This window comes from Cupriavidus alkaliphilus, from assembly GCF_900094595.1.
Lineage (GTDB): Bacteria > Pseudomonadota > Gammaproteobacteria > Burkholderiales > Burkholderiaceae > Cupriavidus > Cupriavidus alkaliphilus.
Genome location: NZ_FMAD01000004.1, coordinates 226810 through 282528, shown reverse-complemented (window position 1 = coordinate 282528; position 55719 = coordinate 226810). Strand labels below are relative to the sequence as shown.

Genomic DNA, 55719 nt, shown 5'->3' with positions numbered 1-55719 from the left:
AGCTATTCGGCCGCCGCGCGCGAACTGCACCTGACCCATGGCGCGGTCAGCCGGCAGATCGAGATCCTGGAGCAATGGCTGGGGCAGCCGCTGTTTATCCGCCAGGGCCAGCGCATGGTGCCGACCGTGCACGCGCAGGCGTTCGCGCGCGAGATCAGCACGGCGTTCGACCAGATCGGCGCCGCGTCCGAGCGCTATGGCCGCATCGCCACGCGCAAGGTGGTGCGCGTCAACGCGCCGGCCACCTTTGCCATGCGCTGGCTGATCCCGCGGCTGGATGATTTCCGGCGCCTGCAGCCGGAGGTCGACGTGCGGGTCTCGACCGCCTTCAGCAACGAGGCGGGCTTCAACGGCACCTTCGACGTGGCGATACGGCGCACGCTGGAGCGCGGCGAGCAGTTCGAGTCGATGCCGGTCTTTGCCGAATACCAGACCGTGATCGCCAGCCCGGCGTTGCTGCGGCAGTTGCCGCTGCAAGGGGTGGAAGACCTAGTGGAGGGCGTGTTCCTCTATACGGAAACGCGGCCGGGCAGTTGGGAGTCATGGCTGCAGCAGGCCGGGCATGCGTCGCTGCTGCCGGTGCGCACGCTGCGCTTCGACCATTTCTTTGTCACGCTGCAGGCGGTGGCGGACAGCCTGGGCTTTGCCATCGGCACCTTTCCGACGCTGGAGGCGGACCGCGCCGGCGGGCGCATCGCCACGCCGTTCGGCGCGATCCGCGCGCCGGGCAACACCTACCATGCGCTGGTGCCGCGCGATGCCGACAAGCCGCTGCACCTGCGCGCCTTCCTGGAATGGCTGCAGCAGCAGGGCGCGGCCGCCGGGGAAGAGTGAAGAGGTGCGCCCGCGAGTTACGTGTGTCGGGATGAGGGGGTGCATGGCGCGGCCCGCGCGCTGCGGGCCCGCGCCGGCCGGCGCTCAGGCGCCGTCGAGGAAGGTGCTGCGCTGGCCCACGCGCGTGCCGAGCGCATCGGGCGCCAGGCTCATGCTGGCGGGATCCACCGCCGACACCGTGCCGCCTGCCAGCGACGGATCGGCGGGCACCGGCGCCATGCCCGGCTGGGCTGGCGGCACGGGCGCCTGAGCATAACTGCCAGCGGCGCCCGGGGCCACCGGAGCCATCTGGGCCGAGGCGGCCGACGGCGCCGCGGGCATCGCCTGCACCGGCTGCGCGGCTTGCGTCGGCGGGGTGGACGGCATCGGCTGCATCGGCTGGGTCATCGGCATCGGCTGGCCTGGCTGCAGCGGCTGGGCCTGCTGCGCGAACAGCGGATAGGACGCGATCATCGCGCCGGCCATGACCAGGGATTTCGCCAGATGTTGCTTCATTCGTGTACCTCCTAGAAACGCCTACAGGCAGGGAATGACCACTGTAGCGCCGGGGCACCTGACATTCTGTTTGTTTTTGCAACGGTCGTTAACCAGTCTTGCCATCGCGGCCAAGGCAGGTTATTTGCGCACGCGGGTGGCCGTGCGCGGCGTCGTCATCGCCTGGCAAGGCGCTTCAGCGCGGCCGGGTCCAGCAGTTCGATCTGGCGGTAGGCGCGCCGGATCAGCCCGGCGTCCTGCCACGCCTGCAGTGTCTTGGCGACGGTCTGGCGCGAGCGGCTGACCATGTCGCCCAGCTCTTCGGCGCTGATGCGCACGACATGGTCGGTGCGGTCGGCCAGCTCCAGCAGGCGCGCCGCCATGCGCGCGTCGACCGGGGCCTGCGCCGCGCTTTGCGCATGGTCGAAGGCTACCCGCAGGCGCGCGCAGATCTGCTGCACGATCAGCTGCATGCCCTCCGGATGCGTGGCCAGGATGCGGTGGAAATCGCGCTGGCCGAGCACCAGCAGCTCGGTGTTGCCGACGGCGAAGGCGTCATGCGTGCGCGGCTTGCCGTCGAGCAGCGAGATTTCGCCGAACCAGCGCCCGCGCCCGATCACCGAGTACACCGACTCGCGCCCGCCGCTGCTGACCCGGCTCATGCGCACGCGCCCGGACACCACCATGCAGAAATACGTGGGCGGGTCGCCGCGCGCGAAGATCATCGCGCCGTCGCCGAAGCGCTGGCGGCGTGCGGCCTGCGCCACGGCGTCCAGCACGCGTGGCGGCGCGTTGCGCAGCCAGCCGCTGGCCAGCACGCCGCGCGGCAGCGCGCGCACCGGTTCGTCCGCATTCAACGCATGCTTCACCTTAGCCTTCACCTGACGCCCCACATCGCCCTCCTTGCCGGAGCCGAGATTGTCTAACACTTAACAGACTTTGGCCCGGGGCGCCGGGACAATGCAGCGGTTCAACGACTCACTCAAATGCCCCCGGGAGGCCGCACATGGCGCAAGTCCAGCTTGTCGAAGCCGTAAAAGGCTCCGTAGAAGACTCCGTAAAAGACCGCGTCTCCGACGCCGAATGGCAGATGCGCGTCGACCTGGCCGCCGCGTACCGGCTGGTGGCCCACTTCGGCTGGGACGACCTGATCTTCACGCATATCTCGGCGCGCGCGCCGGACGCGCCGGACCAGTTCCTGATCAACCCGTACGGCATGATGTTCGACGAGATCACGGCCTCGAGCCTGGTGAAGGTGGACCACCACGGCGAGCCCGTGCTGGATACGCCGTATGACGTCAACCCGGCCGGCTTCATCATCCACAGCGCCGTGCACGAGGCGCGTCCGGAGGTCGGCTGCGTGATGCACACGCATACCGCGCACGGCGTCGCCGTGTCCGCGCAGCAGGACGGGCTGCTGCCGATCTCGCAGCAGGCGATGTTCGCGCTGACCGGGCTGGCTTATCACGACTATGAAGGCGTGGCGCTGCGCGAGGACGAGAAAGCGCGGCTGGTGGCCGACCTTGGCCGCTGCAAGCAGATGATCCTGCGCAACCACGGCCTGCTTACCTGCGGGCGCACGGTGGCGGATGCGTTCCTGACCATGTACACGCTGGAGTCGGCGTGCCGCATCCAGATCCTGGCGCAAAGCGGCGGCACGGCGCTGACGCGGGTGCCGGACGCCGCCAGCACCAACATGGGCCAGCAGGCGCGCCAGGCCACCAAGGGCAAGGGCTCCAGCCTGGCCTGGCCCGGCCTGCTGCGCCGCCTCGACCGCATCGACCCCGACTACCGCAACTGACCATGGCCATCCTCGTCCACCTGCCGTCGTTCATGGCGGTTCCCATCACCGCGCTGCTGCGCGAGGCGGCGCCTGACGTCACCGTGTGGAACGGCCGCGAGGCCGCCGTCGCGGAACAGGTCGAGGCCATCATCGCGTGGGGCCTGAAGCCCGGCGTGGTGCCGGCCTATCCCAACCTGCGGCTGGTATGCGCCGCCACCGCCGGCGTCGACAAGCTGCTGGCCGCGCCCGACCTGCCCGCGCACCTCCCGGTGACGCGCATCGTCGATCCCGGCCAGCAGGCCGGCATCGCCCGCTTCGTACTGGCGATGGCGCTGCGCCATACCCGCGCGCTGGGCCTCTACGCCGAGCAGCAGCGCCGCGGTGAATGGAAGCGCCATGCGGGGCGCGATGCCGCGCAGTGCCGCGTGGGCGTGCTGGGGCTGGGCGAAATCGGCAGCGAGGTGGCGCGCATGTTCGTCGCCATCGGCTACCCGGTCAGCGGCTGGAGTCGCGCCGCCAAGCACCTGCCAGGCGTCACCGACTTCACCGGCGACGACGGCCTCGACGCCATGCTGGCGCAGAGCGACATCCTGGTCTGCACGCTGCCGCTGACGCCGCGCACCGAGGGGCTGCTCGACCGGCGCACCTTGTCGCGCCTGCCGCGGGGCGCCTACCTGATCAACGTTGGCCGGGGCGAGCATGTGGTCGAACCGGACCTGGTCGCCCTGATCGATGAAGGCCACCTCGCGGGCGCGGCGCTGGACGTGTTCGCCAAGGAACCGCCGGCGGCGGATGACCCGGTCTGGAACCATCCGCGCATCGAGGCCACGCCGCATATCGCGGCCGATCCGTCGTACCCGCTGGTGGCCCGGCAATGCCTCGACAACCTGCGGCGCGCGCGCGCGGGGCGCGCGCTGCTGAACCTGGTGGACCGGCAGGCCGGCTACTAACTCACGCTCACTAGGTCACGGTCACATCGGCCGTGCCTGCCGCCACTTCCAGCAAGCGCGTGCTGGCAGTGGCCGGCAGCGCCGGCGCCGCGCCGCCCGCGACCGGCTTCAGCGTGTGGAAGGTGCAGCTCAGCTTCTGCGGCGTCAGCGTGACCAGCGCGTAGCCCTCGGCATTGGTGTCGGCATGCCGCAGCCACGGATTGAAGGCGCGCAGCGTGGCATCGAAGGTATTGACGAGGGTGCCGCCCACGTTGCTGTAGATCAGCTCGCGCAGCGCGGCAAAGGCCGGGTCGGTATCGACCACGGTGCGGAAGGAGCTGAGCAGCGTGTTGCTCGACAGCCCGGCCGTGACCAGATCCACCATTACGGGCGCCGGCGCCGCGGCATCGTAGTCGTCCATCACCTGTCCGCCGAAGAAGGCGTGGATATCCCCGCTCAGCGCCACCACGTTGCGGATGCCGTTGGTCTTCAGGAACGCCATCAGGTTCTTGCGCTCGGCGTTGAAGCCGTCCCACTGGTCCGCATTGAGGATAAAGCGTTCAAGCAGCGTGATCGCCGGCAGCCGGGCTTCGATCAGCGGCTTGATCGTGGCGTCGAAGTTGGCGCTGTCGATGCCGGCCTGCACCAGTACGTTGCGCAGCGCGGTATAGGCCAGGTTGGCATAGGTGCCGGCGGTGCGCGCCGCGCGCAGGTCGTCGGCCAGCGCATTGGCGATCGCGGTCTCGAGCGAGGCCAGCGCGTTGTTGGCCACCACCAGCGCCCGTGCGATCAGCCGGGCCACCGCCAGCGGCACGTCGACCTGCATGCGCAGCAGCGACAGCTGGTTGCCCCACAGCTTCCAGGTGGTGGCATCGGCGCCGATGCGGTCCTGCCACCATGCGCGCTGGGTATCGCCCAGCATCGATACCGGCGTCAGCGCGTTGCCGGCGGCCGCGATCTTCTGCGCCTCGGCCGCGGCCAGCGTTGCCGTCGGCACGAAGTACAGGCTGCCGATCGAGCGCCCGACCGAGGCCTCGGGAATGATGTGGTCGGCGCGGTACAGGCGCTCGTCGGTCATCAGCAGCGTGGCGAGATTGCCGAAGGTGAAAGCGCGGTAGATCTGTATGTTCTGGAACGACGGGTTGTCCGGGTCCAGCGTCACGTCGGCCGGCATGAATTCGAACCACGCCTGGTTGGCGGCGCGGCGGCGCGCGGTGCGCGGGGTCTGGTCGTCGGTGATGTTGTAAGTCTGGCGGTCCTGCCAGCAGTTGTCCGAGAACTCGTGGTCGTCCCAGATCGCGATCATCGGGAATGCCGCATGCAGCGCCTGCAGGCGTGCGTCGCTGCGGTAGCTGCGGTACAGGTAGCGGTAGTCGTCCAGCGTGGTGGCGTAGATGCTGCCATCCGGCAGCGCGGTGCCGTTGGGCAGCTGCAGCACGGTGTGGCGGTCCTCGACGTTGCCGGCGCGCGAGCCGCCGGGCACGGCTTCGTAGATGTAGTCGCCGACATGGACGATAAAGTCCAGGTCCTGCTGCACCAGCTCTTCCATGCCGGCCCAGTGGTTGGCATTCCAGTCCTGGCAGCTGACAAAGGCAAAGCGCAGCTGCGACAGCGGGGTGCCCGCGGCGGCGGCAGTGCGCGTGCGGCCGGTGATGCTGGGGCGGTTGCCCAGCAGGAAGCGGTAGAAGTAGCGGGTGCCGGGGCTCAGGCCCGTGACCTTGTTGCGGATGGTGTAGTCCCAGTCCGGCAGCGCCATCAGCGGTTGATTCACCAACAGCGTGGGCGGGTCGAAATCCTGCTGCGTCGACACCTGCAGCCGCACCACCACCGGGCGCCTGCCGTTGCTGCCTTCCACGCGCGTCCACACGATCACGCTGTCGGGACGGGGGTCGCCCGACGCCACGCCATGCACGAAGTTGAAGTTCTCGGGGTTGCCGGTATCCGGTTCCGGCGCCGGGTCATCGTCGCCGCCGCCGCAGGCGCTGAGCCCGCCGGTGGCAACGGTGACAGTCAGGAAACTCCCCCACTTGAGAAACTGGCGGCGGTCCATGGTGCTCCTCCTGTTGTTGCTGTTGACCATGCAGCGCGCAGCCGCGCCCGGATGCCGCTTGCGGCACCAGGCTGTCGTGGGGCGTGCTGTTTTTCTGCATCGATACTAGTGGCTGGGTCGGGCATGCGCTGTCGGTGAGGGTCCGACATCGATATAGGAAGAAGTCGACTGGCTCGCGGCGCTGTCGCCTCACGGCAGCGCGGCACGCCAGCGCCACCATGGCGCTGCCAAGCCACGGTGCATAGGCGAGCGCGCCGCGGTCCAACAGCCACGGCGAGGCCGTGGCCAGCGGCAATACCGCCATCGACACGCAGAACGCCGCCGGGTAATGCCGTTCGGTTAACCACCGTCGTTCCCGCGTAGGCGGGAACCCGGCGTCTTTCACGTCCTCTTCGGGGATAAAGTCAGGTTCATCGCCGAATTCCGGGGATGATGTGGGTACAGGGGATTGGTGCGGTTGACTGCGTGGATTCGCCGGCCCTCACCCCGGCCCCTCTCCCGCAAGCGGGAGAGGGGAGCAAACCAGCGGAAGAGAAAAGCCTTTGGGCTGGCCCGCGACAACGCGTGCCAGCGCAGCGACGCACTCCGTGCCCGAGCCCAAGGCTGAGATCGGGTTGGCGGGAGCCAGGGCAGGCGCCGCGCGCCGGCATCAGTCGACGGTGATGTGGTTGGCCTGGATCAGCCTGCCCCACGTGCCCACGTCGGCGCGCACGGTCTGCGCGAACTGTTCCGGGGTCCTGGGCGGCGCCATGCCCATGTTCAGCTGCAGGAAGCGCTCGCGCATGGCGGCGTCCGCCAGCAGGCGGTTCACCTCGGCATTGAGCCGCTGCACGATCGCGGCGCCGGTGCCGGCCGGCACGAACAGGCCATACCAGCTGTCGGTGTCGAACGGATAGCCTTGCTCGGTCATGGTCGGCACGTCGGGCGTGGCCGGGGCGCGGCGCGTGCCGCTGACCGCCAGCGCGCGCAGCTTGCCGGCGCGGATCAGCGGCAGCGACGACGAGGTATCGACGAAGGCCGCCTTGATCACGCCGCCCTGCAGGTCGGCGAGGATCGGTGCCACGCCCTTGTATGGCACGTGGCGCAGCTTCATGCCGGTCTGCATCCTGAGCGCTTCCATGGTCAGGTGGCCGCCCGAGCCGATGCCCCATGAGCCGTAGTCGTAGGCATCGGGGCGCTTGAGGACATGGGCGACGAATTCCCTGAGCGTGCGCGCGGGGACGTCCGGCGTCACCACCAGGAAATTGCCGCCCGCGCCGATCTGGGCCACCGGCACCAGGTCGCGCAGGCCGTCATACGGCAGCTTCGGCTGCAGGGTCTGGTTGATCACCACGGCGGCGGCATAGGTGAACAGCAGCGTGTAGCCGTCGGGACTGGCCTTGGCCACGGCATCGTTGCCGATGATGCCGGTCGCGCCCGGCTTGTTGTCGACCACCATGGTCTGGCCCAGCGCCTTGCCCAGCGCTGCCGCCAGCGTGCGCGCGAACAGGTCGGTGCCGCCGCCCGGCGGCGCCGGCACCACCAGCCGGATCGGCCGCGCCGGCCAGGCGTTGCCGGCGTAAAGGCGGCCCGCCGTGGCGCCCAGGCCGAGCGCGGCGAGGCTGCGCAGCAGCGCGCGCCGGCGCGCATCCGTCAGCCGGGTGGGCGCGCCCGCAAGGGGGGTGCGTGGCACGGTGTCTTTCATGGTGTCTCCCTAGTGCAGGCCGAAGTTGTCCGCCGCTTCGCTCTCGAGCGCGTCGGCGGCCGCGCCATACAGGCTGCGCGACACATAGCTGCGCACCTGCGTGGCGCGCTGGCGCAGCCATGCCGCCTTGAGCCGGCGCGCCTCGCGCACGGTGGGGGTTTCATCCGGCGCCAGCGCCAGCACGTCGATTACGTGCAGGGCCAGTTGCGTATCGCCGCGCTCGGCCAGCGCCTGCGCGTGGCGGATCAGCGCGCCGTGGTCGGCCACGGCGGCGGCGATCTCCGCTGCGGCCTGCTGCGGCGGCGCCGGGTGCAGCGTGGTCGCGTTGCGGTCCCACCAGCCGTTCTCCGAGCGGTAGATGTCGCGCGCGATATAGCTGGGGTCGCCGTACGTGGGCCGCATCCAGGGCTGGTCGAACAGCGCCGCGGGCGGCTGCAGCGCGGCCAGCATCTGGCGTTCGTTGCAGCCCGCGTTCATCAGCCGTACCACCTCGGCGCGCAGCCAGCGCAGGGCGCGCGCGGTTTCGCCCAGCACGCGCTGGCATTCGGCTTCGCCCTGCACGGTGGCGCCGAACTCGCGCACCACGGAGCGCGGCTGCAGCGCCGCCAGGCGTTCCAGCGTGTCGGCCCAGCGCACGGTGTCGCGCATGGTGCGGAACGGGGTGCCGATGTTGGGGATCGAGTCGATCACCGCCGGGCCGCCGTAGAGCAGGCGCCGGCCGGGCAGCCAGACCGCCACGGCGTCGTCGGTTTCCGACGGCGCCCACAGGATTTCCGCGCGGCGCTCGCCATGGCCCAGGGTCAGGCCGTCGGCAAAGGTTTCGGTGGGTTCGACATGGACCAGCTTGCCCGCCAGCGCGCCGGCCGGCTGGCGGAACTGGATCTCGGCCATGCGCTCCTGCATGCGCTGGGTCTCGCGGTAGCGTGCCTGGCGCGCCAGCACGTTGACGTGGGCCAGCACGCGCGGCGCGGGCTCGCCGCGCGCGGCGGCGTGGTCCAGCCATTGCTGCAGGCCGGCGTTGTAGCCCATGTGGCCGTGGCTGTAGCAGATCGCCAGCACCGGCAAACCGGTCTGCGTGCGCAGTGCCTCGATCATGCCGCGCGTGATGCGCCCGCCGGGGCCGCTGTCGACCACCAGCAGGCCGTTGCCCACATCGGCGACAAGGCTCTGGCCTTGCCCGTGCAGCAGCCACACGCCGTCGCCGGCGCTGTCGATCCCCGTGCCCGTGACCAGCGCCGACGGCCGCTCTTCGATGTCCTGCATGCTTGCCTCCCTGTGTTCCGCTGAATGTCGGCATCACTGTCAGGCAAAAGGGCGCGGGGCAGCGATTGGGGAATATCCCGCCGCACTGCGGCATGCCGCCCGCAAACGCAGCGCCGGCGCGGCAACAGGGCGGTTCAGGAACTTCAGGTGTAAACCGCTGGTTAGCACCGTGCCGCTGCTGGCAGTTCCCGCGCGCCGCGCGCTGCGGTAACGCGCGCTCAGGCGGGGCGGCGCAGCGGGCTGTCGGGCAGGTGGGTCAGGTAGTGCACTTCGCGCCGCAGCTGCGTGGCAAATTGCGCGGCGACCGGCGTCATCGGCGAATCGGCGCGGTAGATCAGGCTGACCCGGTGGCTGGGGAGCCGGTCTTCGATCGGCAAGGGCACCAGCCCGGCGGCGGCGAGCTGCCCCGGCACCAGCTGGCGCGGCAGCATGCACAGCAGATGGCGGTCCTGCAGCAGCGACTGGATCATGCCGATGGTGTCGCAGCGCACCGCCACGCGCGGCAGCGGCAGGTTGTGCTCGCGAAAGGCGTCGAGGATGGCCGCGCCCGGGCCCTGCATGCGCTGGCCGGTCAGCACCCAGTCCGAGCCCACCAGTTCGTGCAGGCGGCGCGCATGCCGCAGCGGGTGCTCGCGGTGCGCCACCACCACCGAATCGTTGTTGTAGAGCGGCTCGCAGGTGAACTCGCGCTCGATGCCCTCGTCCGGCACCGGGCTCACCGCCATGTCCATCACGCCCGCGCGCAGGTCGTCGAGGTGCATCGGATAGACGCCGCTGTCGATGCAGACCAGCACGTCCGGGTGCTGGGCGCGGAAGCGCGTCAGCACCGCCGGCAGCAGCAGGTGTGCCGGGCCGCCGGTGGCGCCCACGCGCACCACGCCGTTGCGCGCGCCCAGCATCTGCGCCATTTCCTCGCTGGCCTTGCGGGCCTCGGTGGCGATCAGCCGCGCGCGCCGCAGGAAGGCTTCGCCGAAGCGCGACAGCACCACGCCGCGGGTGGTGCGGGTCAGCAGCGGCACATGCAGCTCCTCTTCCAGCTGGCGGATGCTCTTGGTCAGTGCCGGCGCCGACACGTCGCGGGCGCGCGCGCCGGCGCGGATGCTGCCGTGCTCGGCCACGGCGATGAAGTCCTGGACTTGGCTCAGACGCATGGATTTGGCTCCACTCAGACGACGCACTGGGCGCACAGCATAGCGGCAATCCGCGGGCTTCGGGATAACCCGAGGGTGCTAACCAACGGTTTGCACCGCAGCCGTTTTGGCATCTGCCGCAAGGCACGGTGCTAACGCATGATCGCTCCACATCGACGCCAACCGCCGGCCGCGCCGGCTTCTTCGGGGAGTGAAACCGCATGGCAAACCGGCAAGACCTGCCGCTGGCAGGCATACGCGTGGCGGAGTTCGGGCAGTTCATCGCGGCGCCGGGCGCGGCCATGATGCTGGCCGACCTGGGCGCGGACGTGGTCAAGGTGGAAGCGCTGCGCGGCGACAGCGCGCGGCGCTTTGACGGCACCAGCCCGCAAAGCCCGATGTTCCTGGCCTACAACCGCGGCAAGCGCGGCATCGCGCTGGACCTGCGCACGCCCGGCGGGCTGGATGCGGCGCGGCGGCTGGCGCTGGCCAGCGACGTGGTGCTGCACAACACCCGCGCCGGCGTGATGGAAGCGCTGGGGCTGGACGCCGCCACGCTGCGCGCCGCGCGTCCCGGCCTGATCCACGCTTCCATCAGCGGCTTCGGCACGCGCGGGCCGTCGCGCACGCGGCCCGGGCTCGACATTGCGGCACAGGCGGAGAGCGGCATGATGTCGGTCACCGGCGAGGCCGGCGGGCAACCGCTCAAGGCCGGCTTCGCGCTGATCGACGCGGCCACCGCGCTGGCGGCCGGCAACGCCATCCTGGCCGCGCTGTTCCGGCGCGAGCGCACCGGCGCCGGCGAGACCATCGAGACCTCGCTGCTGTCGGTGGGCGTGCAGCTGCAGGCCCAGCTATGGGCCGAGTACCAGTGCTCCGGCGCGCTGCCGGTGCGCAGCGGCAACAGCCAGCCCAAGGCCGCGCCGGCGGCCGACGTGATCGCGGTGGCCGACGGCCATATCGTGCTGTCGGCCTACCTGGACGAGCACTGGGAGCGGCTGTGCCAGGCCATCGGCCAGCCCGCGCTGGCGCACGACCCGCGCTTTGCCAGCAACGCGCTGCGGGTCCAGCACCGCGCCGCGCTGCTGGCAATCCTGCACGATGCCCTGCGCCACCTGAGCGGCGATGCGGCGCGCGCGCTGCTGGAGCGCCACCAGGTGGTGGTGGGCGTGGTGCGCGACTACCACCAGGTCAAGGCCAGCGCCGACGTGCATGCCAGCGGCATCCTGCGGCCCGTCGACGACGGCGAGGGCGGCCGGCTGGAATTGCCCGGGCTGCCGTTCACCATGGCCGGCCTGCCCGCGGGCGGCCTGCCCGCGGTGCCGCGGCTTGGCCAGCATACCGCCGAGGTGCTGGCGGAACTGGGCTACGGCGCTGCGGATATCGACGCCATGGCGCGGGCCGGCAATATCGGCGTGGAAGCCGCGCAGCAGGAGGCAGCATGAACGCGCCCGCGTCTCCCGTCCTGCTGCAGCGCCACGCCGGCTGGGCCGAGCTGGTGCTGAACCGCCCGGCGCGCCGCAATGCCATCGACATGGCGCTGGCGCGCGCGCTGGGCGACGCGATCGAAACCCTGGCCGCCGACGACAGCGTGCGCGCGGTGCTGCTGCGCGGCGCCGACGGCGGCTTCTGTTCCGGCCTGGACTTGCAGGCGCTGCAGGCCGAAGCCGGCGGGCTGGCGGCGTTCGCGCCGGTGTGGGAGCGCGTGCACCAGGGCCTGCGGCAAAGCCGCAAGGCCTGGGTGGTGGCGCTCGAGCGCCATGCCATCAATGGCGGCGCGGCGCTGGCGCTGGCTGGCGACCTGCTGGTGTGCGGCGCCGGCGCCTTCCTGCAGATCGGCGAGATCCGCCTGGGCATGGCCGCGCCGCGAAATGCCGAGTGGCTGGCGCTGCGCCATGCGGAAGCCGTGGCCGCGCGCCTGTGCCTGCTGGGCGACCGCGTGCCCGCGCCTGAGTTGCTGCGCCTGGGCATCGCCACCGAAATGGTCGACGACACCCAGGTGCTGGACCGCGCGCGCGGGCTGGCCGCCACCATCGGCGGTTTTCCGGCGGACGGCGTGGCCGCGATCAAGGGCGGCATGCGCGCGGCCTCCGTCGCGCGCGCCAGCAACGCTTGAAGGCAGATACCATGACCGAATCCCTAATCAACGATGACGAGGCCTCGCTGCAGGCCTTCCGCGGCGAGGTGCGCGAGTTCGTCGCGCGCGCGTTGCCCCATGCCGTGCGCGAGAAGGTCCGCCTCGGGCTGGAAGTCAGCAAGCAGGAGCTGGTCGACTGGCAGCACCGGCTGGCCGAGCGCGGCTGGCTGGTGCCGCACTGGCCCGCCGCATGGCAGGGCTGCGACTGGAGCCCGGAGCGCCGCGCCGTGTTCCAGGAAGAACTGGTGCTGGCGCACGCGCCCGAGAGCGGCGGCATCACCTTCGAGATGATCGGGCCGATCCTGATCCGCTACGGCACGCCGGCGCAGCAGCAGTATTTCCTGCCGCGCATCCTGAACCAGGAGCACTGGTGGTGCCAGGGCTATTCCGAGCCCAACGCCGGCTCGGACCTGGCCTCGCTGAAAACGCGCGCGGTGCGCAAGACCCGGCCCGACGGCAGCGAGGTCTACGTGGTCAGCGGCAGCAAGATCTGGACCTCGTACGCGCAGTACGCCGACTGGATCTTCTGCCTGGTGCGCACCGATACCGAAGCGCGCGCGCAGCAGGGCATCAGCTTCCTGCTGATCGACATGCGCAGCCCCGGCGTGAGCGTGCGGCCGCTGGTCGGCATCCATGGCTGGCACCTGTTCAACCAGGTGTTCTTCGACGAGGTGGAAGTGCCGGTGGAACACCGCGTCGGCGACGAGAACGCCGGCTGGGCCATCGCCAAGTCGCTGCTCGAGCATGAGCGGCTGAACCTGGCGCGCGTGGCCGAGAACCGCCGCCGCCTGGCCAAGGTGCGCGCCATCGGCGCGGAGCTTGAGGAGGGCGGCCAGCCGCTGCTGCAGCGCCCGTGGTTTGCGCGCCGGCTGCGCGCGCTGGAGGTGCGGCTCGAGGCGCTGGCGGCCACCGTGCTGCGCTTTCGCCGGCAGGCGCGCGCGGGCCAGGCGCTGGGGCCCGAGACCGGCATGCTCAAGCTGCTGGGCAGCCGGCTGATCCAGGACATCGAGAACCTGGCGGTCGATGCGCTGGGCCCGGACACGCTGGCCTATGACCGCGCCGCGCATTTCGAACCGGCGCTGCCGCCACCGGGCCAGTCCCCCTACGCCGCCGCGGCCTCGGCGCGCCGCTTCGTCACGCGCGGCTACACCATCGCCGGCGGCTCCAGCGAGATCCAGCACGAGCTGCTGGCCAAGCAGGTGCTGGGCCTGTAGCACGGCCACGGTGGCTGCAACCTCTGCATAAGGACACGAACAGATGAGCGATGCAACGGACGATCGCCGCATGCTGCGCGACAGCGTGCGGCGCTATGTCGAACGCGGCTACGGCTTCGAGCAGCGCCGCGCCGCGCTGGCCGAGCCTGATGGGTTCTCGCGCACGCACTGGCGGGCGTTTGCCGACATGGGCTGGCTTGCGCTGGGTTTGCCGGAAGCCTGCGGCGGCCTGGGCGACGCCACGGACCAGGCGCTGCTGGCGGAAGAACTGGGCCGCGCCCAGCCTGCCGAGCCGTGGCTGGCCAATGCCGCGCTGTGCGCGCCGCTGCTGGCTGCCTGCGGCGATCCCGCGCACGTGGCCGCCGCGGCGGCGATGGCCGAAGGCGGCGCCATGCTGGCGCTGGCCGCCTGGGAAACGCAGGGGCGCTATGACGCCTTCGATATCAGCACCACCGCGCAGGCCCACGCCCCGGGGCAATGGACGCTGGACGGCCGCAAGACGCTGGTGCTGGGCGGCGGCAGCGCCAGCCTGCTGCTGGTGCTGGCGCGCACCGGCGGCCAGCGCCGCGACCGCCATGGCCTGACCCTGTTCGCGGTGCCGGCGGATACGCGCGGCGTCAGCGTCGAAGCGCTGCCGACCTACGACGGCCGCCAGACCGCCAGCGTGACGCTGCGCCGCGCCGTGGTGCCGGACAGCGCGCGTATCGGCGCGCGCGACGGCGCCTGGCCGCTGGTGGAGGCCGCCATCGACCGCGCCACCGTGATGGCCTGCGCCGAAGCCGTCGGCACCATGTCGCGCGCCTTCGACCTGACCCGCGACTACCTGGCGACGCGCGAGCAGTTCGGCCGGCCGCTGACCGCCAGCCAGGTGATCCGGCACCGGCTGGTGGACCTCTATGTCAGCGTCGAGCAGGCGCGCGCCATCACCGAAGCCGCGGCCGACGCGCTGCAGGGCGATGCGGTGGCGCGCATGCGCGCGGTCTCGCATGCCAAGGCCTTTGTCTCGGATGCCGGGCGCGCGCTGGGCGAGGACGCGGTGCAGCTGCACGGCGCCGTCGGCATGACCGACGAGGTCGAAGTCGGCCACTGCTACAAGCGCCTGGCGGCGCACGCCAACCTGTTCGGCGATGCCGACTGGCACTACGAGCGGCTGGCGGCACTCGATCACGCGGCGCAGGCGCAGGCCTGAGCCGGTTCAGCGCGGGCGCCCGGGCCAGCCGGCGCGCCCGCTGACGACACGCCGGCAATGTACCGGCATGCGCGGCCACTGCGCCGCAACGGAGACAGCAATATGAGCAGCCAGCACACTGGCGCCCGCAGGACGCGCGCCACGCGCGCGGCCCTGGCCGCGGCGCTGATCCTGGCGGGCGCCGCCAGCGCGCACGCCGAGGCCACTTACCCCAGCAAGCCGATCCGCATGGTGCTGCCGTCGGGCGCGGGCACCGTGACCGACCAGACCGCGCGGCTGGTGGCCGAGCGCCTGACCGCGGGGCTGAAGCAGCCGGTGGTGGTCGACAACCGCCCCGGCGCCAACGGCATCATCGCCAGCGAGACCGTGGCGCGTGCCGCGCCCGACGGCTACACGCTGCTGTTCACCTATGCCGCGACCATGACGGTGAACCCGTGGACCACGCCGTCGCTGCCGTACGACCCGGTCAGGGACTTCACGCCGATCGCGCGGCCGAGCCAGCCCGGCGGCAACCTGCTGGCGGTCAGCGCCGACGTGCCGGTGCGCAGCCTGCAGGAACTGATCGCCTACGCCAAGGCCAGCAAGACGGAACTGGCCTATTGCTCGTGGGGCGTCGGCTCCGGCGGCCACCTGGCGATGGAATACCTGAAGGCCAAGGCCGGCATCCACCTGCGCCACATCCCGTACAAGACCGCGACCCAGTGCAGCAACGACCTCGCCGCGGGCCACGTCACCATCGGCATTACCGATGCCATTTCTTCGGTGCCGCACCTGAAGTCCGGCCGCATCCGCGGCATTGCGGTGTCCGGCCCGGAGCGCCTGCTGACCGCGCCGGACGTGCCGACCATGTCGCAGCAGGGCGTGCCGTTCCAGCAGGCCAGCTGGGTCGCGATCTTCGGGCCCAGGGGCGTGCCCGCGCCGATCGTCGAGCGGCTCAACGCCGAGGTCAACCGCATCCTGCAGACCCCGGCCGACCGCGCCAAGTTTGCCGCGATGAACCTGCAGCCGGCCGCGCCGTCGAGTCCGGCCGACCTCGGCAAGCTGCTCAGCGCCGACCTGGCCGCATGGGGCGAAGTGGTGAAGGTGGCGGGGCTGCAGGCGAAGTAGGGCAGACACACAACAACGAGGACGGGAGACAGAGAGCGTGAAGGCAACACAGTGGATGGCGATGGGCGTGGCCCTGGCCGCGGGCAATGCCGCGGCCGGCACCATGCAGTTGTTCGGCGTGGTCGATGCATCGATCGAATACGCCAAGGGCTCGGACAGCGTGGTGCGCATGCGCGAAGGCCAGCAGGCCGCGTCGCGCTGGGGCATCCGCGGCATCGAAGACCTTGGCGGCGGACTCAAGGCCAACTTCCTGGTCGAGTCGGGCTTCAATATCGATACCGGCACCGAGTTCTTCGGCAACAACCGGCTGTTCGGGCGGCAGGCCTACCTGGGCCTGTCAGGCAGCTGGGGCGAGTTCCGGCTGGGGCGGCAGTACACGCCGTCGTTCTATGCGCTGCTGCGGCTGGACCCGTTCCTGCTAAACGGCGCGGTGTCGCCGTTCAACCTGCTGAGCGCAACCGCCTCGCAGGGGACCGGCCACGTGGCTTACGGCGCGCGCTTCGACAACGCGGTGCAGTACTTCTCGCCCAAGTGGGGCGGCTTTGGCTTCGGCGCCGCGGTGGCGCCGGGCGAGGTGCCGGGGTCGGCGCGCTCGGGACTGAACTTCGGCATGAACGCGACCTGGGAGGCGGGCAACGCCTATGCGTTCTACAGCTACCAGGGGATGTATTCGGGCGCCAACTTGCAGGTGGAGCCGACGCTGACGTCGAACCATTTCGTCGGCGGCTCGTACCGCTTCAAGCCGGTGGAGATCGGCCTGCTGTTCAGCGCGGCCAGCAGCGAGCGGCCCGAGACCCGCTCGGCGCGCCACTACGGCGTGACCTTCAGCTGGGCCGTGACCCAGCGCGACACCTTCAAGGCCGCCGCGCTCAAGCGCCAGATCCTCGGCGGCGGCCAGCGGCCGCTGGCAGTCACGCTGGGCTGGGACCACGACCTGAGCAAGCGCACCACGGCCTACGTGCGCGCGGTGCTGGTGCACAACAGCGCCGGCGGCAGCGTCAGCAACAACAGCATCGTGATCGATCCGGGCAGCGGGGATGATGCGAAGTCGGTGAGCGTGGGGTTGCGGCACCGGTTTTGAATGGCGGGCGCGTAGCACCGGGAGCAGCGGCATCATTGCCTCAAGCTTGCCAACTGCCGCTTGTGTACTCCCTCTCCCGCTGGCGGGAGAGGGCCGGGGTGAGGGCGGGAGCGTCGACGAAGTGAAGGCCGTCGCTATTGCACGCGCCTACTTCAACTGCTGCGCAAACTCCTCCAGCTGGGTAATGCAGATCCCCCAGCCCTCATAAAACCCCATCTCCTCATGCTGCTTGCGCGTGGCCTCGTCCGGATGCATCACGCGCGCGATGTAGCGGGTGCCGTCGCCCTCGTCGGCCATGGTGATGACCGCGGTCATCGACAGCCACGGCGTGCCGGGCCGATACCCGGCGACCAGCGCCGAGGTGGAGACGATCTTCTCCATCGGCACGATCTCGAGGAAGCAGCCGGGGTTGTCGCTGGTGCCGCCATCGGGGCCTTGCATGAAGGTATGGAAGGCGCCGCCGGGGCGCATGTCGAAGGCGCGCACCTCGGTGGTCCAGGGCTTGGGGCACCACCATTGCTTGAGCAGCTGCGGATCGCTCCAGGCGCGCCAGACCTTGGCGCGCGGGGCCTTGAGCAGGCGCGAGATAACCAGGTCCTGGCTTTCGGTGCCGGCGGCGTTTTCATTCGTCATTGGACTGCTCCTCTTGGTGAAGGGCTTCGACAAAAGCCGCCAGGCGGTCGGTACGAGCCTCCCACAGGGCGCGCTGGTCGGCCAGCCATTGCTGCGCGTCGGACAGCGGTTGCGGCACCAGTTCGCAGGTGCGCACGCGCCCCGTCTTGCGCGAGCGGATCAGGCCGCTGCGCTCCAGCACCTGCAGGTGCTTCATGAACGAGGGCAGCGCCATCGCGAACGGTGCCGCCAGCGCCGAAACCGTTTCGGGCCCGCGCCCGAGCGTGCTGACGATGGCGCGGCGGGTCGGGTCCGCCAGCGCGTAGAACACGCCGGACAGCGGGGAAAGATCGACAGCCTGGGACACGTCTGCAAACTCGGCACAATGGTTAGCCACGCGGCTAAGTATAGGGGGCCAGCCAGAACTTGCAAGCCCGACATGCAAGACGCCCCGGACCAGCCGGGGCGCCTTGCAGCCAGGGCAGTGCGTTCGCGCCTATTGCTGGCGGACGTAGGCCGCCAGGGCCTTCACTTCCTCCGGCTTCAGGCTGGCGAACGGCGGCATCGGCACCGCGCCCCATTTGCCGCTGCTGCCGCCGCGGATGCTGGCTTCCAGCTTGGCCTGCGCCTGCGCATCGCCCTTGTAGCGGGTGGCAACCTCGTGATAGGCCGGTCCGACCAGCTTCTGCGTCACGCCATGGCAGCTCAGGCAGGCATTCTTTGCCAGCAGGCCCTGCACGTCCACGGTCGTGGCAGCGGCTTCCGAGGCCGCCGGCTTGCCGGCCTTCTGCGCGATCGCCACGATCTCGGGGTCCTTGATTTTTGCCGAGCCGTAGGCCACCGCGAGGTAGGCGCCGAGCTGCTCGACCTCGCCATCGTCGATCGGCGCGCCGTAGGCCTGCTGCATCTTCTTCATCTCGGCGGTCCACTGCGCCAGCGTCAGCCCGGGCGGCTGGTAGGAGACGTAGTCGGCCGAATGGCAGATCGCGCATTTCTGCATGGCGATGCCGTAGCCGGGGAGCTTTGCCGGCTTGAGCTTGACGTTCTCCGCCGGCAGCCTGATGTCCTGCGGCGCGGCGCCGGCATGGCCGGCACCGAGCAGGGCGAGCGCCAGCAGCGCGGGGGCGATGGTTGCTTTCATGGCGCTTTCCTCAGGCGATGGTGACCGGCGTGGCTTCGATGACATTGCGGCGATAGCCGGCGGGATTCCAGTTGGCCCTGGTGGGCTGGGTCTCGCCGTTGTTGCTGGTGGCGCGCACCATCAGCACCGCCGGGCCCTTGAGCGCGAACTTCACCGGCAGGTGCCACGCGCGGAAGGAGAACCGGCCCAGGTCTTCGCCCAGCTGCGCGGCCTGCCAGTTCTGTCCGCCGTCGACGGAAACCTCGACCGCGCGGATGCCGGAGCCGCCGTCGAAGGCCATGCCCTTCAGTTCGACGGCGCGGCCGGCCGGCAGCCTGCCGCCGCTTTCGACACTGGTGATGAAGCTGCGCACGGCCAGCGTCGAGATCGGCCGCGTCTTCGCCGCCGGCGTGCCGGGGGCCACGCACTGGCAATCGTTGTCCGGCACGCGGTAGCCCTTGGTCATGAAGAACGCATCATGGCCTTCGAACGGGTGGTCCAGTACCTCGATCTCGTGCAGGTGCTTGATCCAGTAGGTGCCGAAGTAGCCCGGCACCACCAGCTTGAGCGGGTAGCCGTTGAGCAGCGGCAGGTCTTCACCGTTCATGCCCCAGGCCAGCAGCGGCTCGCCGTTCATGGCGTGGGCGATATCGAGCGACTTGCGGAAGTCTGGCGTGCTCGGCAGCACCGGCGTGTCCATGCCGTTGAAGGTCACCACCTTGGCGCCGGCCTTGACGCCCGCATGCTCAAGCACCTTGCGCAGCGGCACGCCGGTCCAGCGCGCATTGCCCATGGCGCCGTTGGCCAGCTGCGCGCCGAACACGCGCGGCTCGGAGAAGCCGCGGCTGTTGCCCGAGCACTGGTTCACGGCGACGACGTGCACCGGTTCGGCCAGCCGCTTCAGTTCATCGAGCGACAGCTGCAGCGGCTTGCCGACGTGGCCGCCGACGCTCAGGCGATAGGTGGCGAGATCCACCGACAGCGGCATGTTGGCCAGGTGGTAGCGCACGAAGAAGGCGTCGTTGGCGGTGATCGGCCCTTCATTGAACGCGGAGAAAGGCGTCTCCAGGTGCGGCGGACGGGTGTGGACGCGCACCAGCGGGCGCTTGCCGGGATAGCGCACCAGTGGACGCGGGCCGTCGGCCAGCGTGACGCCGTCGGCCGCGCGCGCAGCCTGGGCGGCCAGCGCGCCGAGCGGCGAGGCGCCCAGCGCCAGCAGGCCGGCACCCTGCACCAGGCGGCGCCGGGCTGGTAGTGGCCGGTCGTGGTCGGCGGATTGCGCCGGACGGTTCTTGTCTCGCATGGGGGCGTCTCCTTCGGGGCGTGTTGTGGCGCGCAAGGCGCTGTGGCGGGTACTTTGACGCCGCCTCTTCAAGTTGTGAAACGGGTTTTCCCACTAGCCGTTATCGATTTATTCGATATAGGGGAAGACCACGGCCGCGGCCCCTGCAAAACCTCTTGCATCGCAATTTGGGTTTCCCTACACTTACCAAAACGTTTTTGTTAGCGGAAATCGATAATATCTGCGGCGAACTGCGCACAGACGCAGCCAGTGGCCGATTGGCCACCGGCATAACGCCCGACACACCAAACGAGGAGCAAAAGCATGTCCCACCCCGTCCCCGCGCCGGTGGATGAACGGCTGCCATGGCGGCGCCTGTTCGTCTTCGGGCTTCAACACGTACTGGTCATGGCCGCGTCGCCGATCGCGTCGGTCTTCCTGATGAGCAAGGCGCTGAACTTCCCGCCCGCGCTGGCGGTGCAGCTGCTCAGCGCCACCTTTGTGATCTGCGGCCTGGGCACGCTGCTGCAGTCGCTGGGCAAGCGCGGCATCGGCGCGCGCCTGCCGTTCGTGATGCTGCCCGGCGGCGCGCCGATCGTGCTGTTTATCCTGATCGCGCAGCAGACTGACGTGCAGACCGCTGCCGGCGCGGTGATCCTGACCGGGGTGTTCTACTTCCTGGTGCTGCCGGTGTTCCGGCGCTGCCTGCGGTACTTCCCGCCGGTGGTGGTGGGCACCATGCTGCTGCTGGTGGCGATCAACCTGGCGCAGGTGTCGGGCAAGCTGGTGGCCGGCCATCCCGCCGCGGGCAGCGCGGTGGATCCGCTCAACCTGCTGCTGGCCTTTGCCACCATTGCCTGCACCGTGGCGGCGTCGCGCTGGCTGAGCGGCATGCTGGCGCAGCTGGCGATCCTGCTCGGACTGCTGGGCGGCGCGGTGGTGGCGGGGCTGACCGGCGCGTTCCACCTCGGCCAGGTGTCGATGTCGCCGGTGCTGGCGCTGCCCACGCCGTTCCCGTTCGGCTGGTCGACCTTCGACGTGGCGGCCGCGATCCCGCTGATGGTGTTTGCCGTGATCTCGATGGTGGAGGCCACCGGGCAGACCCTGGCGATCAGCGACGCCGTGGGCCGGCCGGTGGACCAGCAGCGCGACGTGCCGCGCACCATCCGCGCCGATGCGCTGACCTCGCTGCTGGGCGGGATGTTCGGCACCTCGCTGATCATCACCAGCGGCGAGAACATCGGCATCGTGCGTGCCACCGGCGTGCGTTCGCGCTTCGTCACGGCGATGTCGGGCGCGATCCTGGTGGCGTTCGGCCTGCTGGTGCCGGTGTCGGCGCTGATCAGCGCGATCCCCGAAGCGGTGGTCGGCGGCACCGGCCTGGTGGTGTTCTGCATCGTCGGCACCATGGGCATCGACATGCTGCGCAAGGTAGACCTGCGCGACCACGCCAACATGTACGTGGTGGCCGTGGCACTGGCCGTGGGCCTGCTGCCGATCCTGGTGCCCGGCATCTATGGCGGCCTGCCGTCCAACCTGCGCATCCTGGTGGGCAATGGCGTGGCGATGGGCGCCATCACCGCGGCACTGCTCAACTTCCTGTTTTTCCACACGGGCCTGCGCACCGCGGCCGCAAGCGCCATCGCGCGCGATGATGCCGCCGCCACGCACTGACCCCGCTTCCTGCATTGCAATGACGCAACCTTACGACTCGACGCCGGCCTGGCCCGGCGACATCAACCCGCCCCTGGCGCCGGACAGCTTCGAGCGCCCGCGCATCCTGCTGCCGGAATGGACGCTGCTGCGCCAGGGCGCGGTACGCGGCCACGCGGTGGTGGTGGAGGGCGGCCGCTTTACCGCCGTCGGCCCCGCCGCGGACGTCTGCGCGCGCTTCCCCGAACTGGAGACCCTGCCGCTGCCGCGCATGCTGCTGATGCCGGGCATGATCGACACCCACCACCACCTGACCCAATCGTTCGGCAAGTCGCTGGTGTTCGGCGAGCCGTCGGAGATCTTCCGGCGCGTGTGGGTGCCGCTCGAGGGCAGCCTGAAGGCCGAGCACCTGTACCTGTCTTCCAAGCTGGCGGCGTTGGAAGCGCTGCGCGGCGGCTTCACCACCGTGGTCGATGCCGGCACGCGCAGCGAGGCCGGGCTCGACGCGGTGGCGCGCGCGGTCAGCGATGCCGGCGTGCGCTGCGTGCTGGGGCTGATCTGCAACGACAAGCCCGGTGCCGAAACGCTAGACGCCGCGCCCATCCTGCGCCGCGCCGCCGCGCACCTGGACCGCTACGCCGGCGATGCGCTGGTGGCGCCGTCGCTGGCGATCTCGATCCCCGAGGTGGCCTCGGACGCGATGCTGCATCACGTCTACCAGCTGTGCGCCGAGTCCGGCCGCATCTTCCAGACCCATGCCAACGAGCACCTGGTGGCGGTGGAGCGCTCGCTCAACGCCTGCGGGCGCCGGCCGATCGAGCATCTCGCCGCGATCGGCGCGCTCGGCCCGGCGGCCTTGCTCGCGCATGCCACGCTGGTGACGCCGCAGGAAATCCGGCTGCTGGCCGACAGCGGCGCCGCGGTCGCCTACAATCCCGTGGCCAGCGCCTGGAAGGGCAACGCCGTGGCCCCGGCCGAGACCATGGCCACCTTCGGCGTGCGCCTGGGCCTGGGCACCGACGGCACCCGCAGCGACGGCTTCCGCCTGCTCGACTATGCCGAGGCCGCGCAGCGCTTCGCCTTCGGCATCGGCGTGGGCGATTCGTCCTGCGGCGCGGGCTGGCGCTGGGTCGACATGGCCACGCACGACGCGGCCGACGTCGCCGGCCTGGGTGCGCTCACCGGCGAGATCGCCGCCGGCAAGCGCGCCGACTTCCTGCTGGTAGACCTCGACGTGCCGGAACTGACGCCGTCGTGGGACCTGACCTGGGAGCTGGTGCGCCTGGCCAACCGCGACCAGATCCGCGCGGTCTTTGTCGACGGCAGCCTGCGCCTGTGGCAGGGCTGGCCCACCGACTGGGACGCGCGCGCGCTGATGCGCGACATCCATGCCATGGCCGAGCACACCGTCGCCGGCGCGCCGATCCGCAAGCTGCATGACGCCGCGGACGTGCACCGCGCCCGCCATGCCGGCACGGAGGCCGCATGAGCATGGACATGACCTTGTTCAGCGTCGGCGTGGCGGTCTTTACCGGCGCGCTGATCCAGGGCGCCACCGGCATGGGCTTTGCGCTGATCGTGGTGCCGGTGCTGGCGCTGGCCGCGCCGGCGATGCTGCCCGGCGCGCTGTTGCTGGCGATGCTGCCGCTCAACGCCTACGTGGCCTGGCGCGAGCGCCATGCCATCGACATGCGCGGCGCCGGCTGGATCAGCGCCGGACGGGTGGCCGGCACCTTCGGCGGCCTGTGGGTGCTGGTGGCGATGCCGATGGCGTGGCTCAACGCGCTGGTCGGCGGCAGCACCATCGCCGCGGCGGTGGTGTCGTTGCTGGCGCCGGCATTTACGCCGGGGCGGCTGACCTTTGCTTCCACCGGCCTGATCACCGGCGTCACCGAGACCGCCACCGGCGTCGGCGGCCCGCCGCTGGCGCTGGCCTACCAGCACGCGCCGGTGGCGACGCTGCGCGCCACCGTGGCGCTGTGCTTCCTGGTGGGCGAGGTGATCTCGCTGGTGGTGCTGGCGCTGGGCGGCCGGCTCGGCATGGAGCAGGTGTTCTATGCCGTGGGGCTGCTGCCGGTGCTGGGCGTCGGCATGGTCGCCAGCCACCTGGTGCACAAGCGCATCAACCAGCGCATGCTGCGCATCGGCGTGCTGGTGTTCGCGCTGGTGTCCGGCGCCGTGGTGCTGCTGCGCGGCTAGGCGTTCGGCGTCGACGAGGCCCGCACCACCAGTTCGGGCGCGGGGCCGGCAATCACGCTGCGGCTGCGCTCGCCCGACAGGTGCGCGAACAGCAGTTCCACCGCCAGCGACGCCACCCGCTCCAGGTGCAGGTTGACCGCGGTCAGCGGCGGCTGCGCGCTGCGCGCGCGGATGCCGTCGTAGCGCGTCACCACCAGCACGTCGTCGGGCACGCGCCTGCCCAGCCCTTGCAGGTGCGCCATGGCGCCGACTGCGAAGGCATCGACCGGCGCGCACAGCGCATCCAGCCCCGGCATCTTCGCCAGCAGCTGCGCGCAGGCGTCAGCGCCCGCGGCCTCGCCGTGTTCCTCGGCTGCCTTGACGACATGGCAGGGCAGCCCCAGCGCCTGCGTGAACTCGCGGTAGGCGCGTTCCGTTTCCACATACGACTGCCGCGGCGCCGCGCCGATCATCAGGCCGATCTGCCGCCGCCCGTGGCCGTGCAGGTGCGCCAGCAGCAGGCGCGCGGTCTCGGCCGATTGCAGGTCGACGCACGGCACCGGGGTTTCGGTCAGCGGCTCGCGCCCGATCGATACGATGCTGACGCCGCGCTCGCGCAGCCGCGCGATATGCGGGTCGCCGGCGATCGGCTCGATCACGATGGCACCGTCGATATCGAGCGTATCGAGCAGGCCGCCGGCGCCTTCCAGCGGCGGCACCAGCACCACGCCCAGCCCGCGCCCCATGGCCGCCTCGGCCGCGATCGCCGCCACCTCCATCATGAAGCCCAGGCGCGAGGTGCCGCCCGCCACCGCGAACGGCATCGACGACAGCAGCGCGATGCAGTTGGCACGGCCCGACTGCAGTCGCTGCGCCCGCACGCTGGGCCGGTAGCCCAGCTCCGCGGCGACGCGCTTGACGCGCGCGCGCGTGGCCGGGTCCAGCACGCCGCGGTCGTTGAGCGCGTGCGACACCGTGGTCAGCGAGACCCCGGCGGCGCGGGCAACGTCGTGGATGGTGATGCGGCGGGGGCGGTCGGGCGTGGCTTCGGTCATGCGGGACAAGGGCGATGGCTCAGGAGGGAGCATACCGCAGCGGCTGCTCAGCGGCGCCGGTTGCCGCCGCCGGCTTCGGACGACAGCGCCTTCCAGTGCTCGCGCGTGAACCGGTACAGCACCTCCAGCGCCGGCGACAGCGAGCGCGCCGCCATGCGCGCCATGCCGTAGCGCCCGCAGCGGCGCGCATCGGGCGGCATCGGCACTTCGGCCATCAGCCCGGCGGCGCGCTCCTGCCGCGTGATCGAGAGCACGCCGAACAACAGCGTATCGCTCGCCAGGGTCACGCTGCGCAGCATGTCGAGGTTGTCGCAATGCAGGGTGAAGAGCCGCTCCGGCGCGGCGTCCGGCCCCCACAGTTCCGCCAGCTGCCGGCTGACCACGGTGCTCAGCGTGGTGGTGGCGACGGGGTAAGCGCGGACGGTGTCGATATCGATGCGGCGCTTGCGCAGGATCGGGTGCCCGGCGCGGCAGACCAGCCCCGCGCGCAGTTCTCCGAGCGGCTCCACGTCGACGTCGTCGGCCGCGCGCAGCACGTAGGCGTCGCCGACGATGGCGTCGATGGTCTCGTTGCGCAGGGCCTCGAGCAAGGCGCTGGTCGCACCGGTCTCGGTGCGCACCTTGATGCGCGGGTGGGCCTGCGCCATGTGGATCAGGAACGGCGTCAGCAACAGCGCCGCCGGCGCCGGCGCCACGCCGATCGCGAGCGAGCCTTCCTCGCCGCCGCGCAGCAGTTCCAGGTCGCGCCGCAGCTGGCGTTCTTCCAGGCGCATGCGGCGCGCGCGCTCGGCCACCAGCTCGCCGAACACGGTCAGCGTGGCGCGTCGCGCGCCGCGGTCGAACAGCGGCGCCTTCAGCTCGTCTTCGAGCGCGCGGATGCTGCGGCTCAGCGCCGGCTGGGTCAGGTGCACGGCGCGGGCCGCCTCGGAGAAGGTGCCGTGTTCGACCACCGCGAGCAGATGCAGAAGTTTCTGGGTGTCCATGCGGAAAACCATGCGCTTTGGTTATGGGAGCGGTTCAACATTTGCATTTGAATCATACCCTGGCGCTTCCTATGATGAGCGGAACAAAAAAGCGGGGCCCGCCCGGGAGACCGCAACCACGTCCATCGGACATCGGAGACAAAGATGCTCAAGCTGTTGATCGGCCTAGGCCTGCCGTATATCGGCGTGATCGGGATGCTGCCGTGGGTGGCATCGGTGGAGCGCTTCGTGCTCGGCGTGCCCTTCATCTACGCGTGGATCTTCGCGTGGTTCGTGCTGACCTCGGGCTGCATGCTGGCGTGCTGGCTGCTGTTCGACCGCCACGGCGCCGACGCGGCCTCCGAAGCCTGACGCGAGGAGCCGGCCATGACCACAGCGGTATTCCTCGGCTTCATCGTGTACTCGCTCTACCTCGCCATCCGCTCCGGCAAGGGCCACGGCGCGCAGAGCATGCATGACTTCTTCGTCGCGTCGCGGCAGTTCGGCGCGTTCCTGGTGTTCTTCCTGGCCGCCGGCGAGATCTACAGCATCGGCACCATGGTGGGCTTTCCCGGCGGCATCTATGCCAAGGGGCCGACCTACGGCGTGTGGTTCCTCGGCTATATCCTGCTGGCCTATCCGCTCGGCTACTTCCTGGGCCCGAAGATCTGGCAGGCCGGCGCGCGCTACAACGCGATCACGCTGCCGGACCTGTTCAAGGGCCACTACGGCAACCGCGCGCTGGAGCTGATCGTGGCGGGTTCGTCGATCCTGTTCCTGCTGCCGTGGGGCCAGCTGCAGTTCACCGGGCTGGTGGCGGCGCTCAAGGGGCTGGGCTGGGACTTCGACCCGATGTACCTGGTGATGATTTCCGCGGCGCTGGCCTTCACCTACATCGCCATTTCCGGCGTGCGCGCCTCGGCCTATATCGCCATCCTCAAGGACATCCTGATGGTGGTGGCGATCGTCGCCACCGGCGTTGCGGTGGGCTGGAAGGCGGGCGTGGGCGACGTGTTCCACGCCGCCAGCCTGCAGGTCAGCAACCACATGAGCGAGACCCAGCTGCGCTTCTCGATGAGCACCATGCTGTTCCAGGCGCTGGGCTTCTACGTGATGCCGTTCGCGGTGCAGAACTTCTTTACGGCCAAGAGCGCCGACACCATCCGGCGCACGCAGGTGGCGATGCCGCTGTACATGCTGATGTACCCGTTTCTGGTGCTGGCGTCGTACTACGCCATCAGCCAGAACCTGCAGCTGGCGTCGCCCAACGAGGCCTTCTTCGCCGCGGCGGTGCGGCTGCTGCCGGGCTGGCTGCTGGGCCTGGTGGCGGCGGGCGCGGCGCTGTCGGGCCTGCTGGTGCTGGCTGGCATCTGCCTGGCGATCGGCCCCATCGTCACGCGCAACCTGCTGCCGGGCCTGCCCGAGCCGCGCCAGAAGCAGGGCGCCAAGGTGGTGATCGTGATCTACCTGGTGCTGTCGATCGCGATGACGCTGGCCACGCCCAACCTGATGCTGACGCTGATCAACACCACCTACTACGGCGTGACGCAGTTTTTCCCCGGCGTGATGGTGATCCTGTTCTCGCTCAAGGTGCGGCCGCTGGCGATTGCGCTGAGCATCGTCACCGGCCAGTTGCTGGCGATCACCTTGTACGTGCAGCAGGCCGACTTCGGCGGCTTCAACCTCGGCCTGATCAGCCTGGGCGTGAACCTGCTGGTGACCGCGCTGGTGCACTACGCCCCCCGCCTGGACCGCGTGCCGGCGGCCTGAAGACCTGAACCTGTTCAATCGATGACACCATACGACACCGCGCGCACGCAGATCCTTGTCGCGCGCAAGATCCTGACGATGGAGGCGGACCGGCCCGAAGCCACCCACGTCGCGGTGCGCGACGGCGAGATCCTTGCCGTCGGCGGCCCCGCCGACATGGCTGCCTGGCCGGACGCAGCGCAGCTCGACACCTTGCGCGACAAGGTGCTGATGCCGGGGCTGGTCGAGGGCCACTGCCACCTGATGGAGGGCGCGATGTGGGAAGCGGTCTACGTTGGCTACTTCGACCGCCGCGATCCGGATGGCCGGCTTTGGCGCGGCCTGCGCACGCTGGAGCAGGTAATCGATCGCCTCGCCAGCGCCGCCAGCCAGCTGCGCGACGCCGATGCGCCGCTGCTGGCGTGGGGGTTCGACCCGATCTACTTCGGCGCCAGCCGGCTGTCGGTGCGCGAGCTGGACCGCGTGTCGGCAACGCGCCCGATCGTGGTGATGCATGCCAGCGTGCACCTGATGAACGTGAATTCGGCGATGCTGGCGCAGGCCGGCATCGATGCGGACACCGATATCGACGGCGTGCACAAGGACGCGCAGGGCCAGCCCACCGGCGAACTGCAGGAGTTCGCGGCGATGTTCCCGGTCCAGCGCGTGCTGGGCAGCGCCTTGTCGCTGGCCGCCGCCGAGAACGGCGAGGCGGTGCGCCGCTTCGGCCGCGTGGCGCACCTGGCGGGGGTGACCACGGCCACCGACCTGGTCAACGACCTCTCGCCCAAGGGGCTGGAGACGCTGCGCGCGGTCACGGCCGAAGCGGATTTCCCGCTGCGCATCGTTCCCGCGTTTTCACCGCAGCGCAATGCGCAGGGCGGCCCGGCGCGCGTGCAGGCGGCCGCGGCCGCGGGCACCGACAAGCTGCACTTCGGCCCGGTCAAGTTCATCGTCGACGGCTCGATCCAGGGCTTTACCGCGCGCCTGCGCGCACCGGGCTATGCCGGCGGCCAGCCTGACGGCCTGTGGCTGATCCCGCCGCAGCAGTTGCTCGATGCCTTCACGCCGTTCCACCTGGCCGGCCTGCCGCTGCATATCCACACCAATGGCGACGAGGCCACCGAAGTGGTGCTGGACGTGCTGGAAGCGATGTTGTCGCGCCACCCACGCGCAGACCATCGCCATACGCTGCAGCATTGCCAGCTGGCCGACGCCGCGCAGCTGGCGCGCGCCGCGCGGCTGGGCCTGTGCATCAACTTCTTCTCGAACCACCTGTACTACTGGGGCGACGCGCACGTCGAGCAGACCGTGGGGCCGGCGCGGGCCGCGCGCATGAACCCGGCCGGCACGGCGCGGCGGCTGGGTATTCCGTTCGCGATCCATTCCGATGCCCCGATCACGCCGCTGAATCCGCTGTTCACGGCATGGTGCGCAATGCAACGCCAGACCGCTTCCGGACGCGTGCTGGGCGAAGCCGAACGGCTGACGCTGGCCGACGCGCTCTATGCCATCACCATGGGCGCGGCCTATACGCTGAAGCTGGAGCACCGCATCGGCAGCATCGCGCCCGGCAAGCTGGCCGACTTCGCCGTGCTGGAGGACGACCCCACCGCGATGGCGCCCGCAAGCCTGAAGGACGTGCGCGTCTGGGGCACGGTGCTGGGCGGGCGCGTATTCCCGGCGCCGGCACGATGAACGCGCGCGCGCCGATTGCGCTGGTGGTGGTGGGCGGCTACCTTGGCGCCGGCAAGACCACCTTGCTCAACCGCCTGCTCGCCACCGCGCAGGGGTGCCGCATCGCGGTGCTGGTCAATGATTTCGGCTCGGTCAATATCGACGCCGCGCTGGTGCGCGCGCGCAGCGACGACGTGATCGAGCTGGAGAACGGCTGCATCTGCTGCTCGATCGGCGGCCGGCTGGCCGAGGCGCTGGTGGCCATCGCCGGGCGCGCGCAGCGGCCGGAGCTGCTGGTGATCGAGGCCAGCGGTGTCTCCGACCCGCAGCGAATCGCGCAGGTCGGGCTGCTGGACCCGGCGTTCCGGCTCAATGCGGTGCTGGTCGCGGTGGACGCGACCGGCGTGCACGACAGCCTGCGCGATCCGCTGGTCGGCGACATGGTGCGGCGGCAAGTCATGGGCGCGTCGGTGGTGGCGCTGACCAAGGCCGACCGGGCCGGGGCCGAAGCCGTGGCGCGCGCCGGGGCCACGGCAGCCGGCCTGGCGCCGCACGCCACCGTGCTGACGGCGCGCTCGGGTGAGCTGCCGCTGTCAGTGTTTCTCGATGCAGGCGTGCTGCCCGCGCCCGGCAGCGCGGCGCTGCTGAATGGATCGGGCTGGCAGCGCGGCGGGGTGGATGGCGGTCATGCCGGCATCCGCAGCATGGCCTACCAGACCCCCCGCAGCTTCGACAAGGCGCGCCTGCGGCAGGCGCTGGCGACCGTGCCGGTGCGGCTGTTGCGTGCCAAGGGACTGGTCCGGCTCGACGCCGACCCACGGCTGCACGAGGTCCACCTCGTCGCTGGCCGGATGCGGCTGCGGCCGGCGCAAAGCGCAGGCTTCCAGCACTCGGCGCTGGTCTTCATCGGTGCCTTCGACGCGCAGGCGGAAGCGCGCCTGCGTGCCTGCATGGAAGCGGCGCTGGCCTGAGCCGCGCGTGGCCGACGCCTTCGGCTCAGGTATGAAATTCCTCCGTCCGGCCGGCGCGCCCCGGCAGCTTGTGCCAGGCGCCGCGCTCGAATTCCGCGATCACTTGCGCGCCGAGCAGCAGCAGCGTCGCCGCGATTTCCAGACTCAGCAGCACCACGATCGCCGTGGTCAGCGAGCCATAGACCCGTCCGACCTGCGACAGGCTGGTGAAGTACCACACCAGCACGTGGCGCGAGATCTCCCACAGCACCGCGGCGATCACCGCGCCGGTAAGCGCGTGGCGCAGCGAGAGCCGGCCGACCGGCATCACCAGGTAGATCGAGGTCAGCATCAGCACCTCGCCGATAAAGCCGAGCAGGTAGAGCAGGCCGGTGGAGAGGCGATCCAGCGACCAGTCGCGGCCCAGCACCTCGACGTGCCGTTCGCCGATCGCCAGCAGCGCGCCGGAGACCACGGTGACCAGCAGCAGGCCGATGCTGAGCACGGCGATATAGCAATAGGGCAGCAGCGCCGAGACCAGGAAATGGCGGCGCCGGATCGCCACGCGGTGCTCGAAGATGACTGACATGGCGTTCTCCAGCACGGTGAAGGCGAGCGAACTGAAGAACAGCATGGTGCCCAGCAGCACCCAGCCGATGGTGCCGCGGTTGCGCAGGAAGCCGGCCAGCTCGGTGACCAGGGCCCGCGCCTGGCCGGGCACGATCCACTCGAGATAGCGCGCCAGCGTCGACAGCAGCAGCTCGGGCTCGATCACGTGCGACAGCGCGATCACCATCAGGATCAGCAGCGGCACGATCGACAGCAGCGCGTAGTAGGCGACCGCGCCGGCCAGCAGCAGGCCCTGGTTGGCGCGGAACTGGCGCAGCGTGTGCCCGGCAAAGCGCAGCGGATGGCGCAGCAGGTCGCTGAGGCGGGCGTGGGCAAGGTGCATGGCGGGCACCGGAAGTGGCGGTTGACGAGATTATGCTGCGCGTTAGGCGGGGTTGGCAGCAGGCGCCTGGGCCACGCCCGCCGCCGCCCTCAGGCAGTCCAGCATCGCCGCCACCGCCGCGCGCGACTCGCCATCCGCGCGCCAGTACATCGACACCGAGCCGAACCCCGCCAGCCGCAGCGGCACGATGCGCAGCGCGCCCAGTTCTTCCAGCCGGCGCGCGGTGCGGTGCGAGGCCAGCCCGACCATGTCGCTGTTGTTGAACAGGGTCAGGTTCAGCACGGTGGAATTGCTCTCCACGCAGTCCGCCGGCAGCGCGCGCCCGGCGCTGGCGAGCGCGCCCTCCAGGGCATTGCGGATCGGCGTGCCGCGCGGCCATACCACCCAGCGGTGGCGGTACAGGTCGTCCCACGCCACCTTGCCGCCCTGCACCAGCGGGTGCCGCGGCCGGGCGACGAAGTGGATCGGCTCCATGTAGAGCGATTCGGTGCGCAGCTGCGCGTCCTGCAGTTCCGGCGCCGAGCGGCCCACCACGATATCCAGCTCGCTGCGCGCGAGCTGGGTCATGAGCCGGTCCATGGTGGTTTCCTGCAGCCGCACGCTGGCGCGGGGCATGCGCTGCATCAGCTGCAGCGCGGCCAGCGGCACGGTGTCCGCCGCCGACGCGCCCGAGGTGCCCACCACCACGATGCCGCTGCCGCCGTCGCGCATGGCCTGCAGGTCGTCGCGGGCGGTATCGAGCTGGGCTTCGATCCGGCGCGCGTGCTCGATCAGCGACTCGCCGTAGGGCGTGGGCCGCAGGCCGCGCGCCTGGCGCTCGAACAGCGGCAGGCCGATGTCGTCCTCGAGGTCCTTCAGCCACTTGGAAAGCCCGGGCTGGGTGGTGTTCAGCATGGCGGCGGACTGGCTCATGTTGCCGGTCTCGGCCAGGCTCAGCAGCATCTGCAGGTTGCGCAGGCGCAGTCTCTGGGTCCAATCCATGGGCGTGACCTATACGGTGAATCGTATCGATAAGATGAAAACTTCATTTCAGATCTTATAGGGCGGGGCGTATAACGACAACACAGACGGTGCGCAGCAAACAGGCACCCGCACAAAGCGCTCTCGAAACGCCTTGCACCAAGTTACGGAGACAGCATGTCCGAGCACACCCCAGACCCGGCCCGCGTGGCCTACTACGAAGAAATCGGCCGCAGCCACATGACCCCGCTGTGGGAGTCGCTGCACGCCCTGGTGCCGCCGCAGCCGCGGCCGCGGATCGTTCCCGCGATCTGGAAATACGCGCAGATCCGCCCGCTGGTGATGCAGGCCGGCGGCGTCATCAGCGCCGAGGAGGCGGTGCGCCGCGTGCTGGTGCTGGAGAATCCCGGCATCCCCGGCAAGTCCAGCATCACTTCCACGCTGTATGCGGGCCTGCAGCTGATCCTGCCGGGCGAGATCGCGCCCAGCCACCGCCATACGCAGTCGGCGCTGCGCTTTATCGTCGAAGGCAAGGGCGCGTGGACCGCCGTCAATGGCGAACGTGCCACCATGCATCCCGGCGATTTCATCATCACGCCGTCGTGGACCTGGCATGACCATGGCAACCCTTCGGTCGAGGAGGGCGGCGAGCCGGTGGTGTGGCTGGACGGCCTCGACATCCCGCTGGTGCAGCAGTTCGACGCCGGCTTTGCCGAGAACTACCCCGAGGCGCAGCAGCCCGTGACCCGCGCCGAAGGCGACAGCTTTGCCCGCTTCGGCCACAACATGGTGCCGGTGCGGCACCGCGTGACCGATCCCACTTCGCCGGTCTTCAGCTACCCGTACGCGCGGTCGCGCGAGGCGCTGGACCAGCTCTACCGCAACGGCGAGCTCGATCCCTGGGACGGCGTCAAGCTGCGCTACGTCAACCCGGCCACCGGCGGCTGGCCGATGCCGACCATCGCCACCTTCATGCAGTACCTGCCGGCGGGGTTCCAGGGCAAGACCTATCGCAGCACCGACGCCACCGTGTACAGCGTGGTGGAAGGGCGCGGCACGGTGCGCATTGGCGATGCGCAGTTCCAGTTCGAGCCGCGCGACGTGTTCGTGGCGCCGTCGTGGGCGCCGGTGCAGCTCGGCGCGCTGGAAGACGCGGTGCTGTTCAGCTATTCCGACCGGCCGGTGCTGTCCGCGCTGAACCTGCTGCGCGAAGCGCGCACCTGAGCCCCGCCAACCCCTGACAACAGCCGCCGCGCGCGGTGCCGGCCGGCACCGCCGGGCCGGCGCTCACCTGACAGATCCCTGGAAACCTTGACCATGTCCTACGTCTTCACGCCCCCCGCCACCGTTGCCATCCCCGTTGCCGGCAGCGATGACCGGTTCGCCGTGCGCCGCGTCTACTGCGTCGGCCGCAACTACGCCGCGCACGCCCGCGAAATGGGCTTCGATCCCGAGCGCGAGCCGCCGTTCTTCTTCTGCAAGCCAGCGGACGCCATTGTCCCGGTGCAGGCCGGCACCACGCTCGAGCTGCCGTACCCCGCGCAGACGCAGAACTACCACTACGAGGCCGAACTGGTCGCCGTGATCGGCAAGGGCGGCTCGGATATCCCGGTCGGGCAGGCGCTCGAACACGTGTGGGGCTACGCCGTCGGCCTCGACATGACCCGCCGCGACCTGCAGATGAAGATGCGCGAAATGGGCCGCCCGTGGGAAATCGGCAAGGCCTTCGACGCCTCGGCGCCGGTCGGCCCGATCCATCGCGCCAGCGACATCGGCCATCCGCAGCAGGCCGCCCTCTGGCTGACCGTCAACGGCGAAACCAAACAGCGCAGCACTGTGGCGCACCTGATCTGGTCGGTTGCCGAGACCGTGGCCTACCTGTCGCAGTTCTTCCGCCTGGAACCGGGCGATGTCATCTTCACCGGCACGCCCGAGGGCGTGGGCCCGGTCAAGGCCGGCGACACCATGGTCACGGGCGTCGACGGCCTGGGCGAACTGGCCGTGCGCGTGGTCTGAACCCAGGCAAGCCGAACCATGCAGCTCTACAGCTTCTTCAACAGTTCGACGTCGTACCGCGTGCGCATCGCGCTGGCCCTCAAGGGTCTGCCGTACGACTACCTGGGCGTCAATATCCGCACCGGGCAGCATCGGCATGCGGAATACGTCGACGGCATCAACCCGTCCGCGTCCGTGCCCGCGCTGGTCGATGGCGATTTCACGCTGGGGCAGTCGTTCGCGATCATCGACTACCTGGACGCGCGCCATCCCGAGCCGCGCCTGCTGCCCCCGGATCCGGAGCAGCGCGCGCGCGTGCTGGAGCTGTCGATGCTGGTCGGCTGCGACATCCATCCCGTCAACAACCTGCGCGTGCTGCGCTACCTGCAGGACACGCTGAAGCTCACGCCGGAGCAGAAGGACGCCTGGTACCGCCACTGGATCGACGAAGGCATGGCCGGCGTCGAGCGGCTGCTGGCGCGCCATGGCCATGGCAAGTGGTGCTTCGGCAATGCACCCACGCTGGCCGATGTCGCGCTGGTGCCGCAGGTGGCCAATGCGCTGCGCATGGGTTGCGAGCTGGATCGCTACCCGCGCGCGATGGCCGTCTTCGCCCATGCCAGTGCCCATCCCGCCTTCGCCCAGGCCGCGCCCACGCGCCAGCCAGACTACAACGCCTAAGCACCGCTAAGCACCCCTAAGCACCGCCTGACGCTAGCGGCGCAGGCCAGGAGACAGACATGAGCAGCACCCAAAACGAGACCCACAATGCCACCGGCAAGGTCCTGATCATCGGCGGCGGCATCGGCGGCCTGGCCGCGGCGCTGGCGCTGGCGCGCCAGGGCATCCGCGTCGAACTGCTGGAGCAGGCCGAGCAGATCGGCGAGATCGGCGCCGGCATCCAGCTGGCCGCCAATGCCTTTGCCGCGCTCGACGCGCTGGGCGTGGGCGAGGCCGCGCGCGGCCGCACGGTCTTTACCGACTTCCTCAGCCTGCGCGATGCCGTTGACACCAGCGTGATCGCGCAAGTCGATGTCGGGCCGGCGTATCGCGAGCGTTTCGGCAATCCCTATGGCGTGATCCACCGCGTCGATATCCACCTCTCGATCCTGGAGGCCGTGCAGGACCATCCGCTGATCACGATGCGCACCAGCACGCGCGTGGAGCAGCTGCTGCAGGACCAGCACGGCGTGACCGTGATCGACCAGCATGGCGAGCACCACCGCGGCGATGCGGTGATCGGCTGCGACGGCGTCAAGTCCGCGATCCGCCAGGCGCTGATCGGCGACGAGCCGCGCGTGACCGGGCACGTGGTCTACCGCGCCGTGGTCGACGTGGCCAATATGCCGCAGGACCTGCAGGTCAACGCGCCGGTGGTGTGGGCCGGCCCGCACTGCCACCTGGTGCACTACCCGCTGCGCGGCGGCCAGCAGTACAACCTGGTGGTGACCTTCCACAGCCGCGAAACGGAAACCTGGGGCGTGCGCGAGGGCAGCAAGGAAGAAGTGCTGTCGTACTTCGAGGGCATCCACCCGCTGCCGCACCAGATGCTGGACCGCCCGACCTCATGGAAGCGCTGGGCCACCGCCGACCGCGACCCGGTCGAGCGCTGGAGCTTCGGCCGCGCCACCCTGCTCGGCGATGCCGCGCACCCGATGACCCAGTACGTGGCGCAGGGCGCCTGCCAGGCGCTGGAAGACGCGGTCACGCTGGGCGCCGCGGTGCAGGCTGCCGATGGTGACTACGCCGCGGCCTTCAGGCTGTACGAGCAGGCCCGCATCCCGCGCACCGCGCGCGTGCTCTATGCCGCGCGCGACATGGGCCGCGTCTACCACGCCCGGGGTGTCGACCGCCTGGTGCGCAACAGCCTGTGGACCGGCCGCACGCAGGCGCAGTTCTACGACGCGCTGCAATGGCTGCATGGCTGGCGCGCCGACAAGTGCCTGAGCGCCACGCCCTGGCTGTAGAGCACTGAACGCAGCGTTCTTTCCGCGCTGAAAACCCTCGCGATGTAAACCTCGCGTTGCAAGCCCTGACAGCGAGCTGCGGCCGATGAAGCCGCCGGCCCTCTCTCGCCCTAAACCTGGCAACCAGGAGGAGACACCATGCCTGCCAGCCAACCGCTCAACGTCACCGCGTTCATCGACCGCCAGCCGCTGTCGGCGTTCCAGGTGACCATCGTCGTACTTTGCTTCCTGATCGTCGCCGTCGACGGCTTCGACACCGCCGCGATCGGCTTTATCGCGCCCGCCATCCGCGCCGAATGGCAGCTGACGCCGGCACAGCTGGCGCCGCTGTTCGGCGCGGGACTGGGCGGCCTGATGGCCGGCGCCTTCCTGTTCGGCCCGCTGGCGGACCGGTTCGGCCGCAAGGGGGTGCTGGTGCTTTCCGTGCTGTGCTTCGGCGCGGCCAGCCTGGCGTCGGCGTGGTCGCCGGACCTGTGGACGCTGGTGCTGCTGCGCTTTGTCACCGGCCTCGGGCTGGGCGGGGCCATGCCCAATGCCATCACGCTGACCTCGGAGTTCTGCCCGGAGAAGCGGCGCTCGTTCCTGGTCACCACCATGTTCTGCGGCTTCACGCTGGGCTCGGCGCTCGGCGGCCTGGCCTCGGCCGGGCTGATCGACGCCTTCGGCTGGCGTTCGGTGCTGGTCGCCGGCGGCGTGCTGCCGCTGGTGCTGGCGGTGGCGCTGGTGTGGCTGCTGCCGGAATCGGTACGTTACCTGGTGATGACGGGCAAGTCGCGCGAGCGCATCGTCGCCACGCTGCGCAAGATCGCGCCGCATGAAGACCTGCGCGGCGCCAGCTTCGCCGTCAGCGAGCAGCGTGCCACCAGCTCGCCGGTGCGGCACCTGTTCCGGCCGGCGCTGCTGCGCGGCACGCTGCTGTTCTGGCTGACGTTCTTCATGAGCCTGCTGGTGATCTACCTGCTGTCGAGCTGGCTGCCGACGCTGCTGCGCGGCACCGGCCATTCGCTGCGCACCGCGGCGCTGGTGACGACCATGTTCCAGGTGGGCGGCACGGTCGGCGCGATCGCGCTGGGATGGTTGATGGACCGGTTCAATCCGCACCATGTGCTGGCCACCAGCTATGCGCTGGCGGCGCTGGGCATCGCCGCGGTGGGCAGCGTTGCCGCCGAGCCGGTGGCTGCGGGCGTGGCGGTCTTTGTCGCGGGCTTCTGCATCTCGGGCTCGCAGGTGGGCGCCAATGCGCTGTCGGCCAGCTTCTATCCGACCGACTGCCGCGCCACCGGCGTCAGCTGGGCCAATGGCGTGGGCCGGATGGGCTCGGTGGTGGGCTCGGTCGGCGGCGCGACCATGCTGTCGATGGGCCTGGGCATGCCGGCGTTGTTCGCGTGGATCGGCGTGCCGGCACTGCTTGCCGGGCTGTCGATGTTTTCGCTGGGCCTGGTCAGGCGGGAGCGGCCGCAAGCGCGCCTGGCGGTCTGAAGGCGGCTGCTGCGCCGACATTCCCAAGGGTTATGGCTCTATTCCGAACAGAGGATTGTGGCCATGGCCGCAGGCCTGCAACATGGCGCACGCGGCCTGCCCCGGCAGGCTGGCAACGCATCACAGAAGGCGGCGCGCGGACGGTGCAGCCGCCTCGACGGCCATGGAGACAGCATGCAGGTACAAGCGAAGTCGCGCGGGACGGGGTTCCGGCGCAGTCGGGGGTGGTGGCGGGTGGCGCCGCTGCTGGCATTGATGGCGGTGCCGGCCGGCGTGGCGCTGGCGCAGGGCGCAGGCCAGCTCGCGGCGGTGGCCGAGAGCGAAGTCATGCAGGGTTTCCCGCCGTCGCCGGACCGACAGGTCAGTCGCGGCACCGGCCTGCGTCCGCCTTATATGCGATGGGCCTTCCGGCACGCGCGCGAGATGTCGCCCACCGTCGGCATCCGGCATGCGAGCCAGCCGCTGGCGCTGCCGGGCCAGTCGGCCGCGGAGCTGGACGCGGTCAGCTTTACCGTCGCGGGCCAGACCGTGCGGGTGGCGGACTACCTGCGCGACACCCACACCGATGGCTTTATCGTTTTGCACCAGGGCCGGATCGTGTACGAGCGCTACCTTGCCGGCTTCGGCCCGCACCAGCCGCATATCTGGGCGTCGATGACCAAGTCCCTGACCGGGCTGCTGGCGGCGATGCTGGTCGAAGAGGGCAAGCTCGATCCGCAGGCCAGGCTGGCGCAGTATGTGCCCGAACTGGCCGGTAATCCATTCGGCGAGGCCACGGTGCAGCAGAACCTGGACATGGAGGTGCCGGTAGGCTATCCGCAGGCACTGCCGCCTGACCTTGGGCTGTTCGGCGCGGTGGGCATCGTGCCGCGCAAGGCCGATGCGCCCGACACCATCTATGACTTCCTCAAGGTCGTGCACGCCACCGGCACCGCCGGCGAGGGCCCGGACGGCGGCGTGTGGTACTACCAGAACGGCTCGCCGGAAGCGGTGGCGTGGGCGCTGCGCCGCATCACCGGCAAGCGCTGGGCGGACCTCGTCACCGAGCGGCTGTGGTCGCGCTTTGCCGACGACGACGCCTACACCCAGGTGGACCGCCAGGGCACGGAAATGGCCAGCGGCGGCATGAACTCGACGCTGCGCGATGCCGCCCGCTTTGCCGAGACCGTACGCCGCGCCGCGGCCGGCGATGCCACGCTCGGCATTTCACCGCAGGCGGTGCGGATCGCGCTGCAGCCCGCAGGCAACCAGGCCCGCTTCGCGCGCGGCAACACCACCGCGGGCCGCGACGGCTACGGCTATCGCAACTACTGGTTCCAGCGCAACGACGGCGACGGCAGCATCGAGGCCAGCGGCCGCTTCGGCCAGAAGCTCTACATCAATCCCGCCAGGGGGCTGACCGTGGTGAAGTTCTCCGCCAGCCCCGACGGCGCCGCGCGCGCGACCAGCGCCGCCGCCGTGCGCAAGCGCGACGACCCGGCGCGCGCGCTGGAATCCGCCGAGGCCATGGTGGCCGCGGCGCACGCCATCGTCGGCGCGGCCAGCCGCTGAAGCCCGCGCCCTGCGGCGCGGGCCCCGGCCCGGTCAGGCCACTGGCAGCTTCAGCACCTGCTCGGTGGTCAGGATATCGCCGAAGGTGTCGTCGAGCGCGGCCAGCGCGGCGCGGTGCAGGTCCTGGTGCGACACCGTGCCGGCCGCGGTATCCAGGTCGCGCGTGGCGGAGGCGTCGGCCGCCACGATCACGCCGTATCCCAGCGGCACCGCGTCGCGCGCCGCGCCGGTGACGCAGGCGTGGGTCATCAGCCCGGTGATGATCAGGGTCTTGATGCCGGCCGCCTTGAGGCGCTGGTCCAGGTCGGTGGTCGGGAAGGCGCTGACCGAGCTCTTTTGCACGACGGTGTGGTGTGGCGCCGGCTGCAGGTCGCCGTGGAATGCCACGGTGGCGCCGTGTTCGGCGAAGACCGGGCTGCCCGCCGGGGTGACATGCTGGATGTGGAACACGGGCATGCCGGCGGCATCCGCGTGGTCGACCAGGCGCCGCGCGTTGCCAAGGGCGGCCGGGCCGTCGGGGATCGGCAGCTTGCCGCTGAAATACTCGTTCTGGAAGTCGATGACCAGCACGGCGGTGCTGGCGGCGTCGATGGCGGTGCGGGCCGGCGCGCCGGCGATGCTGCGTAGGGTCGGATGGTGCATGATGGTCCTCGTCGACAGGGAAGTAGGTGGACGGCGCCGGTGGCAGCCGCTGCGTTCGCCGCAGGCGCGGCATGGAGCGTAGTTTCCGGCGCCGCCGGCAGGGCCGGAAGTGGCCCGATGGACAACATCCGATAGAATCGGGCCAAGCCATGGCAATGTGGCCATGCCCAGCCATCAAACCGCCCCCAACCCAGCGAGATTGCGATGCACACCGTCGCGGTGATTGCCTTCGAAGGCATCAGCCCCTTCCACCTGTCCGTGCCCTGCATTGTCTTTGGCGACGACCTCGACCGCCTCGGCGTGCCGCGTTACCGCTTGCTGATCTGCGGGGAGACGCCGGGAATGATTGCCACCATGTCAGGTTTCCGCATCGAGGTGGAACACGACCTGTCCGTGCTGGCGCAGGCCGATACCGTGATCATGCCCGCGTGGCGGGATCCGGGCGAGCGCGCGCCGCAAGCGCTGCTCGATGCGCTGCGGGCCGCCAGCGCGCGCGGCGCGCGCATTGCCGGCCTGTGCCTGGGCACCTTCGTGGTGGCCGAGGCCGGCCTGCTGGACGGCCGCACCGCCGCTACCCACTGGGCCTGGGCTGACGATTTCGCGCAGCGTTACCCGCGGGTGCGGCTCGACCGCGATTCGCTCTATATCGACGATGGCGCGATCCTGACCTCGGCCGGCACCGCCGCCGCGCTGGACTGCTGCCTGCACCTGGTGCGGCGCGACCATGGCGCCGAGGTGGCCAACCGGGTGGCGCGCCGCATGGTGGTGGCCCCGCACCGGCACGGCGGCCAGGCGCAATACATCGAGCATCCGCTGCCCCGGGCGGACGGCGCCGACCGGCTCAGCCTGACGCTGGACTGGGCCATCGCGCACCTGGCCGAGCCGCTGACGCTCGATACGCTGGCCGAGAAGGCGGGCATGAGCCGGCGCAATTTCACCCGGCGCTTCAAGGAGAAGACCGGCACCACCGTGACGCAGTGGCTGCTGAACCACCGCCTGACCGCGGCGCGGCGCCTGCTGGAGACCACCGACAAGGGCGTCGACCTCGTGGCCGGGCTGGTCGGCTTCGGCTCGGCGGTTTCGCTGCGCCAGCACTTCACCCAGGCGCTGGCGGTGTCGCCGTCGGCCTACCGCAAGCAGTTCGGCACCGCGGTGCCGCGCCGGCGCGCCGGCTGAGCCGCCAGTCTTCCCGGCGCGCCGGGGGCGCGCCAGCGCCGGCTCACATGTCGCGATGATGCCGGTGCGAACCGCCGAACAGCCGCGCGCCCAGCACCACCCCTATCCCCAGCGCCATCCCGAGCGCGCGCACGGGGTTGGCATGGACGAACGTTTCCGTGCGCTCCAGTCCGGTTTCCCACTCGCTCTTGACGCGTCCCTTCACGCGCCGGGCAACGTCCGCGGATTTCGCCGCGATTTCCGTCGCCGCGCTGCCCGACTTCGCGGCAAGTTCGACGAACTCCGCCTTGGCCTGCTCGAGGTTGTCGCCGGACAATGTCGGCAGGCGATCGATCAGGCGGTCGAGCTCGCGCGCCAGGTCTTGCGATGCCGATGATCGTTCCGGCGTATCCCGCCACGACGCGCCGCTGCGCGTCTCCGAACCTGATGCCGAAGACATGCGTGTCTCCTGCTGCCGCAGGCCCGATGTGCTGGTGGGGGTGCTTGTCGTTTCCGTTTGTTCCATGGTGCGCCTCCGCAGTGAAGTATCCGGGCGCACAGGGGCGGCCCCAGTGCGCCACGGGTGGCCGGTGCACCTTTCGTGCCCGGCGATGACTGTTCGCGCGACGCGCCGCGCGCCATGCCGGAGGTGGCGCCACCGCGGCGCACCGGCAGCGCGCCCGCGTGCCGCATTACAAAGTCAGGCAGATTTGCGCGCCGAGATTGCGCGGGGGTGCAGCCGGCGCATGGTGGCGCGGCCGGTGGGATCGCTCGCGCGCACAAAGCCGCGTGCCGCGGGTTGGCATGGCGGTTGCATCGTCAGGGGTGTCGCACTTTGCAAGCAGGAGGGCATCATGGCACATCAGATTCCACGGCCGGATGAGGGGCCGAACCTACCCGAGGTGCCGCCGGCAAATCCCTCGCGTGAAAGCGAAGAGCAGCTGCCGCCCCGGCACGATGACGATCTCGGCAAGCCGCCGCGCCAGCCGGGCCAGGAAGACTTGCGCCGGCGCCAGTCGTCGTGGTCGATGCAGCAATAGCGTCTATAGCCATAGCGTCTATGCTTGACCGGGTGTGCGGCGCGCCCTGCCTGAAGGAGCGTGGCGCGCGCCACCCGGCGCGCGCGTGTTGCCACACATGCACCTGAGGAGACATGTCGATGCGTGTAATGGTGATCGTCAAGGCAACCACCGATTCGGAAGCGGGCAAGATGCCCGGCACCGAGCTGCTGGCAGCGATGGGCAACTTCAACGAAGAACTGGTCAAGGCCGGCATCATGCTGGCGGGCGAGGGGCTGCAGCCCAGCGCAAAGGGCAAGCGCGTGCGCTTCGCGGGCAGCCAGCGCACCGTGACCGATGGGCCCTTCGCGCAGCCGGAAGAGCTCGTTGCCGGTTTCTGGCTGTGGCAAGTCAAGTCGATGGACGAGGCGGTGGAATGGGTCAAGCGTTGTCCCAATCCCATGGAAGGCGAATCCGACATCGAGATCCGGCCATTGTTCGAGCTTGAGGACTTTGGCGCGGAACTGACGCCGGAGCTCCGGGAGCAGGAAGAGCGGCTGCGCGAGCAGGCCGCGCGCGCGGCCCGGTCCCAGCAAGGCTGAATCAGCGTTACGCGGAACCAGACGGCGGATCACACGCGTGTGTGATCCGCCGTTTGTGCTGGATGGACCTCGCAGCGATGCAAACATGCGGCCATCCGCCGGAACATCCGCCGGAACGATTCGCGCCGCGCGGGAACGAAACAGGACAGGCGTGTGTAGCGGTCATCGCCGCATGGCGAGGGCCGCGCCCCCGGCACGCGATTTTCCAGGAGGACTGACATGAACACCACGGCAAAGCTGGTTCCGTCGACCGAACTGGCCCGGCAGAATCCCGTCCATTTTCCCAATGAGAGCGCGGCGTACCGCGAGGCGCGCAACGCCTTGCTGGCGGAAGAAATCGAATTGCGGCGGCACATCGAACGCGTGGCCGCACAGCGCCGCGCCTTGCCACCCGGCGGCGAAGTGACGAAGCGTTATACGTTCCAGGGCGAGCACGGGCCGGTAACGCTCGAAGACCTGTTCGCCGGCAAGGATACGCTGGTGGTCTACAGCTATATGTTCGGGCCGCAACGGCAGCAGCCTTGTCCGATGTGCACGTCCATCATGGCCGGCTGGGACCACAAGGTTGCGGATATCGAGCAGCGCGCGGCACTGGCGATGGTGGCGCGCTCGCCGATCGATCGACTGGTCGCGGCCAAGCGGGCGCGGGGTTGGACGCAGCTAAAGGTGTATGCGGATGTGGATGGCGATTTCACTCGCGACTACGTGAGCGCGGAGGACGCGGACGTGCCGGGATATACGGTCTTTTCGCGGCGTGATGGCAAGGTCCGGCATTTCTGGAGTAGCGAGATGTATGCGTTGACGTGCGATCCGGGGCAGGATCCGCGCGGGGCGCCGGACCTGGATGCGTTGTGGACGTTGCTGGATACCACGCCGGAGGGAAGGGGCGATTGGTATCCGGAGTTGGAGTATGGGGAGTAATTTTGATTGTGGTGTGCGGCTGGGTGTTGTGCTTGGCAGGCGTGGCTGTTTCGCCGGCGCAGCCGGCGACCTACTTTTTGGCCGATTGGCAGTAATGGGTTTCCCGTATTTCGGATCAAGCTGGCCGGACCGACAGCGATAATTTTCATGCGGGAGGATGGTGGTGAGTTCAGACCTAGACTTCGTTGATGCGCCGGCCCTCACCCCCGCCCCTCTCCCGCAAGCAGGACAGGGGAGCAAACAAGCGAGAGAGAAGGACCCTTGGGCTCGCACGCGACAACGCCATGCGAGCGCAGCGACGCACTCCGTGCCAGTGCCCAAGACCTGAGATAGGGAGCGCGCGCAGCGCAGCCGAAGGCGTCCCACCGATAGCGCCAGCAGCAGGCTGCCTACACCCTGTTGGGATCGTTCAAAAGTGGGTGATCGAAGGCACCGCCCCTGACTCACATAGCGTTAGCAGGTTCGAACGAGCACCCACGCCAAACGGAAATCACCACCGCTCGAACCACCCACGCCGCGGAATTGATTGCCAGCCGCACAGGCGACGCGTTTCTTGCCTACTTCTTGGCGCTCGGCCAAGAAGTAGGTCGCCGGCTACGCCGGCGAAACAGCCCCGCCCGCCAAGCACGACACCCAACCGCACGTGCCAACGGCCTCAAGCGAGATCCGCCATCTACGCAGCCAGGGGCCCTTCTGCCATCAACGCATCCAACTTAGCCTTCACCAACTCCAGCAGACAAAGGGCGCTAAAGCAGGCATCCGACCGAACACTCTGCTGCTCCAGCAATACCAGCACGCCCTCTATCCCGGCGCGCACTTCGTTCAGACACACATTGGCTTCGATCGCATCGACCGTCATGATTGACTCCTTCCAGGTTAAGCCACACCCACACAATTGAAAGTGAGGGTGGCGGGCCATACAGCGAGGGTGGAAACCCGGCGAGATCAAGGAAGAACCCGGCCAGCCTTGCGGCTGCCTCGCGTGGCCCGCCATGGAAGTCAGCCTGTCCATGCGAGCACAGGCGTTGTCGTGTGAAAGCACAACGCCTGTCCTTGATCTGCTCCGCGGGTTTCCACGCCCGGTCACCGGCAACCCGATGACGTACCCAGTATTCCCTTCCGAAGTCAGGCAGGCGATAAGACTTGTCGCATTCCGAACAGGCGGGCGAAGCTTGCCGCAAACGCTGGTGCGTGGGAAATCGCTGAACCCCGAAATGCGATGGCAACAGCGATCCGACCTGCTTGCAACTCCCCACGCCATCGCCGCATCACAGTTCCGGCTGCGCCGCCAGCCACGCCGCCTCTGCGTCGCTGAACAGCTCGGAGCGCGTCAGGAACCGTTTGCCCGTGCGCCCCTCCAGCGAGAACATCCCGCCCGCGCCCGGCACCACGTCGATCACCAGCCGCGTGTGGCGCCAGTACTCGAACTGCGCGCGCGTCATGTAGAACGCGGCGCCGCCGATCTGGCCCAGGCAGACATCGCCCGGGCCCACCAGCAGCTCGCCGGCGGGATAGCACATCGGCGCGCTGCCGTCGCAGCAGCCGCCCGACTGGTGGAACATCAGCGCGCCGTGCCGCGCGGCCAGCTCGGCAATCAGCGCCAGCGCGGCCGGCGTTGCCACCACGCGCTCGACCGGCGGCGCGGCCGGCGCGGTGCCCGGGTTTGCCATGGTCAGAAGAACCCGAGCGCGTTGGGGCTGTAGCTCACCAGCAGGTTCTTGGTCTGCTGGTAGTGGTCGAGCATCATGCGGTGATTCTCGCGGCCGATGCCGGACTGCTTGTAGCCGCCGAACGCGGCATGGGCCGGATAGGCGTGGTAGCAGTTGGTCCACACACGCCCGGCCTGGATGCCGCGGCCCATGCGGAACGCGCGTGCGCCGTCGCGCGTCCAGACCCCGGCGCCGAGGCCATAGAGCGTGTCGTTGGCAATGGCCAGCGCCTCTTCCTCATCCTTGAAGGTGGTGACCGAGACCACCGGGCCGAAGATCTCTTCCTGGAAGATGCGCATCTTGTTGTGGCCCGCGAACACGGTCGGCTTGACGTAGTAGCCGCCGGACAGGTCGCCGTCGAGCACGTTGCGCTCGCCGCCGGCAAGGCACTGCGCGCCTTCCTTGCGGCCCAGGTCGATGTACGACAGGATCTTCTCCAGCTGCTCGGCCGACGCCTGCGCGCCGATCATGGTGCCGGTGTCGAGCGGATGGCCCTGGCGGATCGCGGCGACGCGCTTGAGCGCGCGTTCCATGAAGCGGTCGTAGATCGATTCCTGGATCAGCGCGCGCGACGGGCAGGTGCAGACCTCGCCCTGGTTCAGCGCGAACATGGCGAAGCCTTCCAGCGCCTTGTCGAAGAAGGCGTCGTCGGCGGCGAGCACGTCTTCGAAGAAGATGTTGGGCGACTTGCCGCCCAGTTCCAGCGTGACCGGGATCAGGTTCTGCGAGGCGTACTGCATGATCAGCCGGCCGGTGGTGGTCTCGCCGGTGAATGCCACCTTGCTGATGCGCGGGCTCGATGCCAGCGGCTTGCCGGCCTCCAGGCCGAAGCCGTTGATCACGTTGACCACTCCCGGCGGCAGCAGGTCGCCGATCACCTCCATCAGCACCAGGATCGACGCCGGCGTCTGCTCGGCCGGCTTCAGCACCACGCAGTTGCCGGCAGCCAGCGCCGGCGCCAGCTTCCAGGTAGCCATCAGCAGCGGGAAGTTCCACGGGATGATCTGGCCGACTACGCCCAGCGGTTCATGGAAATGGTAAGCGATGGTGTCGCCGTCGATCTCGGAAATGCCGCCTTCCTGCGCGCGGATGCAGCCCGCGAAGTAGCGGAAGTGGTCCACCGCCAGCGGCAGGTCGGCGGCGGTGGTCTCGCGCACCGGCTTGCCGTTGTCGATGCTCTCCGCCACGGCCAGCAGCTTGAGGTTGGCCTCGATGCGATCCGCGATGCGGTTCAGGATATTGGCGCGCTCGGTGGTGGAGGTGCGCGCCCACGCGGCCTTGGCGGCGTGCGCGGCGTCCAGCGCGGCGTCGACGTCCTGCTGGTTCGAGCGCGGCACGCGCGTGAACGGCTTGCCGGTGATCGGCGTGATGGACTCGAAGTATTCGCCCCCGGCGGGCGGCACCCACTGGCCGCCGATGTAGTTGTCGTACTGCTGCTTGTAGGGGTTGCTGACGCCCAGCTGGGCGATTTCCGCCATGTTCATGTCTCGCTCCGTTCGATTGATCTGTGTGGTGCCGTCACGGCGTGGGCCGTGCGCACGGGAGCAGATCGCAAGAGGTGTGCCGGGATGTGCCGGGGTGCGAAAAAGGCGGAAAAGCGGGGAGGGGCCCGAAGATCTGGCCGCGGAGTCGGGTGAGGTGTGCCAGCGCGTGACAGCGGGTGTCCCAGATTGGAACAGTCGGGGGACGAGGTTTGTTAAGCGACAGCGTTGGCGCTTGCTGTCAGCCTTCGCAATCGCTCCCCTCTCCCGCGAAGTGGGAGAGGGGAGCAAACCGGCGGATGATTGGGCGCCGCAGGCAGGCCTTAATGCCCCGGACCGGCCGCGCGCAGCGCCTTCACATCGCCCGGCTTCACATCGGCCGGCTGCCCACCCCACGTCGCACGCAGGTAGTTGGCCAGCTGCGCCAGCTCCTCGTCGCTCATGCGGTCGGCAAAGCCCGGCATTTCCTGCATCGCCTCCACGCCCGGAAAGCGCTGCGCCCCGATCCCATCGAGCATCGACACGATCAGGTTGCGCGCGTCGGCGTTGCGCACCGTCGAGTTGCCGGCCATCGACACCGCCACGTGCGGCTTGCCTTCACCCTCGCGGCCGTGGCAGCCGGCGCAGACGGCGACGTAGTGGCGGCGGCCCGGTGCCAGTTGCGCGGCGTCGGCGCTCACGGCCTTGACCGGCTGCGGCGCGGGCGGCTGGTCGCCGAGCAGGTAGGTGGTCATCGCGGCCAGGTCGGCCTGGTTCAGGTACTGGCTGCTCAGATGCACCACCGGGTACATCTCGCCGAAAGCCGAGCCTTGCGGCGCGATGCCGGTGGCGAAGAACTGCTGCAGGTCGGCGGCGGTCCAGCCGCGCGCGGCCAGGCCGGCGGGCGTGATGTCCGGCGCGCCGACGCGCGCCAGCGCGGAGCCGGCCAGCGGCTTCGACAGGTCCAGCCGGCCGAAGGCCGCGCGCGGCGTGTGGCATTCGGCGCAGTGGCCCAGCGCGTTGGACAGGTAGCGGCCGCGTTGCCACGATGCCGAATTCCCCTTGGAAGCATCCGGCAGCTTGTCCTCGAGGAACAGCAGGTTCCAGCCCGCCAGCGCGAAGCGCAGGTTGTACGGGAACTGCAGGTCGTGCGGGCGGTTGGGCACCGCGGCCGGCTTCACCTGCATCAGGTAGGCGTACATGGCATCCGAATCCGCGCGCGACAGGCCGCGGTACGAGGTGTACGGCATCGCCGGGTAGAGCTGCTTGCCCGGCGCCTTGCCGTCATGCAGCGCCTTGTAGAAGTCGTCTGCGCTCCAGTTGCCGATGCCGTGGATCTTGTCCGGCGTGATGTTGGTGCCGTAGAAGGTGCCGAAGGGCGAGGCCAGTTCCACGCCGCCGGCGAACGGCGCACCCTGCGGCGCGGTATGGCAGGCGGCGCAGTCGGCGGCGCGCACCAGGTAGCGGCCGCGCGCGATCTGCTCGGCGGCTGACAGCTGCGCCTTGGGGGCGTGGTCGGCGGCGGGGGCAATGGCTTCGGTGCGGCTGCCGCAGCCGGCCATGACCGCGGCCGCGGTCAGCGCTGCCAGCGCGGCGCGCGTGGCGATCATCAGGGGCGTGCGCTGCATCACTTTTCGCTCCCGCTGTCCAGCACCAGGCCCGGCGTGCTGGTGATCACGGCCTTGACCGCCTCGTAGTAGCGCACGTAGCCGGTGCAGCGACAGATATGGCCGTCCAGCGCCTGGGTGATGGTGGCCTCGACCTGGTCCTTCGGCACCGGCTTGCGCTTGAGCTGCTCCACCAGGATGGTGGCGCCGTTGACAAAGCCCGGCGTGCAGTAGCCGCACTGGAAACTGAAATGCTCCAGGAACTTCTGCTGCACCGGCGTCAGCTCGACCACCTCGCCTTGCTCGTTGCGCTTGCCGTGGCCTTCCACGGTGCGCACCTTGCGGCCGTTGAACCAGTGCGCGCCGGTGATGCAGCTGCGCACTTCCTCGCTGGTGCCGTCCGGCTTGTCGTGGATGACCACGCAGGCGTGGCAGATACCCTGGCCACAGCCCAGGCGCGAGCCGGTCAGATCCAGGTATTCGTGCAGGAAATCGATCATCATCAGGCCTTCGGGCACGTCGACGGGGCCGACGTCCTTGCCGTTGATGTTGAGCGTGATGGGTTGGGTGGCGATGCTCATGCGAGTACCTCCTGGATCTTGTCCGCCGTCACCGGCAGGTCGGTGAAGCGGTGGCCGATGGCATGCGCGATGCCGTTGACGATGGCGCCCACCACCGGGATCATCACCACCTCGGCGATGCCCTTGGGCGGGTCGGTTTCCGTGACCGGCGGCAGCACCGTGCCGGTCTGGCGCCACACCGCCACGTCGCTGGCGCGCGGCAGGTGGTAGCGGTTGAAGTTCCAGGTGCCGTTGCCGGGGCCGTCCTCGTACAGCGGCAGGTATTCATGCAGCGCGTGGCCGATACCCATGGCAATGCCGCCCTGCAGCTGGCCCGACACCAGCTGGGGCGACAGCTGCGTGCCGCATTCCATGATCGAGTGGTGCGACAGGATTTCCACCTTGCCGCTGGCCTCGTGCACCGACAGCTCGACGAAGGTGCCCACCGCGCTGTAGTAGGTCACCGCGGCGTTGTTGCGCTGCGTGGACGCGATATAGACCTTGTTGCGATCGAGCACATGCCAGCCGCCGGGGGTGCGCATGCGCGCCTTGCGCGCGAGATCGATGCCATTGGCGCCATCGCCGTAGCGCACCGACAAGCCGTCCACCGGCAGGCGCGTGGCGTGTCCGTTGATGTCGAAATCGGCTTCGCTCCATTGCCAGCGGTTGAAGGCGTGCACGGTGGCGCCGGTCACCAGCCCCAGCTCGTGCGCCTTGCTTGCGAGCTGCTCGAACGGCAGCGCCTGCAGGCCGCCGGCGCTGAGCTTGCCGTCGACCCAGCGCGCGTCTTCCACGCGCACCACCAGCGAGGCCGCCTGGCCGCCGCCGATGCCCTGGCTCCAGATCGCCATCGCCGCCGGCCACAGGCCGTGCAGGAACACCACGCGGGCGGCCTCGCGCGTGCTGTGCGTGAAGTAGTAAGCCGAGTTGGTGGCGCTGGCGGGCGACGCATAGGCCGGCGACCAGCGGGGATTGGCCGACAGCCTGTCCTGCTCGGCCTGGCTCATCAGGTAGGGGTCGCCGGAGGTGGTCACCGGCAGGTCGGTCCAGTCGGTGACGGAGGTGCGCACCTCGCCCGCCGGCTTGCCCAGCCAGCGCGCCACCGCGGCGGCCTGCGAGGTCGACATGCCGGTGCCGATCTCGGCGCCGGAGTGATGCAGCACGATGCTGCCGTCGGCCTTCAGCTCGACCTTGGCGAACGACGCTTCCGCGCCGGTGCCGAAGTCCTTCTGCACGCAGGCAAAGCCCACGCCATAGCGGCGGCCGGGGTTGGCGGCTTCATACTCCGCCTTCTTGCCGGCGCGGTTGGTCCACAGCGGATAGGCCTTCGCCGCCTCCAGCACCTCGTCGACGCGGATCGCGCCGGCGGGGATCGCGCCCTGCGTGTTCTTCATCCCCGAGCGCAGCGCGTTCTTCAGACGGAACTCGATCGGGTCGAGCTTGAGCTGCTCGGCGAACTCGTCGACCATCATCTCGGTCGCGGCCATGCTCTGCAGCGTGCCGTAGCCGCGCGCCGAGCCCGCGTCGACGGCGCGCGAGGCGATCGCCACGGCGGTGAGGTCGTTGTTCGGGAAGTAATAGATCGATTGCGCCGCCGTGGCGCCGACCATCGCCACCGACGGCGAAAAGTTGGAGCGCCCGCCGCCGTTGGCCTGCAGGTCGCCCTGGAAGGCCTGGAACAGGCCGGTCTTGCGGTCTACGGCAATGCGGTAGCGCATCCTGAAGGCGTGGCGCTTGATCGAGGTCTGGAACTGCTCGTAGCGGTCGTTGGCCAGCCGCACCGGCTTGCCGTCGGCGTACAGCGCCGCGACCAGGCCATAGAACGGGAAGTTGTAGTGGTCCTTGGAGCCGTAGCCGACCGTGTAGCACGGGTGCAGGAATACCTGCTTCACCGGGAACGCGCCCCTGGCCTTCGCCAGCAACTCGGCCACGCTTTCGGCGACCTCGTTCGGCCCTTGCGTCGGCACCACCATGTGCAGCGCCTGCGCGGCGGCGTCGTACCAGCAGTTGGCGTTGTCGGGCTCGAGCGCGGCGGTGTCGGCCGACTGCGAGTTGTACTCGCGCTCCAGCACCAGCCAGTCGTCGGACGGCTTTGCCAGTTGCGCGCGGATCCGCGCGGCGTGGTGCATGCCCTGTTCGCCGAGCTGGCCGTGGTCCTTGCCGTCCGGCCAGACCGGCTCGTGCTTGCGCATCATGCTGGGGAACACCAGCGCATGCTTCAGGCTGGAGAACACGTCGTCCGCGTAGGGTGTGGCGCCGCCCACGCGCACGAAGCGGAAGGTGCCCCACGGATCGCGCTCCAGCGGGCCGGTCTTCGCGCCATAGCGGATCACGTCGTCGCGGAACTTGAGCTTGTCCTTGGCAAAGCGGAAGCGCGCGAAGTCGTGGTAGATCAGGATCGCTACCGCATGGCCCAGGTAGGCCGGCGTCTTGCCGGCGGGCAGCAGCATGTCGTCGCCGTAGAAGGCGGGGAAGGCGACGCCGTCGCGGGCCAGGTCGTCGGCGGTGACGACGCGGTCGGGCTTGAGTTCGTCGCCCAGCACGCCGAGGTCGAAGCCGGTATAGAGGCGGTCGGCCTGGGTTGCGCGCAGGATAAAGGCGTGCGACTGCTGTTGCGGCCAGTGCGGCATGTCGCGCGAGCGGATATCGCGCGCAAACACCTTGGCGCCGGTGACCTTGGCGATGCCGTCGATGCGGAACCTGGGGGCGCCGGCCTTGGCGTCCCACTGCACGGGGGTCAGGATCTTGTCTTCGAACAAGGCCGCGAAAGCCTTGCCGCCGATGGGTGCGATATAGACCGACACCCCGGCCACGACGCTGGCTTTGAGAAAGGTGCGTCGTGAAGGGTTGAAGCTGGGCATGGATTTCCTTGGGGATTGCGCAAGATGTCGCGGCAAGGGGGCAGCCATCCGCGGGCCAGCCCCTGGGGCTGGCGCGGATACGGTTCAGGTGTTCAGGGAGCGCGGCCGCGATGGTGCGGCCGCTGCAGGGCATGGCGAGCCGCCAGTCACTACGGCTGCGGCGCGGGTGAATCGGGGCGGGGCATGGTTGTCATGGTCCTGGCGCTGAACGGCTGCGCTGACCCCGCGATTGTCGCCGTGGCCTAGGGTTTACCTCAAGGCAGGGCCTTGAATAGTGGTTATCAGCCGGCGCGAATAGTCCCTGCCGGCTTTTCGTTCGGGCCCCTTGCGTTCAGGCCTTCGGGCGCGCCGAGGCCGGATCGTAGGGCGCGCGCAGGTGCACGCGCGCGGGCAGCAGGGCGCCGGCGAGGTCGACGTGGTAGCTGCCGGCTTCCAGCCATGCCGCATCGGCCGGCCCGTCCTCGCGCGCCAGCAGCGCCATGCCGACCGGGCAGCCGAGCGTATGGCCGAAGGCGGCGGAACTGAGCGATCCCACCGCGCGCACGCTGCCGTCGGGGCCGGTGCGCAGCACGGCCTCGCCGCCCCACAGCATGGCGTCGCTGGCGCCATCCACCGTCACCACCACCATGCGTCGCGTGGGCGCGCCCGCCTGGCGCAGTTGCAGCAGCGCTTCACGCCCGCGGAAGTCGATGCCGCTGGCCAGCTTGCAGGCGAACGACAGTCCCGCCTCGAACGGGTTGACCGACGGCGACAGCTCGCGGCCCCAGGCGCGGTAGCCCTTTTCCAGCCGCAGCGACTCGATCGCGTAGTAGCCGGCGTTGACCAGGCCGAGCGTGCGGCCGGCCTCATGCAGGGTCTCGTACACGCCCACCGCGAATTCCACCGGCACGTATAGTTCCCACCCCAGCTCGCCGACGTAGGTCAGCCGCGTCGCGCGCACGGTGGCGTAGCCGAGGTCGATCTCGCGCGAACTGCCGAAGGGAAAGCCCTGGTTGGAGAAATCCGCGCGCGACACCTTCTGCAGCAGCTCGCGCGAGCGCGGCCCCATTACCGCCAGCACCGCGTACTGGCCGGTGACGTCGACGATCACGCAGCGCTGGTCCCCGGGGATCAGCCGCTCGATATAGCTGAAGTCGCGCGTGGTCTGCGCCGACCCGGTCACCACCAGGTACTGGTCGCGCGCCAGCCGCGTCACGGTCAGGTCGGACTCATAGGTGCCGCGCTCGTTGAGCATCGCGGTGTAGACGCTCTGTCCGGGCGGCACCGCCACGTCGTTGCTCATCACGGACTGCAGCACCGCCTCGGCATCGGCGCCCTTGACCAGGTACTTGGAGAACGAGCTCATGTCGAACAGCGCCACGCCCTCGCGGCAGGCACGGTGCTCGGCGCCGCTCCACGGCAGCCAGTTCTGCTGGCCGAAGGCGTATTCGATCTGCGGCGATGTGCCCGGCGGCGCGAAGAAGTTGGGCCGCTCCCAGCCCATCTTGCTGCCGAAATTGGCGCCGGCGTCGCGCAGGTGCGCATACAGCGGGGAACGGCGGAACGGCCGCGCGGTCTCCAGTTCGCGGTTCGGCCACGGCATCGCGTAATGCAGCCCGAGCGTTTCCTTGACGCGGTCGTGCAGCCAGCTCTGGTTGCCGTTGAAGCCGGCGAAGCGGCGGATATCGACCGGCCACAGGTCCATGGTGGGCTCGCCCGCGACGATCCATTCGGCCAGCGCCATGCCGGCGCCGCCGGCCGAGGCGATGCCCATCGAGTTGAAGCCCGCGCCGACGTAGAAATTGCGCAGCTCCGGCGCCTCGCCCAGGATGAAGTTGTTGTCCGGGGTGAACGATTCGGGGCCGTTGTAGAACTGCTTGACCTGCGCCGTTTCCAGCGCCGGCACGCGCACCAGAGCGTTTTCCATCAGGATCTGGAACTGGTCCCAGTCATCCGGCAGCAGCTGGAATTCGAACGGCTCGGGAATGCCCTGCATGCCCCAGGGCTTGGCGTCCGGCTCGAAGCCGCCCATCACCAGCCCGCCGACTTCCTCCTTGAAGTAGATGAAGCCATCGGGGTCGCGCATCACCGGCAGGTCGGGGTGTACGCCGGCAATGCGCTCGGTGACGATGTAGTAGTGCTCGGCCGAATGCAGCGGCACGGTCACGCCGCACATCTGCCCCACCTGCCGTGCCCACTGCCCCGCGCAATTGACCACGATCTCGGCTTCGATGCGGCCTTCGTCGCCGGCCTTGTTGCGCCAGCTGACGCCGGTGGCGCGGCCATCGCGGGCATGGACCGCGGTGATCCTGGTGTCCTGCGCAATCCTTGCGCCGCGGCTGCGCGCGCCGCGCGCCAGCGCCTGGGTCAGGTCGGTCGGGTTGGCCTTGCCGTCGCCCGGCAGCCAGACCGCGCCGAGCAGGTCGTCGGTGCGCATCACCGGCCAGAGCTCGCCGGCCTGCGCGGGCGAGATCACCTCGCATTCCACCCCATAGGCGCGCGCCACCGCGGCGGTGCGGCGCAATTGCGTCATGCGCTCGGCGGTGCGCGCGACCGACAGCGAGCCGCATTGCTTCCAGCCGGTGCCGAGGCCGGTTTCCGCTTCCAGTTCGCTGTAGAGCTGGGTGGAATAGCGGATCAGCCGGGTCATGCTTTCCTGCGAGCGCAGCTGGCCGACCAGCCCGGCGGCGTGCCAGGTGGTGCCGCACGACAGCTGGCCTTGCTCCAGCAGCACCACGTCGGTCCAGCCGAGCCGGGTCAGGTGGTAGGCAACGCTGCAGCCGATGATGCCGCCGCCGATGATGACGACGCGGGTTTGGGACGGGATGGACATGGTGTTCAACGCGCGGGGCGAGGGCGGTGGGGGATACCTGCCATGGTATGCCACAAAACGCCAATAAACAACGCAAAATGCAACAGTTCCGTCAGTGCTCAGCGCGCCAGTTGCAGCGTGACGATGCCCAGCAGCACCAGCGCGGTCGCCACCACGCGGCGCCGGTCGAAGGCCTCGCGCAGCAGGAAGTGCCCCAGCAGCGCGGCGAAGATCACGCTCGACTCGCGCAGCGCCGCCAGCTTGGCCACCGGCGCCATGGTCATGGCCCACAGCATCAGCGCATACGAGCCCACGCGATTGATGCCGCCGATGCCGGCGCGCTTCCATTCCGTGCGCAGCAGCGCCAGCAGTGCCGTGCCGCGGCGGGCAAAGGCATAGCCGGGCATGAACACATGCGACATCGCCTGCAGCCAGACGATGTAGGTCAGGACCTCGCCATGGCGCTTGACCGCGGTGCCGTCGATCACGGTGCCGCCCGCCAGGCAGGCCCCCGCCAGCAGCGCGAAGCCGAGCAGGTCGGGCGCCTGCCGGCGCCAGTGCACCAGGCTGACCAGCCCGCAGCAGATCAGCGCGATGCCGGCATAGCCGCCCGGCCCCAGCCGTTCGCTGCCGGTCAGCAACAGCAGGATGGCCACCATCATCGGCGCCGAGCCGCGCATCAGCGGATAGGCCTGGCTGAAGTCGCCGCGGTTGTAGGCGGCCACCAGCGACAGCTTGTAGACCACCTCGAGCGCCACCGTGGCCAGCAGGAACGGCCATACCTGCGGTGCCGGCACGGGCACCAGGAACAGGAAGGGCAGCGCCACCAGCAGGCAGAAGGTGTCGATCAGCGCCATCGACGACAGCCGGTCGCCGCCGATCTTGACGATGGCGTTCCACGACGCATGCATCAGCGCCGACAGCATCACGGCGGCAAAGGCGAGGCCGTGGAAATCGGGGGGGAGGGACATGAAAAGAGGTTGTTCTTGTGGTCTGCTGGTGCGCGAGGGTGTTTCCCGAACCCGCTTCTTTGCTCCCCTCTCCCGCAGGCGGGAGAGGGGAGCTTGCTGCCGGGCGTTGAAGGGAATTGACCTACGCCGCCTCCGCCAGCTGCGCCTGCATGTCGATCCCCATCTCGCGCAGCACCTCGCCGATCGCCGTCACCACGTTGCGCATCTCGTTGTCGTCGATGGCGCCGATGCAGCCCACGCGGAAGGTCTCCACCTGGGTCAGCTTGCCCGGATAAAGGATGTAGCCGCGCTCGCGCACCTTGCCGTAGAAGGTCTTGAAGTCATAGCGCGCATCCGCCGGCGCATGGAAGGTGACGATGATCGGTGCCTGCACCGCTGCCGGCAGGAAGGCGCGGAAGCCCAGTGCCGCCATGCCCTGCACCAGC

At 69.6% G+C, this 55719-nt stretch carries 51 protein-coding genes (2 of these 51 cut by a window edge); 26 read left to right on the top strand and 25 right to left on the bottom strand.

Features of this window, described 5'->3' with window-relative positions; translation table 11 throughout:
• On the top strand, nt 1-834 hold the 3' portion of the coding sequence (locus GA0116996_RS10640; protein WP_092310478.1) for a LysR substrate-binding domain-containing protein. It extends 63 nt beyond the left edge of the window; only the last 834 of its 897 coding nucleotides appear in the window; the start codon falls outside the window, past its left edge; the stop codon is at nt 832-834.
• A gap of 84 nt (nt 835-918) precedes the next feature.
• Here GA0116996_RS10640 and GA0116996_RS10635 read toward each other — a convergent pair whose 3' ends face one another.
• Both GA0116996_RS10635 and GA0116996_RS10630 read right to left on the bottom strand, forming a co-directional pair.
• The gene (locus tag GA0116996_RS10635) at nt 919-1329 is read right to left on the bottom strand and encodes a hypothetical protein (protein WP_092310475.1); all 411 of its coding nucleotides are present in this window, start codon (nt 1327-1329) and stop codon (nt 919-921) included.
• A gap of 155 nt (nt 1330-1484) precedes the next feature.
• Nucleotides 1485-2177 (bottom strand): Crp/Fnr family transcriptional regulator, encoded by a 693-nt coding sequence (locus GA0116996_RS10630; protein ID WP_243419668.1) that lies wholly within the window; start codon nt 2175-2177, stop codon nt 1485-1487.
• A gap of 137 nt (nt 2178-2314) precedes the next feature.
• Between GA0116996_RS10630 and GA0116996_RS10625 the strand changes: the two genes are divergently transcribed.
• Together GA0116996_RS10625 and GA0116996_RS10620 are read left to right on the top strand one after the other, a co-directional pair.
• Complete coding sequence (locus GA0116996_RS10625) at nt 2315-3109, top strand: class II aldolase/adducin family protein (protein ID WP_092310469.1); 795 nt, start codon at nt 2315-2317, stop codon at nt 3107-3109.
• 2 nt (nt 3110-3111) lie between these two features.
• On the top strand, nt 3112-4041 hold the full coding sequence (locus GA0116996_RS10620; RefSeq protein WP_092310466.1) for a 2-hydroxyacid dehydrogenase: 930 nt from the start codon (nt 3112-3114) through the stop codon (nt 4039-4041).
• A 10-nt stretch (nt 4042-4051) separates the two neighbouring features.
• Here the strand turns inward: GA0116996_RS10620 and GA0116996_RS10615 are convergent, their stop codons facing one another.
• The 4 genes from GA0116996_RS10615 to GA0116996_RS10600 all read right to left on the bottom strand — a co-directional run bounded on the left by GA0116996_RS10615 (nt 4052) and on the right by GA0116996_RS10600 (nt 10168).
• On the bottom strand, nt 4052-6070 hold the full coding sequence (locus tag GA0116996_RS10615; protein WP_092310463.1) for an alkaline phosphatase D family protein: 2019 nt from the start codon (nt 6068-6070) through the stop codon (nt 4052-4054).
• Between the two features lie 649 nt (nt 6071-6719).
• Entirely contained in the window at nt 6720-7754 is a 1035-nt protein-coding gene (locus tag GA0116996_RS10610) for a Bug family tripartite tricarboxylate transporter substrate binding protein (protein ID WP_092310460.1), read from the bottom strand.
• 9 nt (nt 7755-7763) lie between these two features.
• A complete protein-coding gene (locus tag GA0116996_RS10605) occupies nt 7764-9017 on the bottom strand; it encodes an alkyl sulfatase dimerization domain-containing protein (RefSeq protein ID WP_092310457.1) in 1254 nt (417 codons plus the stop codon).
• Nucleotides 9018-9235: 218 nt separating this feature from the next.
• Nucleotides 9236-10168: a LysR family transcriptional regulator gene (locus GA0116996_RS10600; protein ID WP_092310454.1), complete on the bottom strand. Its 933-nt coding sequence runs from the start codon at nt 10166-10168 to the stop codon at nt 9236-9238.
• Nucleotides 10169-10368: 200 nt separating this feature from the next.
• On the opposite strand from GA0116996_RS10600, the gene GA0116996_RS10595 reads away from it, so the two are divergent.
• The 6 genes from GA0116996_RS10595 to GA0116996_RS10570 all read left to right on the top strand — a co-directional run bounded on the left by GA0116996_RS10595 (nt 10369) and on the right by GA0116996_RS10570 (nt 16875).
• Entirely contained in the window at nt 10369-11592 is a 1224-nt protein-coding gene (locus tag GA0116996_RS10595) for a CaiB/BaiF CoA transferase family protein (protein WP_092310451.1), read from the top strand.
• Nucleotides 11589-12263 (top strand): enoyl-CoA hydratase/isomerase family protein, encoded by a 675-nt coding sequence (locus GA0116996_RS10590; RefSeq protein WP_092310448.1) that lies wholly within the window; start codon nt 11589-11591, stop codon nt 12261-12263. Before GA0116996_RS10595 ends, GA0116996_RS10590 begins: the two co-directional genes overlap by 4 nt.
• Before the next feature lie 11 nt (nt 12264-12274).
• Nucleotides 12275-13498, top strand: a complete 1224-nt coding sequence (locus GA0116996_RS10585) for an acyl-CoA dehydrogenase family protein (RefSeq protein ID WP_092310446.1) — start codon at nt 12275-12277, stop codon at nt 13496-13498.
• 43 nt (nt 13499-13541) lie between these two features.
• The gene (locus GA0116996_RS10580) at nt 13542-14687 is read left to right on the top strand and encodes an acyl-CoA dehydrogenase family protein (protein WP_092310443.1); all 1146 of its coding nucleotides are present in this window, start codon (nt 13542-13544) and stop codon (nt 14685-14687) included.
• A gap of 102 nt (nt 14688-14789) precedes the next feature.
• Nucleotides 14790-15794 (top strand): Bug family tripartite tricarboxylate transporter substrate binding protein, encoded by a 1005-nt coding sequence (locus GA0116996_RS10575; protein ID WP_092310440.1) that lies wholly within the window; start codon nt 14790-14792, stop codon nt 15792-15794.
• Nucleotides 15795-15849: 55 nt separating this feature from the next.
• Nucleotides 15850-16875, top strand: coding sequence for a porin (locus GA0116996_RS10570; protein WP_092310437.1), 1026 nt, complete (start codon nt 15850-15852; stop codon nt 16873-16875).
• Between the two features lie 147 nt (nt 16876-17022).
• Here the strand turns inward: GA0116996_RS10570 and GA0116996_RS10565 are convergent, their stop codons facing one another.
• The 4 genes from GA0116996_RS10565 to sorA form a co-directional block, all read right to left on the bottom strand.
• A complete protein-coding gene (locus GA0116996_RS10565; RefSeq protein ID WP_092310434.1) occupies nt 17023-17508 on the bottom strand; it encodes an SRPBCC family protein in 486 nt (161 codons plus the stop codon).
• Nucleotides 17498-17854, bottom strand: coding sequence for an ArsR/SmtB family transcription factor (locus tag GA0116996_RS10560; RefSeq protein ID WP_092310431.1), 357 nt, complete (start codon nt 17852-17854; stop codon nt 17498-17500). Before GA0116996_RS10560 ends, GA0116996_RS10565 begins: the two co-directional genes overlap by 11 nt.
• Nucleotides 17855-17983: 129 nt before the next feature.
• Complete coding sequence (sorB, locus tag GA0116996_RS10555) at nt 17984-18628, bottom strand: SorB family sulfite dehydrogenase c-type cytochrome subunit (RefSeq protein ID WP_092310428.1); 645 nt, start codon at nt 18626-18628, stop codon at nt 17984-17986.
• A 10-nt stretch (nt 18629-18638) separates the two neighbouring features.
• On the bottom strand, nt 18639-19910 hold the full coding sequence (sorA, locus tag GA0116996_RS10550; protein ID WP_092310425.1) for a SorA family sulfite dehydrogenase catalytic subunit: 1272 nt from the start codon (nt 19908-19910) through the stop codon (nt 18639-18641).
• A 303-nt stretch (nt 19911-20213) separates the two neighbouring features.
• On the opposite strand from sorA, the gene GA0116996_RS10545 reads away from it, so the two are divergent.
• From GA0116996_RS10545 to GA0116996_RS10535, 3 genes are read left to right on the top strand one after another with little or no spacing between them, the layout of a single operon-like run.
• Nucleotides 20214-21563, top strand: a complete 1350-nt coding sequence (locus GA0116996_RS10545) for a uracil-xanthine permease family protein (RefSeq protein ID WP_092310422.1) — start codon at nt 20214-20216, stop codon at nt 21561-21563.
• A gap of 19 nt (nt 21564-21582) precedes the next feature.
• Entirely contained in the window at nt 21583-23031 is a 1449-nt protein-coding gene (locus GA0116996_RS10540; protein ID WP_092310419.1) for an amidohydrolase family protein, read from the top strand.
• A 2-nt stretch (nt 23032-23033) separates the two neighbouring features.
• Entirely contained in the window at nt 23034-23741 is a 708-nt protein-coding gene (locus GA0116996_RS10535) for a sulfite exporter TauE/SafE family protein (protein ID WP_092311213.1), read from the top strand.
• Here the strand turns inward: GA0116996_RS10535 and GA0116996_RS10530 are convergent.
• Nucleotides 23738-24775 (bottom strand): LacI family DNA-binding transcriptional regulator, encoded by a 1038-nt coding sequence (locus GA0116996_RS10530; RefSeq protein ID WP_092310416.1) that lies wholly within the window; start codon nt 24773-24775, stop codon nt 23738-23740. The two genes, GA0116996_RS10535 and GA0116996_RS10530, sit on opposite strands and share 4 nt — an antisense overlap.
• A 47-nt stretch (nt 24776-24822) precedes the next feature.
• Nucleotides 24823-25758, bottom strand: coding sequence for a LysR family transcriptional regulator (locus tag GA0116996_RS10525; RefSeq protein ID WP_092311210.1), 936 nt, complete (start codon nt 25756-25758; stop codon nt 24823-24825).
• Between the two features lie 144 nt (nt 25759-25902).
• On the opposite strand from GA0116996_RS10525, the gene GA0116996_RS10520 reads away from it, so the two are divergent.
• From GA0116996_RS10520 to GA0116996_RS10505, 4 genes are read left to right on the top strand one after another with little or no spacing between them, the layout of a single operon-like run.
• Nucleotides 25903-26109, top strand: a complete 207-nt coding sequence (locus GA0116996_RS10520) for a DUF3311 domain-containing protein (protein ID WP_092310413.1) — start codon at nt 25903-25905, stop codon at nt 26107-26109.
• A 15-nt stretch (nt 26110-26124) separates the two neighbouring features.
• A complete protein-coding gene (locus GA0116996_RS10515) occupies nt 26125-27507 on the top strand; it encodes a sodium:solute symporter family protein (RefSeq protein WP_092310410.1) in 1383 nt (460 codons plus the stop codon).
• A 21-nt stretch (nt 27508-27528) separates the two neighbouring features.
• Nucleotides 27529-29184 (top strand): amidohydrolase, encoded by a 1656-nt coding sequence (locus tag GA0116996_RS10510; RefSeq protein ID WP_092310407.1) that lies wholly within the window; start codon nt 27529-27531, stop codon nt 29182-29184.
• On the top strand, nt 29181-30134 hold the full coding sequence (locus tag GA0116996_RS10505; protein WP_092310404.1) for a CobW family GTP-binding protein: 954 nt from the start codon (nt 29181-29183) through the stop codon (nt 30132-30134). The genes GA0116996_RS10510 and GA0116996_RS10505 overlap by 4 nt, the downstream gene beginning before the upstream one ends.
• Before the next feature lie 25 nt (nt 30135-30159).
• On the opposite strand, the gene GA0116996_RS10500 is transcribed toward GA0116996_RS10505, so the two are convergent.
• Both GA0116996_RS10500 and GA0116996_RS10495 read right to left on the bottom strand, forming a co-directional pair.
• On the bottom strand, nt 30160-31065 hold the full coding sequence (locus tag GA0116996_RS10500; protein WP_092310401.1) for a YihY/virulence factor BrkB family protein: 906 nt from the start codon (nt 31063-31065) through the stop codon (nt 30160-30162).
• A gap of 42 nt (nt 31066-31107) precedes the next feature.
• Nucleotides 31108-32046: a LysR family transcriptional regulator gene (locus GA0116996_RS10495; protein ID WP_092310398.1), complete on the bottom strand. Its 939-nt coding sequence runs from the start codon at nt 32044-32046 to the stop codon at nt 31108-31110.
• A 156-nt stretch (nt 32047-32202) separates the two neighbouring features.
• Here GA0116996_RS10495 and gtdA point away from each other — a divergent pair, with 156 nt between their 5' ends.
• From gtdA to GA0116996_RS10465, 6 genes are all read left to right on the top strand, one after another.
• Complete coding sequence (gene gtdA / locus GA0116996_RS10490; RefSeq protein WP_092310395.1) at nt 32203-33249, top strand: gentisate 1,2-dioxygenase; 1047 nt, start codon at nt 32203-32205, stop codon at nt 33247-33249.
• A gap of 93 nt (nt 33250-33342) precedes the next feature.
• Entirely contained in the window at nt 33343-34041 is a 699-nt protein-coding gene (locus tag GA0116996_RS10485) for a fumarylacetoacetate hydrolase family protein (protein WP_092310392.1), read from the top strand.
• A gap of 18 nt (nt 34042-34059) precedes the next feature.
• The gene (gene maiA, locus GA0116996_RS10480) at nt 34060-34701 is read left to right on the top strand and encodes a maleylacetoacetate isomerase (RefSeq protein ID WP_092310389.1); all 642 of its coding nucleotides are present in this window, start codon (nt 34060-34062) and stop codon (nt 34699-34701) included.
• A 59-nt stretch (nt 34702-34760) separates the two neighbouring features.
• The gene (locus GA0116996_RS10475) at nt 34761-35987 is read left to right on the top strand and encodes a 3-hydroxybenzoate 6-monooxygenase (protein ID WP_092310386.1); all 1227 of its coding nucleotides are present in this window, start codon (nt 34761-34763) and stop codon (nt 35985-35987) included.
• A gap of 138 nt (nt 35988-36125) precedes the next feature.
• Nucleotides 36126-37466, top strand: coding sequence for an MFS transporter (locus GA0116996_RS10470; protein WP_092310383.1), 1341 nt, complete (start codon nt 36126-36128; stop codon nt 37464-37466).
• A gap of 174 nt (nt 37467-37640) precedes the next feature.
• The gene (locus tag GA0116996_RS10465; protein WP_092310380.1) at nt 37641-39017 is read left to right on the top strand and encodes a serine hydrolase domain-containing protein; all 1377 of its coding nucleotides are present in this window, start codon (nt 37641-37643) and stop codon (nt 39015-39017) included.
• 33 nt (nt 39018-39050) lie between these two features.
• On the opposite strand, the gene GA0116996_RS10460 is transcribed toward GA0116996_RS10465, so the two are convergent.
• Nucleotides 39051-39659 (bottom strand): cysteine hydrolase family protein, encoded by a 609-nt coding sequence (locus GA0116996_RS10460; protein WP_092310377.1) that lies wholly within the window; start codon nt 39657-39659, stop codon nt 39051-39053.
• A gap of 204 nt (nt 39660-39863) precedes the next feature.
• Between GA0116996_RS10460 and GA0116996_RS10455 the strand changes: the two genes are divergently transcribed.
• Nucleotides 39864-40835, top strand: a complete 972-nt coding sequence (locus GA0116996_RS10455) for a GlxA family transcriptional regulator (protein ID WP_092310374.1) — start codon at nt 39864-39866, stop codon at nt 40833-40835.
• A gap of 43 nt (nt 40836-40878) precedes the next feature.
• Here the strand turns inward: GA0116996_RS10455 and GA0116996_RS10450 are convergent, their stop codons facing one another.
• On the bottom strand, nt 40879-41340 hold the full coding sequence (locus GA0116996_RS10450) for an ElaB/YgaM/YqjD family protein (protein ID WP_243419667.1): 462 nt from the start codon (nt 41338-41340) through the stop codon (nt 40879-40881).
• Nucleotides 41341-41668: 328 nt separating this feature from the next.
• Between GA0116996_RS10450 and GA0116996_RS27950 the strand changes: the two genes are divergently transcribed.
• From GA0116996_RS27950 to GA0116996_RS10440, 3 genes are all read left to right on the top strand, one after another.
• On the top strand, nt 41669-41854 hold the full coding sequence (locus GA0116996_RS27950; RefSeq protein WP_141693725.1) for a hypothetical protein: 186 nt from the start codon (nt 41669-41671) through the stop codon (nt 41852-41854).
• Between the two features lie 119 nt (nt 41855-41973).
• On the top strand, nt 41974-42414 hold the full coding sequence (locus GA0116996_RS10445) for a YciI family protein (RefSeq protein ID WP_092310371.1): 441 nt from the start codon (nt 41974-41976) through the stop codon (nt 42412-42414).
• A 219-nt stretch (nt 42415-42633) separates the two neighbouring features.
• Complete coding sequence (locus GA0116996_RS10440) at nt 42634-43335, top strand: DUF899 family protein (RefSeq protein ID WP_092310369.1); 702 nt, start codon at nt 42634-42636, stop codon at nt 43333-43335.
• A 673-nt stretch (nt 43336-44008) separates the two neighbouring features.
• On the opposite strand, the gene GA0116996_RS10435 is transcribed toward GA0116996_RS10440, so the two are convergent.
• The 9 genes from GA0116996_RS10435 to GA0116996_RS10395 all read right to left on the bottom strand — a co-directional run.
• Nucleotides 44009-44194, bottom strand: coding sequence for a DUF1484 family protein (locus GA0116996_RS10435; protein ID WP_221221412.1), 186 nt, complete (start codon nt 44192-44194; stop codon nt 44009-44011).
• Nucleotides 44195-44603: 409 nt separating this feature from the next.
• Entirely contained in the window at nt 44604-45005 is a 402-nt protein-coding gene (locus GA0116996_RS10430) for a DUF779 domain-containing protein (RefSeq protein WP_092310366.1), read from the bottom strand.
• Nucleotides 45006-45007: 2 nt separating this feature from the next.
• Nucleotides 45008-46528 carry an aldehyde dehydrogenase gene (adh, locus tag GA0116996_RS10425; RefSeq protein ID WP_092310363.1) on the bottom strand — a complete coding sequence of 507 codons (1521 nt, stop codon included), beginning with the start codon at nt 46526-46528 and terminating at the stop codon, nt 45008-45010.
• Between the two features lie 320 nt (nt 46529-46848).
• Nucleotides 46849-48132 carry a cytochrome c gene (locus GA0116996_RS10420; RefSeq protein ID WP_092310360.1) on the bottom strand — a complete coding sequence of 428 codons (1284 nt, stop codon included), beginning with the start codon at nt 48130-48132 and terminating at the stop codon, nt 46849-46851.
• A complete protein-coding gene (locus GA0116996_RS10415) occupies nt 48132-48692 on the bottom strand; it encodes a (2Fe-2S)-binding protein (protein WP_092310357.1) in 561 nt (186 codons plus the stop codon). Before GA0116996_RS10415 ends, GA0116996_RS10420 begins: the two co-directional genes overlap by 1 nt.
• Nucleotides 48689-51532, bottom strand: coding sequence for a xanthine dehydrogenase family protein molybdopterin-binding subunit (locus GA0116996_RS10410; protein WP_092310354.1), 2844 nt, complete (start codon nt 51530-51532; stop codon nt 48689-48691). Before GA0116996_RS10410 ends, GA0116996_RS10415 begins: the two co-directional genes overlap by 4 nt.
• A gap of 331 nt (nt 51533-51863) precedes the next feature.
• On the bottom strand, nt 51864-54344 hold the full coding sequence (locus tag GA0116996_RS10405) for a GcvT family protein (RefSeq protein WP_092310351.1): 2481 nt from the start codon (nt 54342-54344) through the stop codon (nt 51864-51866).
• A gap of 98 nt (nt 54345-54442) precedes the next feature.
• Complete coding sequence (locus GA0116996_RS10400; protein WP_092310348.1) at nt 54443-55294, bottom strand: EamA family transporter; 852 nt, start codon at nt 55292-55294, stop codon at nt 54443-54445.
• Between the two features lie 121 nt (nt 55295-55415).
• Nucleotides 55416-55719: the 3' portion of a 2-aminoethylphosphonate--pyruvate transaminase gene (locus GA0116996_RS10395; RefSeq protein WP_092310345.1), read on the bottom strand. The gene runs 830 nt beyond the window's last position; 304 of the gene's 1134 nt are visible here — the last part of the coding sequence; the start codon falls outside the window, past its right edge; the stop codon is at nt 55416-55418.

Coding starts and splice junctions, on each gene's coding strand:
- GA0116996_RS10635 (WP_092310475.1), bottom strand. CDS start 1,329: ATGAAGCAACATCTGGCGAAATCCCTGGTCATGGCCGGCGCGATGATC.
- GA0116996_RS10625 (WP_092310469.1), top strand. CDS start 2,315: ATGGCGCAAGTCCAGCTTGTCGAAGCCGTAAAAGGCTCCGTAGAAGAC.
- GA0116996_RS10620 (WP_092310466.1), top strand. CDS start 3,112: ATGGCCATCCTCGTCCACCTGCCGTCGTTCATGGCGGTTCCCATCACC.
- GA0116996_RS10615 (WP_092310463.1), bottom strand. CDS start 6,070: ATGGACCGCCGCCAGTTTCTCAAGTGGGGGAGTTTCCTGACTGTCACC.
- GA0116996_RS10610 (WP_092310460.1), bottom strand. CDS start 7,754: ATGAAAGACACCGTGCCACGCACCCCCCTTGCGGGCGCGCCCACCCGG.
- GA0116996_RS10605 (WP_092310457.1), bottom strand. CDS start 9,017: ATGCAGGACATCGAAGAGCGGCCGTCGGCGCTGGTCACGGGCACGGGG.
- GA0116996_RS10600 (WP_092310454.1), bottom strand. CDS start 10,168: ATGCGTCTGAGCCAAGTCCAGGACTTCATCGCCGTGGCCGAGCACGGC.
- GA0116996_RS10595 (WP_092310451.1), top strand. CDS start 10,369: ATGGCAAACCGGCAAGACCTGCCGCTGGCAGGCATACGCGTGGCGGAG.
- GA0116996_RS10590 (WP_092310448.1), top strand. CDS start 11,589: ATGAACGCGCCCGCGTCTCCCGTCCTGCTGCAGCGCCACGCCGGCTGG.
- GA0116996_RS10585 (WP_092310446.1), top strand. CDS start 12,275: ATGACCGAATCCCTAATCAACGATGACGAGGCCTCGCTGCAGGCCTTC.
- GA0116996_RS10580 (WP_092310443.1), top strand. CDS start 13,542: ATGAGCGATGCAACGGACGATCGCCGCATGCTGCGCGACAGCGTGCGG.
- GA0116996_RS10575 (WP_092310440.1), top strand. CDS start 14,790: ATGAGCAGCCAGCACACTGGCGCCCGCAGGACGCGCGCCACGCGCGCG.
- GA0116996_RS10570 (WP_092310437.1), top strand. CDS start 15,850: ATGGCGATGGGCGTGGCCCTGGCCGCGGGCAATGCCGCGGCCGGCACC.
- GA0116996_RS10565 (WP_092310434.1), bottom strand. CDS start 17,508: ATGACGAATGAAAACGCCGCCGGCACCGAAAGCCAGGACCTGGTTATC.
- sorB (WP_092310428.1), bottom strand. CDS start 18,628: ATGAAAGCAACCATCGCCCCCGCGCTGCTGGCGCTCGCCCTGCTCGGT.
- sorA (WP_092310425.1), bottom strand. CDS start 19,910: ATGCGAGACAAGAACCGTCCGGCGCAATCCGCCGACCACGACCGGCCA.
- GA0116996_RS10545 (WP_092310422.1), top strand. CDS start 20,214: ATGTCCCACCCCGTCCCCGCGCCGGTGGATGAACGGCTGCCATGGCGG.
- GA0116996_RS10540 (WP_092310419.1), top strand. CDS start 21,583: ATGACGCAACCTTACGACTCGACGCCGGCCTGGCCCGGCGACATCAAC.
- GA0116996_RS10535 (WP_092311213.1), top strand. CDS start 23,034: ATGGACATGACCTTGTTCAGCGTCGGCGTGGCGGTCTTTACCGGCGCG.
- GA0116996_RS10530 (WP_092310416.1), bottom strand. CDS start 24,775: ATGACCGAAGCCACGCCCGACCGCCCCCGCCGCATCACCATCCACGAC.
- GA0116996_RS10525 (WP_092311210.1), bottom strand. CDS start 25,758: ATGGACACCCAGAAACTTCTGCATCTGCTCGCGGTGGTCGAACACGGC.
- GA0116996_RS10520 (WP_092310413.1), top strand. CDS start 25,903: ATGCTCAAGCTGTTGATCGGCCTAGGCCTGCCGTATATCGGCGTGATC.
- GA0116996_RS10515 (WP_092310410.1), top strand. CDS start 26,125: ATGACCACAGCGGTATTCCTCGGCTTCATCGTGTACTCGCTCTACCTC.
- GA0116996_RS10510 (WP_092310407.1), top strand. CDS start 27,529: ATGACACCATACGACACCGCGCGCACGCAGATCCTTGTCGCGCGCAAG.
- GA0116996_RS10505 (WP_092310404.1), top strand. CDS start 29,181: ATGAACGCGCGCGCGCCGATTGCGCTGGTGGTGGTGGGCGGCTACCTT.
- GA0116996_RS10500 (WP_092310401.1), bottom strand. CDS start 31,065: ATGCACCTTGCCCACGCCCGCCTCAGCGACCTGCTGCGCCATCCGCTG.
- GA0116996_RS10495 (WP_092310398.1), bottom strand. CDS start 32,046: ATGGATTGGACCCAGAGACTGCGCCTGCGCAACCTGCAGATGCTGCTG.
- gtdA (WP_092310395.1), top strand. CDS start 32,203: ATGTCCGAGCACACCCCAGACCCGGCCCGCGTGGCCTACTACGAAGAA.
- GA0116996_RS10485 (WP_092310392.1), top strand. CDS start 33,343: ATGTCCTACGTCTTCACGCCCCCCGCCACCGTTGCCATCCCCGTTGCC.
- maiA (WP_092310389.1), top strand. CDS start 34,060: ATGCAGCTCTACAGCTTCTTCAACAGTTCGACGTCGTACCGCGTGCGC.
- GA0116996_RS10475 (WP_092310386.1), top strand. CDS start 34,761: ATGAGCAGCACCCAAAACGAGACCCACAATGCCACCGGCAAGGTCCTG.
- GA0116996_RS10470 (WP_092310383.1), top strand. CDS start 36,126: ATGCCTGCCAGCCAACCGCTCAACGTCACCGCGTTCATCGACCGCCAG.
- GA0116996_RS10465 (WP_092310380.1), top strand. CDS start 37,641: ATGCAGGTACAAGCGAAGTCGCGCGGGACGGGGTTCCGGCGCAGTCGG.
- GA0116996_RS10460 (WP_092310377.1), bottom strand. CDS start 39,659: ATGCACCATCCGACCCTACGCAGCATCGCCGGCGCGCCGGCCCGCACC.
- GA0116996_RS10455 (WP_092310374.1), top strand. CDS start 39,864: ATGCACACCGTCGCGGTGATTGCCTTCGAAGGCATCAGCCCCTTCCAC.
- GA0116996_RS10450 (WP_243419667.1), bottom strand. CDS start 41,340: ATGGAACAAACGGAAACGACAAGCACCCCCACCAGCACATCGGGCCTG.
- GA0116996_RS27950 (WP_141693725.1), top strand. CDS start 41,669: ATGGCACATCAGATTCCACGGCCGGATGAGGGGCCGAACCTACCCGAG.
- GA0116996_RS10445 (WP_092310371.1), top strand. CDS start 41,974: ATGCGTGTAATGGTGATCGTCAAGGCAACCACCGATTCGGAAGCGGGC.
- GA0116996_RS10440 (WP_092310369.1), top strand. CDS start 42,634: ATGAACACCACGGCAAAGCTGGTTCCGTCGACCGAACTGGCCCGGCAG.
- GA0116996_RS10435 (WP_221221412.1), bottom strand. CDS start 44,194: ATGACGGTCGATGCGATCGAAGCCAATGTGTGTCTGAACGAAGTGCGC.
- GA0116996_RS10430 (WP_092310366.1), bottom strand. CDS start 45,005: ATGGCAAACCCGGGCACCGCGCCGGCCGCGCCGCCGGTCGAGCGCGTG.
- adh (WP_092310363.1), bottom strand. CDS start 46,528: ATGAACATGGCGGAAATCGCCCAGCTGGGCGTCAGCAACCCCTACAAG.
- GA0116996_RS10420 (WP_092310360.1), bottom strand. CDS start 48,132: ATGCAGCGCACGCCCCTGATGATCGCCACGCGCGCCGCGCTGGCAGCG.
- GA0116996_RS10415 (WP_092310357.1), bottom strand. CDS start 48,692: ATGAGCATCGCCACCCAACCCATCACGCTCAACATCAACGGCAAGGAC.
- GA0116996_RS10410 (WP_092310354.1), bottom strand. CDS start 51,532: ATGCCCAGCTTCAACCCTTCACGACGCACCTTTCTCAAAGCCAGCGTC.
- GA0116996_RS10405 (WP_092310351.1), bottom strand. CDS start 54,344: ATGTCCATCCCGTCCCAAACCCGCGTCGTCATCATCGGCGGCGGCATC.
- GA0116996_RS10400 (WP_092310348.1), bottom strand. CDS start 55,294: ATGTCCCTCCCCCCCGATTTCCACGGCCTCGCCTTTGCCGCCGTGATG.